Genomic DNA, 56,027 nt, shown 5'->3' with positions numbered 1-56,027 from the left:
GCTGACGCTGGCCACCGGACAGCTGGTGCGGCTTGCGCTTGGCGTACTGGCTCATGTGCACCAGCTTGAGCATCTCGGCCACGCGGGCGTCGATCTCGGCCTTGGACAGCTTGTCCTGTTGCAGACCGAAGGCAATGTTCTGCGCCACGGTCATGTGCGGGAACAGCGCGTAGGACTGGAACATCATGTTGATCGGCCGCTCGTAGGGCGGCATATCGGTGATGTCCACGCCATCGAGCAGGATGCGCCCTTCGGTCGGTCGTTCGAAACCGGCGAGCATGCGCAGCAGGGTCGACTTGCCGGAGCCGGAGCCGCCGAGCAGGGCGAAGATCTCGCCTTTGTTGATGGTCAGCGAGACGTCGTCGACAGCGATGGTTTCGTCGAACTTCTTCGTTACGCGATCGATTTTAACCAGCACTTCTTTCGGTTGCTGGTTGCCCTCGAGGGCTTTCTTGTAGGCGCTGGAGGCAACGGCCATTTGCAAAACTCCTGGAACATTGGAGCCCGGCCACGCGGGCCGGGCAAAAGACTCACTTACCAGATTTGACCTTGGTCCAGCTGCGGGTCATCAGGCGCTGTACTTTCGGCGGCAACTCGGCCTGGATGAACAAATTATCCAGAACCGCCTGCGGCGGGTAAACGGACTCGTCGTTGCGTACTTCCTGATCCATCAGCGCGCCGGCCTTGGGATTGGGGTTGGCATAACCGACATAGTCGCTGACCTTGGCGATCACCGCCGGCTCGAGCAGGTAGTTGATGAAGGCGTGGGCTTCCTTGACGTTCTTCGCATCAGCCGGGATGGCCATCATGTCGAACCACAGGTTGGAGCCTTCCTTGGGAATGCTGTAGGCGATCTGCACGCCCTTGCCGGCTTCGTCGGCACGGTCGGCGGCTTGCATGACGTCGCCCGAGTAACCGACGGCTACGCAGATGTCGCCGTTGGCCAGGTCACCGATGTACTTGGAGGAGTGGAAGTAGGTCACGTACGGGCGTACGGCCATCAGCTTCGCTTCTGCCTGCTTGTAGTCATCGGGGTTGGTGCTGCTGGCGGGCAGGCCCATGTACTTGAGCACGGCCGGGATCATTTCATCGCCGGAGTCGAGGAAGGCGACACCGCAGGCGCTGAGCTTCTTGAGGTTTTCCGGCTCGAAGACGGTGGCCCAGGAATCGATGGTGTCGACGCCCAGCACAGCCTTGATCTTCTCGACGTTGTAGCCGATGCCGTTGGTGCCCCACAGGTAGGGGACGGAATACTGATTACCTGGATCGTTGGTTTCCAGCAGCTTGAGCAGCAGGGGATCGAGGTTCTGCCAGTTCGGCAGCAGCGAGCGGTCAAGCTTCTGGAACGCGCCAGCCTTGATCTGCTTGCCGAGGAAGTGGTTGGACGGCACCACCAGGTCGTAACCGGAACGACCGGCAAGCAACTTGCCTTCCAGGGTTTCGTTGGAGTCGAACACGTCGTAGCCCGGCTCGATGCCCGTGGCTGCCTTGAAGTCGGCCAGGGTGGTCTCGCCGATGTAGTCGCTCCAGTTGTAGATATGCACGGTCGGTGCAGCCTGTGCGGCGCCGGCGATGCCCAGGGTAACCACTGCGGTGATCAGGGTTTTGCGGAAGGATACTTGCACACGTCAGTCCTCTTTATTGTTGCTATTCAGGTCGTTACGCACGACCAGGGGCTTGAAAATTCTTCTGCCAGTCCCTGACATCTCTGGCCAATCGCCCAGCCGCCCGCGCACGGAGCTGTGTGGGGCTCGTGTGTAACGGTAGACGGAAATGGCACATGAGCCTCCTGGCGGGTCTCCGGCGGGAGCACCCGCCGGAGGGTGTCGCTGTTGTTGCTTACTTGCCGGACTTGATGGTGGTCCAGCTACGAGTCATGGTGCGTTGTACCTTGGCCGGCAGATCCGGGAAGGTGTAGATCTTGGCCATGGTCGCGGCATCTGGGTAGATGCCTGGGTCGTTGCGGATCGCCTCGTCAACCAGCGGGGTGGCCGCCGCGTTACCGTTGGGGAACTGCACGAAGTTGGTGATCTCGGCCATGATTTCCGGCTTCATCAGGAAGTTCAGGAAGGCATGGGCGCCCTCGACGTTCTTCGCGTCAGCCGGTACGGCCAGCATGTCGAAGAAGCTGCCAGCACCTTCTTTCGGGATGCTGTAGAGGATGTTCACGCCGTTCTTGGCTTCTTCGGCGCGCGACTTGGACTGGTAGAGGTCACCGGAGTAGCCGATGGCTACGCAGATGTTGCCGTTGGCCAGGTCGCCGATGTACTTGGAGCTGTGGAAGTAGCCGGTGGAGGAACGCACCGAGAGGAACAGTTCTTCGGCTTTCTTCAGCTCGCCCGCATCGGTGCTATCCGGCTTGAAGCCCAGGTAGTTGAGGGCGGCCGGGAGAATTTCGGTCGGCGAATCGAGGAAGGACACGCCACAGCCTTTGAGTTTTTCCATGTTCTCCGGCTTGAACACCAGGTCCCAGGAATCCACCGGCGGGTTGTCACCCAGGGCCGCCTTGACCTTCTCGACGTTGTAGCCGATACCGATGGTGCCCCACATGTAGGGAATCGAGTACTGGTTGCCCGGATCGCTCGGATCCAGTGCGGTCAGCAGGTTGGTATCGAGGTTTTTCCAGTTGGGCAGCTTGGACTTGTCCAGCTTCTGGAACACGCCCGCCTTGATCTGTTTGGCCAGGAACGGGTTGGACGGTACGACGATGTCGTAACCGGAGCTGCCAGCCAGCAGCTTGGCTTCCAGCACTTCGTTACTGTCGAACACGTCGTAAACGACCTTGATGCCGGTTTCCTTGGTGAACTTGTCCAGGGTTTCCGGGGCGATGTAGTCCGACCAGTTGTAAACGTGCAATACCTTGTCATCAGCCTGCGCCATGCCGGCCACGGCGCCTGCCAGGGTCATGGCAAGCAAAGTTTTACCGAAGGTCTTGATCATGCGGGTTAGCTCCATTGTCGTTTGAAGTATCCGGGGCTGCGTCACCTTAGCGACGCACCCTCCGGTGAGCCTGGCCTACGCACCATGCAGTCTGGCAAGGTCTGGCGTGTCGCTCAAGCCTCAGACCAATACTGCACGTGCGGTGAGATCGAGGCACTTGCGTGCTTTTTCGATCAGCTCATCGATCTCACTTTTGCTGATTACCAATGGTGGCGCGATGATCATGGTGTCGCCAACGGCGCGCATGATCAGTCCGTTCTCGAAGCAATGGGTGCGACAGATCATGCCGACACCGGTCTCGCTCGGGAAACGTTCACGGGTCTGCTTGTTCTTCGCCAACTCGATGGCGCCGAGCATGCCCACACCGCGGACTTCGCCCACCAGCGGATGATCCGCCAGTTCACGCAGACGCTTTTGCAAGTATGGTGCCGTTTCTGCCTTTACCTGTTCGATGATCTTTTCTTCACGCAGGATGCGGATGTTTTCCAGGCCGACGGCCGCTGCTACCGGGTGCCCGGAATAGGTGAAGCCGTGGTTGAAGTCACCACCTGCGTTGATCACCTGGAACACCTTGTCGCCGACGATCAGGCCGCCCATGGGCACGTAGCCGCTGGTGAGACCCTTGGCGATGGTCATCAGGTCCGGCTTGTTACCGTAGAAATCGCTACCGAACCACTCGCCGGTACGACCGAAACCGCAGATCACTTCGTCGGCGACAAACAGAATGTCGTACTTGGCGAGGATCTCGCGGATGCGCGGCCAGTAGCTGTCCGGCGGAATGATCACACCGCCCGCGCCCTGGATCGGCTCGGCCAGGAAGGCGGCGACATTGTCTTCGCCGACTTCGAGAATTTTCTTTTCCAGCTGATCGGCGGCCCAAATACCGAACTCGTCCGGGCTCATGTCGCCACCCTCGCCAAACCAGTACGGCTGCGGGATGTGCACGATGCCGGGGATCGGCAGGTCGCCCTGCTCATGCATGTACTTCATGCCGCCCAGGCTGGCGCCGGCCACGGTGGAGCCGTGGTAGCCGTTGTGGCGACTGATGATGACTTTCTTGTTCGGCTGACCCTTGCACGCCCAGTAGTGGCGAACCATGCGCAGCATGGTGTCGTTGCCTTCGGAGCCGGAGCCGGTGAAGAACACATGGTTCATGCCTTGCGGCGCAATCTCGGCGATCGCCTTGGCCAGTTCCAGCACCGGTGGGTGCGCAGTCATAAAGAAGGTGTTGTAGAACGGCAGCTCACGCATCTGCTTGGCTGCCGCCTCGACCAGCTCTTCGCGGCCGTAACCGACGGCGACACACCAGAGACCGGCCATGCCGTCGAGAATCTTGTTGCCTTCGCTGTCCCAGAGATAGACACCGTCGGCCTTGGTCACAATGCGCGGACCCTTTTCGTGCAGCTGCTGGTAGTCGCTGAACGGCGCGAGGTGGTGCTCACGGCTCATGGCCTGCCACTCACGGGTTTTCGGGTTGTTCGCTTGGTTCGTCATCATTCACCTCGGGATTGCGCAATCGGCAGGGTGCCGGCGGCTGGGCCGCCGGCACCCGCCCCGATCAGACGGAGAGCAGCAGGAACTCGCGTTCCCAGGAGCTGATCACCCGTTTAAAGTTTTCATGCTCGGCACGTTTCACTGCGACATAGCCGCGGACGAATTTCGCACCCAGGTATTTCTCGGCGTCCTTGCAGGCTTCCATGCGCTCCAGGGCGCTTTCGATGGTCACCGGCAGGGCCAGGTTGCGGCGCTCGTAGCCACGGCCTTTGACCGGCGCGCTCGGGTTGATGCCTTCGACCATGCCGATATAGCCACACAGCAAGGACGCAGCCAGCACCAGATACGGGTTGGCGTCGGCACCGGCCAAGCGGTTTTCCACGCGGCGGTTCTGCGGCCCGGCTTCCGGTACGCGCAGGCCCACGGTGCGGTTCTCTTCACCCCACTCGACGTTCACCGGCGCCGAGGTATCCGGCAGGAAACGGCGGAACGAGTTGACGTTCGGCGCGAACAGCGGCAGCACTTCGGGAATGTATTTCTGCAGGCCACCGATGTGGTGCAGGAACAGTTCACTCATGGTCCCGTCTTCGTTGGAGAACAGGTTCTTACCGGTATTCACGTCCACCACACTCTGGTGGATGTGCATGGCGCTGCCCGGCTGGTCGGTGATCGGCTTGGCCATAAAGGTCGCCGCCACGTCATGCTTCAGCGCGGCTTCGCGCATGGTGCGCTTGAACACGGTGATCTGGTCGGCCAGGTGCAGGGCATCGCCGTGACGGAAGTTGATTTCCATCTGCGCCGGGCCGTCTTCGTGGATCAGCGTGTCGAGGTCCAGGGTCTGCAGCTCGCACCAGTCGTAGACGTCTTCGAACAACGGATCGAATTCGTTGGCCGCGTCGATGGAGAACGACTGGCGACCGACTTCCGGACGCCCGGAGCGGCCCATCGGCGCCACCAGCGGGAAGTCCGGGTCGCTGTTGCGCTTGGTCAGGTAGAACTCCATCTCCGGCGCGACGATCGGCTTCCAGCCCTTGGCTGCGTACAGCTTGAGGATGTTCTTGAGGATGTTGCGCGGCGACAGCTCAATCGGGTTGCCCTGCTTGTCGAAGGTGTCGTGGATCACCATCGCAGTGGGCTCGATGGCCCAAGGCACCAGGAATACGGCGTTCTCGTCGGGACGACAGAACATGTCGATGTCCGCCTCGTCGAGGAGCTCGTAATAGATGTCGTCCTCGACGTAGTCGCCGGTAACGGTCTGCAGCAGCACACTCTCGGGGAGGCGCATGCCCTTCTCGTCGAGGAACTTGTTGGTCGGCGAAATCTTACCGCGGGCAATGCCGGTAAGGTCGCTGATCATGCATTCAACTTCGGTGATTTTGCGTTCTTTCAGCCAGCTGGTGAGCTGGTCGAGCTTGCTAGTCATAAAGACCTCAGGATTGTAGAGCGGCTTCTGCGGACCGGTTAAAGCCTAGTGAAACCTCCCAGTTTCACCTGCCGGTTGCCTCACCTACTCAGCGTTGCCCCGCCCTCTTCCTGCAAGCCTCACCAAAGGCCTGGAAGATGGCGAGATAATTCGGGTTGGATCGTACCTGCCACTCCGGGTGGAACTGCACCCCGAGCGCAAAGCTTGGCGCACCTTCGACGGAGAAGGCTTCGATCAACCCGTCAGGCGCCAGTGCTTCTACGCGAAGGCCCGGCGCCAGACGCTGAACGCCCTGGCCATGAATGGAATTGACTTGAATCTCGTCCGGCAAGCCGAGGCCGGCGAGGAGACCACCTGGCTGCACCTGCAGCGGGTGGCGTGCAGCGTATTGCACCTCAACCGGCTGCTCGGCCGGCTCGCGGTGATCCATCATCCCGGCAACCTCGTGCACTTTCTGGTGCAGGGTGCCGCCAAAGGCCACGTTCATTTCCTGGAAGCCGCGGCAAATGCCGAGCACCGGGATACCGGCCGCCACTGCATCACGAATCAATGGCAGGGTGGTCTGGTCGCGATAGGGATCATGGGGCGTGCCGGGCTCACTGGCCGGGCCGCTATAGTGATGCGGTTCGACGTTCGACGGCGAGCCGGTAAACAGCAGGCCATCTAGACTGGCTAGCAGGGTGGGCTGATCAATCAGTTCACCGAGCGATGGAATCACCAGCGGCAAACCGCCAGCGCCGACAGCGACTGCGCGAACATATTTGTCGCCAACGATGTGGTTGAGGTGCAGGCCTACCTGCTTGGTGCAGGCGGTTACGCCGATTAACGGCAGGCGTGACATGGGACACCTGTTTTATTGCTGTTATTAGATTGAGGCCGAGATTAGCCTTGTTCGATTTTTTACACAATAGGGCTGTAAAAAATTGAACACAGGCCACTGAGCACCGCGTCAGGCACGGCTGAAAATGACCTTAGATTGCCCTGAAACGCCCCAAAACTGGCCATAGAGCCCCATTTCAGGGCAGAATGGTCAACTATTGACAGCACAGGGTGTTTAAGATTGACTCACACCTGTGCGAACGCATGATTGAAATTTTTAACAAAAAAGGTGTTGCATCATGTCGGTACCCCCGCGTGCCGTTCAGCTCAACGAAGCGAACGCGTTCCTTAAGGAACATCCTGAGGTCCTGTTCGTCGACCTTCTTATTGCAGACATGAACGGCGTGGTGCGCGGCAAGCGCATCGACCGCAACAGCCTGCATAAAGTGTACGAAAAGGGCATCAACCTGCCCGCTTCTCTATTTGCCCTCGATATCAACGGTTCCACTGTCGAAAGCTCCGGCCTTGGCCTGGACATCGGCGACGCCGACCGCATCTGTTTCCCGATTCCCAATACCCTGTGCAAAGAGCCCTGGCAGAAGCGCCCCACCGCGCAGTTGCTGATGACCATGCACGAGCTCGATGGTCGCCCGTTCTTCGCCGACCCGCGCGAAGTGCTGCGCCAGGTGGTGGCCAAGTTCGACGAGATGAACCTGACCATCTGCGCCGCCTTCGAGCTGGAGTTCTACCTGATCGACCAGGAGAACGTGAACGGCCGCCCGCAGCCACCGCGCTCGCCGCTGTCCGGTAAACGCCCGATTTCTACCCAGGTGTACCTGATCGATGACCTCGACGAGTACGTCGACTGCCTGCAGGACATGCTGGAAGCGGCCAAGGAACAAGACATCCCGGCCGACGCCATCGTCAAGGAAAGCGCCCCGGCGCAGTTCGAAGTCAACCTGCATCACACCAACGATGCGATCAAGGCCTGCGACTACGCCCTGCTGCTCAAGCGCCTGGTCAAGAACATCGCCTATGACCATGAGATGGACACCACCTTCATGGCCAAGCCCTACCCGGGCCAGGCAGGTAACGGTCTGCATGTGCACATCTCGCTGCTCGACAAGACCACCGGCAAGAACATCTTCACCACCGACGACCCGCTGCAAAGCGACCTGCTGCGTCACGCCATCGGCGGCATCCTCGAGACCATGCCAGCCTCGATGGCGTTCCTCTGCCCCAACGTCAACTCGTACCGCCGCTTCGGCGCACAGTTCTATGTGCCCAACGCGCCGAGCTGGGGTATCGACAACCGTACCGTGGCCGTGCGCGTTCCCAACGGCAGCCCGGACTCGGTGCGCATCGAACACCGCGTCGCCGGTGCCGATGCCAACCCGTATCTGATGATGGCGTCGATCCTCGCCGGCATTCACCACGGCCTGACCAACAAGGTCGAGCCGGGCGAGCCGATCGAGGGCAACTCCTACGAGCAACTGGAACAGAGCCTGCCGAACAACCTGCGCGATGCCCTGCGCGAGCTGGACGACAGTGCCGTGCTGAACCAGTACATCAGTCCGGATTACATCGACATCTTCGTCGCCTGTAAGGAAGCCGAGCTGGAAGAGTTCGAGACCACCATCTCCGACCTCGAATACAACTGGTACCTGCACACCGTATAAGCACCACCCCCGACGCCGGCTCTAGCCGGCGTCGTTTTATCCGCTGCCCGTGTTGCCCCGATTACGCCACTCCCCGTACGTGGTCTGGCGAAGCTTTGCCTGCTGCATTGCCCACATCACCAAGGAGGTCGTCATGTTTCGCGCTCTTGCTCCGCTGCTGCTGGTGTTATCTCCCGGACTGGCGGTCGCCGCCGACAGCATCCGGGTCTACAACTGGAACGACTACATCGCACCCCAGGTGCTGAGCGACTTCACTAAGGAAACCGGGATCGAAGTCGAGTACCACACCTTCAGCACCGACGAAGAGCTCGACCAGATTCTGGCCAGCGATACCGCCATCGATATCGCCGTGCCCTCCCACGACGAGCTGCCGGAGCTGATCCGCGCTGGCAAGCTGCAACCCCTGGACCTCGCTCGCCTGGGCAACCGCAAGCACCTCGACAAGCAGCTGCTCAACAAGCTGGCCGCCGTCGACCCCAACAACCGCTATGCCGTGCCCTACCTGTGGGGCGCCGTCGGCCTGGCCATCAACACCCCGCAGGCCACCGCCGCGCTGGGCGGCACGCTGCCGCACAGCTGGAGCCTGCTGTTCGATCCGGCCCAGAGCAGCAAGCTGGCCGCTTGCGGTGTCAGCATGCTGGATGCGCCGGACGAAGTGCTCTACGGCCTGATGAACTATCAGGGGCGCAGCCTCAGCAACAGCTCGCCGGGGCGCATCCGCAAGGCCGGCGCGATTCTCGACGGCCTGCGCCCGAACCTGCGCTACGTCGACAGCGAGCGCTATATCGACGACCTCAACCAGGGCAAGCTGTGCGTCGCCCTGGCCTGGGTCGGCGACGCCCTGGCCGCGGCCGATGCCGGCCAACCCGTGCAGTTCGTGGTGCCGGAAGAAGGCTCCTCGCTGTTCATCGACAACCTGGTAATCCCCAGCAGCGCCCGCCGCGCCGACCTCGCGCACAAGTTCATCGACTACCTGATGCAACCGCAGGTGGCGGCGAAGATCACCGAGGAAACCCTCTACCCGAGCGCCAACGCCGATGCCCGCGAGTTCCTCGACCCAGCCCTGCGCGACCAGCCCGGCCTGTATCCGGACCGCGACACCAAGCGCCGCCTGTTCGCCCTGGTGCCGCTGCCGGACAAGCTGAAAAGCACCCGCGACGAGGTCTGGACGCGTTTCCGCGATGGCCCCTCGGCAGCCGCACCGCTGTAATCCGACCCGCAGCCGGGGCCCTGTCGCCCCGGCCGCCCCACCTGCGACTTGCCTCCCCTGTCCGTCTGGCGTCCAATAGCGCCTCCCCAGGACAGGAGTCCGGCATGACCCGCACCGCCAGCCCCCGCAAACCCCGCGCCAGCAGCCAGGCGCGCATCGCCCTGATCCTCGACGCCGCGCGCGCGCTGCTCAGCGAGCAGGGCTTCAACGGCCTGTCGATCTACAGCGTGGCGGAGCGCGCGGAGATTCCGCCGTCCTCCGTCTACCACTTCTTCGCCAGCGTGCCGGCGCTGCTCGAGGCACTCACCGCCGACATCCACGCCGCCTTCCGCGACTGCCTGCTGCAACCAGTGGCGCATGCCGAGCTGCATGACTGGCGCGACCTGTCGCGCATCGTCGAACAGCGCATGCTGGCCATCTACGCCCGCGACAGTGCCGCGCGCCAGCTGATCCTGGCCCAGCACGGCCTGGCCGAAGTAGTCCAGGCCGACCGCCAGCACGACCTGGAACTGGGTCGCCTGATGCAGGCCCTGTTCGAGCGGCATTTCCCCCTGCCACATCTGCCGGAAGATATCGATGTGTTTGCCCTGGCCATGGAACTGGGCGACCGCGTCTACGCCCGCTCGGTGCAACTGCATGGCGTGATCACCCCGCGCCTGGCCGAGGAAGGCATGCGCGTATTCGATGCCTACCTCAGCCTCTACCTGCCGCCCGCCCTGCCCAAGCGCCGCCTGCCACTGAGCTGAAGCGCCACCGCCCGCACCTCCACCATTCGCCGCCGAGCCCGCAGCCCAATGCCTCGGCCTGGTTTTGCTCGGTCTTAAATCCGGATTTAATTCGATATAAATCGGTTAAATGCGTTCTTAAAAGCTAAAAACAGCTTCCTAAGCCGATTTTTATCGGATATAAAATGGCCATCCGCTGCCTGATGGCGATGCACCGCCACGGCACAGTCACAGGTCGCTGCGCTTGCAGACGACCTTTTCCAGCACTCCTACGAGGTGTTTCATGTCGCGTATCGTTACCGTCGCCGCCACCCAGATGGCCTGTTCCTGGGACACCGCCGCGAATCTCGCCAATGCGGAAAAACTGGTCCGCCAGGCTGCCGCCGAAGGCGCGCAGATCATCCTGATCCAGGAGCTGTTCGAGACCCCGTATTTCTGTCAGAAGCCCAACCCGGACTACCTGCAGCTGGCCACCCCGGCCGAGGAAAACCCGGCCATCCGGCACTTCCAGCAAGTCGCCAAAGAGCTGCAGGTGGTGCTGCCGATCAGCTTCTTCGAGCGGGCCGGGCGCGCCCGTTTCAACAGCATCGCGATCATCGATGCCGACGGCAGCAACCTCGGTATTTATCGGAAAAGCCACATCCCCGATGGCCCCGGCTACCATGAGAAGTACTACTTCAACCCGGGCGACACCGGTTTCAAGGTATGGAAAACCCGCTACGCCAAGATCGGCGTGGGCATCTGCTGGGACCAGTGGTTCCCCGAGTGCGCGCGCAGCATGGCCCTGCTCGGCGCGGAAATCCTGTTCTACCCGACCGCCATCGGCAGCGAGCCGCATGACCCGAGCATCAGCTCGCGCGATCACTGGCAGCGCGTGCAACAAGGTCACGCTGGCGCCAACCTGATGCCGCTGGTAGCGTCCAACCGGATCGGCCGCGAAGACCAGGACGGTTACCACATCAACTTCTACGGCTCCTCCTTCATCGCCGACCAGTTCGGCAAGAAAGTCGAGGAGCTGGGCGAGACGGAGGAAGGCATCTTGGTGCACCGTTTCGATCTGGACCAGCTGGAACATATCCGCAGCGCCTGGGGCAGCTTCCGCGACCGTCGCCCGAACCTGTACGGCCCGTTGAAAACCCTCGACGGCGCGCTGGAGTCCTGAGGCATAGCCTCTTCGCCAGGCCCGTAGCCCGGATGCAATCCGGGAGGCCCCCGAACCAAGACCCCCGGATTGCATCCGGGCTACAGGAGCAAGACATGACCACTCTCACCAGCACCCCACGCGCCGATGGCTTCTACATGCCCGCCGAGTGGGCACCGCAGAGCCAGGCCTGGATGGTCTGGCCCGAGCGCCCGGACAACTGGCGCCTCGGCGGCAAGCCGGCGCAGACTGCCTTCACTGCGGTGGCCAAGGCCATCGCCGAATTCGAACCGGTGACCGTCTGCGTCTCCGCCGGCCAATACGAGAACGCCCGTGCGCGCCTCGACCACGGCAATATCCGCCTGGTGGAAATCAGCACCGATGACGCCTGGGTGCGCGACACCGGGCCGACCTTCGTGATCAACGACCAGGGCGGCGTGCGCGGCGTGGACTGGGGCTTCAACGCCTGGGGCGGCTTCGACGGCGGCCTCTACGCCCCCTGGCAGCGCGATGACCAGGTGGCCAGCAAGATTCTCGAGATCGAGCGCTGCGCGCGCTACCGCACCGAAGGCTTCGTGCTGGAAGGCGGCTCGATCCATGTAGACGGCGAAGGCACCCTGATCACCACCGAGCAATGCCTGCTCAACCGCAACCGCAATCCGCACCTGAGCCGCGAGCAGATCGAGGACATGCTGCGCACGCACCTGGCCATCGACACGGTAGTCTGGCTACCGGACGGCCTGTTCAATGACGAGACCGATGGCCACGTCGACAATTTCTGCTGCTACGTGCGCCCCGGCGAAGTGCTGCTGGCCTGGACCGACGACGTCAACGACCCCAACTACCCGCGCTGCCAGGCCGCCATGCGCGTGCTGGAAAACGCCCGCGACGCCAAGGGCCGCGCGTTCGTCGTGCACAAGATGCCGATTCCCGGCCCGCTGTACGCCACCGAGGAAGAATGCGCCGGCGTCGACCTGGTCGCCGGCACCCAGGAGCGCAGCCCCGCGGTGCGCCTGGCCGGCTCCTACGTCAACTTCCTGATCGTCAACGGCGGCATCATCACGCCGAGCTTCGATGACCCCAAGGACGAGGAAGCACGCGCCATCCTGCAGCGCCTGTTCCCCGAGCACCGCGTGGTGATGGTGCCGGGCCGCGAGATACTCCTCGGCGGCGGCAATATCCACTGCATCACCCAGCAGCAGCCGGCTGGCTGACTATCCCCAGAGCTGCGTCCGCAACACGATGTCTCCCCTCTCCCACTTGTGGGAGAGGGGCCGGGGGAGAGGGCCACCGCCGCATGCAGGGCAAAAACATCGACTTGATCTAGGCTTGCCGGTTCAACAACCGAGCAAGGATGCTCAAGATGCAACGCTGGATCGCGTTATCCCTCTATTGCCTCGCCTGCCCGCTGCTCGCCGCTCCCTGCCCCGACTGGTCCGCCAGCCGTGCCGGTGCCGAGCTGAAAACTCTGCAGCAACAGCTCAAAAACTGGGACCAGGCCTACCACCAACAGGGCCACTCGCCGGTCAGCGACGAACTCTATGACCAGGCCCGCGAGCGCCTGCAGGACTGGCAGCAGTGCTTCCCGCAGCAGGCACCGAGCGACCTGCGCGCCGACCTCGGCCCACCCGGCAGCCAACCCCATCCCATCGCCCACACCGGCCTGCACAAGCTGCGCGACGAAGCGGCCGTGCAGCAGTGGCTGCAGGGCCGCAGCGAGCTGTGGATCCAGCCCAAGGTGGATGGCGTGGCGGTGACCCTGCATTACCGCGACGGCCGCCTGCTGCGGGCGATCAGCCGGGGCGACGGACAACGCGGCCAGGACTGGACGAGCCAGGCCCGGCTGATCGACGCCATCCCGCAACAGCTGCCACGCAACGACGAACTGATCCTGCAGGGCGAGCTGTACTGGCGCCTGCCCGGCCATGTGCAGGCTCAAGGGGGCACCGGCACCGCGCGCAACCAGGTGGCCGGAGCGATGAGTCGCCACCAGCTGGACGCCGCCACCGCCGCGCAGATCGGTCTGTTCGTCTGGGACTGGGCCAACGGCCCGAGCAGCATGGGCGAACGCCTGCAGGGTCTGCGCGCCCTCGGCTTCAGCGACAGCGCCGAGCTGACCCTGGCCATCACGAATCTGCAGCAGGCCAGTCACTGGCGCGCGCACTGGTACCGCAGCCCGCTGCCGTTCGCCAGTGACGGCGTGGTGCTGCGCCAGGGCCGGCGCCCACCCGGCAACAGCTGGGCCGCCGAACCGCCGCAGTGGGCGGCCGCCTGGAAATACCCGCCCAACCAGGCCCTGGCCCAGGTGCGCGACGTGCACTTCCAGATCGGCCGCAGCGGGCGCATTACCCCGGTGCTGCAACTGCAGCCGATACGCCTGGAGCAACGCAACATCCAGCGGGTCAGCCTCGGTTCGCTGCAGCGCTGGCAGGCGCTGGATATTCGCCCCGGCGACCAGGTGGCGATCACCCTCGCCGGCCTGACCATTCCGCGCCTGGACGGCGTGGTCTGGCGCAGCGCCGAACGGCCGGCACTGCGCGCGCCCGATCCTACCGCCTACCACGCCCTGAGTTGCTGGCAGCCGAGCAGCGCTTGCGCCAGCCAGTTCAGCGCCCGCCTGAACTGGCTGAGCGGCAAACAAGGGCTGCAGCTAGCGGGTGTCGGTCCGGGAACCTGGGCCAAGCTGCAGCAGGCGGGAAAGCTGCCCGACCTGCTCGCCTGGCTCGATCTCACAGAAGCCGAACTGGCCCAAACGCCGGGCTTCGGCGCACGCAGCGCGGACCAGCTGCAGCAGAGTTTCGCCAGCGCCCGGCAACGCCCCTTCGCCCAGTGGCTCAAGGCCCTCGGCCTGCCCGCCAGCGGCGCGGCGCCGCTGGGCACTGACTGGGACACGCTGGCCGCGCGCGATGCCCAGGCCTGGGACGCGTTCAACGGTATTGGCCCGCAGCGGGCGGCACAGCTGGTGGCGTTCTTCCAGCACCCGGACGTGCAGGCTCTGCGCCAGCGCCTACGCGCGGCTGGGGTGAAGGGGTTCTAAGAGCCTGTTCACGATCTTTTGAGCAGCAGCACAAGGAAGGCCAAGTGGATGAGCTGCAAGCTGGTATTGAGTTTGCGCTCGCAGTTCTTCCACAACCGACGACACTTCTCCAGCCAGGCGAAGGATCGTTCCACCACCCAGCGTTGTGGCATCACCGCAAAGGTATGCAGTTCGCTACGTTTAGCGATCTGCACTGTCGCGCCCAGCAAGCCTTCCACAGCCTGGGCAAACGGCTTGCCTGTATAGCCACCGTCCGCCAAGACGTTTTGCACGCCTTGTAAGCTTGCTGCCGCGCGCTCAAGCGCCAGCAGCGCCCCCTTGCGATCGGTGACATCTGCAGTCGTTACCGCAACCGCATGAGGCAGACCTTCTGTATCTACGGCGATGTGGCGCTTGATCCCGGAGACCTTCTTGCCTGCGTCATAGCCTTTCTGGTCAGCGCTATCGGTATTTTTCACGCTCTGCGCGTCCACGATCAAGAATGTCGTGCATGCGCTGCGCCCCTGTCTGATACGGGCCGCGCCAACCTGATTTTTTGAGCGCCCGCTCCAAAACGCTAACGCCATCTGGATCGGGCTCACTCCAACGACTGAAGTAGGCGTGTACCGTCCGCCACTTAGGGTAGTCAGTCGGTAGCATCCGCCATTGGCAGCCACTCTTGAGCAGGTACAACGCGGCGCACCAAACCTCATACAGGTCTACTGACCTGGGCTTAGTCTTCTTGCGCACACTCTCTAGCAGCGGCCTTATCTGTTCGAATTGTTCGCGACTCACGTCGCTCGGGTATTGAGTCTTTCGCATCGGGCAATTATCCCGGCGCGAAAAGATCGTGAACAGGCTCTAAGCAAGCAGCCACGCATCCGTAGGGGCGCCACGCGCACCTGGGCTCCGTGCGGCATCTCTGGTGCGCACCCATGTGTCCCGGTTGAATACCGTGCGCACCTACAAGCCCAGACCGGGCATGGTGAACACGCAGCGCACCCTACGACATGCGGATCGCGTGCAGGCCGGCCGCCTGACTCAGCGGTTGTATTCGCCCGCCGCTTCCGGCTGGTATTCCACCGCCAGCAGCGTCAGCTTGAGCAGCTTGCCGCCGGGTGCCGGCCAGTCGATGTGCTGGCCGACCGACAGGCCGAGCAGCGCACAGCCCACCGGCGCGAGGATCGAGACCGTGCCTTCGGCCCCGGCGTCCTGCGGGTAGACCAGGGTCAGGTGGTAATCCTTGCCGCTGCTCTCCTCGCGGCAATGCACCCGCGAGTTCATCGTCACCACCCCGGCCGGCACTTCCGCATGGCCCACCACCTGGGCCCGCGCCAGCTCTGTTTCCAGGGCAGCCGCGGCCGGGCCGAAGTCCTCCAGCGTGTCGAGCAGGCGCTCCAGACGTTGCAGATCGAGACGGGTGATGGTGATGGCTGGGGTGCTGCTCATGGTGGCGTTGATGCTCCTCGAGGCTAGAAATGACAAAACCCCGCCCGAGGGCGGGGTTTTGATCGACAAGTCAGAATTCAACCTAGCACAAGCCAGCCGACAAAAGCGACTGTAGGGTCACCCTCGCAGTGACGGGCGCAAGCGTTGTTGCGCGGCCTGGCAGATTTCCCGGCGCCGCGCGCCATCGGCCTTGCCCCATTCGAGGATCTCGGCCAGGCTGCGACCGCAGCCCAGGCACTCATCGTGATCATCCAGGCAACACTGGCGGCGGCACGGCGAATCAACCGTTTCGGCGCGTGCCGGATCAGCGCTCTGCGAATCAGAGCTCTTCGAATTCGAGCTGCTCACCGGACTGCTCCAGGGTCACCCGCGCCAGCAACTCGCCCAGCGGCTCTTCGCTGGTATCGCAGATCCACAGGCTCTGTTCTTCGTCGTAGTCGAAGTGGAAGCCACCGGAACGCGCCGCCACCCACAGCTGGCGGATCGGTTCCTGGCGGCTGAGGATCAGCTGAGTACCGTTCTCGAAGCGCACGGTCAGCACGCCGGCGGAGTTTTCCAGATCGATGTCCATGTCGCTGTCGTCGAAAATATCTTCCACGGCCTCTTGCACGGCATCGACCAGATCATGGAAACGGGCTTCGCTCAAACTCATTACAACGTCCTCAGGGAAGGGATGCGGGGTCGGCCAGGTTCTGCCGGTAGGCACCGGGGCTCTGCCCGGTCCAGCGGCGGAAGGCGCGGGCCAGGGAACCGGCCTCGCTGAAACCGACGAGGAAGGCGATTTCCGCCAGTTCCAGCGCCGGGTCGCGCAGATAATGCAGTACCAGTTGCTCGCGCGTCTCGTCGAGCAGCTGGCTAAAGGATAACCCGGCCTCGCGCAAACGCCGCTGCAAAGTACGCGGACTGAGTTGCAGGGTCTGCGCCAGCAACTCCAGATCGGCGCCCTGCTCGGGCAATTGCAGGGCCAGTTCGTGGCGCGCCCGGTCGAGCACGCTGTGGCCCTGCTTGAGCTCACCGAGCAGGCGATCGGCGTGTGCATCGAGCAGCTGACGTAATTGTGCATCGGCCTGGCCGAGCGGGGTGCTCAACAAGCGCTTGGGAAATACCAGGGCATTGTCGGCCTGCTCGAACAGCACCGGGCAGCGGAAGATTCGCTGGTACTCGGAGGTATCGGCCGGCGCCGGGTACTGGAAGCGTACCTCGGTGGGCGGCACCGTCAGGCCGCTGATCCAGTGACCGAAGGTCACCCAGCCGGCCAGTGTCTCCTCGGCGTGCAGGCGCTGGTGCTGCGGCAGCGACGGGTGCCAGCTGTGCACCACCTGCGGCTCCAGGCCCGCACGCGGCGGCTCCTCGTCCAGCTCGACGCGGCCGAGGTTGCCGACAAGGCTGGCATAGCGCGCCTGCCGGTGCAGGGCGTCGGAGAGGGTCGCGCAGCTCATGATCAGGTAGCCGAGCACGCCGTAGTAACCGGGGCGAATCGCCTCGCCCAGGTGCAGGCCGAGCTGCTCGTCACCGGTCAGGCGTACGCCTTCGCCGAGCAACTCCAGGTAGGCGCTGGCCGCCACGCGCTGGTCACGCTGGCCGAGCAGGCTCGGGCTCAGCTGCACCTTGGCCAGCAGATGGGCGCTGGCGAAGCCCTGGCGCTCCAGGTAATCCAGCAGGCCTTGCAGGTAGGCGACCGAGACCGAGCTGGCGAGAGGGGCTGGGCTTTCCATCGGGACTCCGTTTTTTATTCGTCATGCTAGCCGCAAACGGGCCCAGGCAGGCAAGCCAAACGCGCCATCGACTGGGGTTTGCAGAGCCCGTCGGGCGTGAATTCCAGCGCATAGGCAAGCTGTCGGGCGGCCGGTATACTCCCGAGCAATCTCGATTTCGCAAAGGAATTCACCATGAAGCGCCTGCTGCTGCCCTTCATCGCGCTCGTCGTCGTTACTGCTGCCCTCGCCGGTTGCGGCCAGAAAGGCCCGCTGTACCACCCGGATGATCAGAAAACCACGCAAGATCGCGACAAAGACGTTTTCCTCTAAGGGGGTTCCATGCAAGCCTTTACCAACCGCGACGGGCAACTGTTCGCGGAGGGCGTGGCCCTGTCCGCCATCGCCGAGCGCTTCGGCACGCCGACCTACGTCTACTCGCGCGCCCACATCGAGGCGCAGTACCGCGCCTATGCCGATGCCCTGGCCGGCATGCCGCATCTGGTCTGTTTCGCCGTCAAGGCCAACTCCAACCTCGGCGTGCTGAACGTCCTGGCGCGCCTCGGCGCCGGCTTCGACATCGTCTCCCGCGGTGAGCTGGAGCGCGTCCTGGCCGCCGGTGGCGAGCCGGGCAAGATCGTCTTCTCCGGCGTCGGCAAGAGTCGCGACGACATGCGCCGCGCCCTCGAAGTGGGTGTGCACTGCTTCAACGTCGAATCGGTGGACGAGCTGGAACGCCTGCAAGTGGTGGCCGCCGAGCTGGGCAAGAGCGCGGCGATCTCGCTGCGGGTCAACCCGGACGTGGATGCCGGCACCCATCCGTATATCTCCACCGGCCTCAAGGAAAACAAGTTCGGCATCGACATCGAGCAGGCACCGGCCGTCTACGCCCGCGCCGCCGCGCTGCCGAACCTGGAAGTGGTCGGGGTCGATTGCCACATCGGTTCGCAGCTGACCAGCCTGCCGCCGTTCCTCGATGCCCTGGAACGCCTGCTGGCGCTGATCGACCTGCTCGCCACGCAAGGCATCCGGATCAAGCATCTGGACCTCGGCGGCGGCCTCGGCGTGCAGTACCGTGACGAGCAGCCACCGCTGGCCGGCGACTATATCGCCGCCGTGCGCGAGCGCATCCAGGGCCGCGACCTGGCCCTGGTATTCGAGCCGGGCCGCTCTATCGTCGCCAACGCCGGCGTGCTGCTGACCCGCGTGGAATATCTCAAGCACACCGAGCACAAGGATTTCGCCATCGTCGATGCGGCGATGAACGACCTGATCCGCCCGGCGCTGTACCAGGCCTGGATGGACGTCACCCCGGTACAGCCGCGTGACGGCGCGACGCGCAACTACGACCTGGTCGGGCCGATCTGCGAGACCGGCGACTTCCTGGCCAAGAACCGCGAACTGGCCCTGGCCGAAGGCGACCTGCTGGCCGTGCGCTCGGCCGGTGCCTATGGTTTCGTCATGAGCTCCAACTACAACACCCGCGGCCGCGCCGCCGAGGTGCTGGTGGACGGTGATCAGGCCTTCGAAGTGCGCCGCCGCGAAACCCTGGCAGAGCTCTACGCCGGCGAAAGCCTGCTGCCTCCGGCCCCCCACGAGTAATTGTCATGCTGCTGCGCTTTACCAAGATGCACGGCCTCGGCAACGACTTCATGGTCCTCGACCTGATCAGCCAGCACGCGCATATCCAGCCCAAGCATGCCAAGGCCTGGGGTGATCGCCACACCGGCGTCGGCTTCGACCAGCTGCTGCTGGTCGAGGCGCCGAGCAACCCGGACGTCGACTTCCGCTACCGCATCTTCAATGCCGATGGCTCGGAAGTGGAGCAGTGCGGCAATGGCGCGCGCTGCTTCGCCCGCTTCGTCATCGACAAGCGCCTGACCATGAAGAAGCAGATCCGCGTCGAGACCAAGGGCGGCATCATCGAGCTGAACCTGCGTCCGGATGGCCAGATCACCGTCGACATGGGCCCGCCGCGCCTCGACCCCAAGGTCATCCCGTTCCAGGCCGAGGCCGAAGCGCTGAACTATTCGGTCGAGGTCGACGGGCAAAACGTCGAACTGGCTGCCGTGTCCATGGGCAATCCGCATGCGGTGCTGCGCGTCGCCGACCTCGACAACGCCCCGGTGCATAGTCTTGGGCCGAAGCTGGAGCATCACCCGCGCTTCCCGCAGCGGGTCAATGTCGGCTTCCTGCAGGTGGTCGATCGCCAGCATGCGCGCCTGCGCGTGTGGGAGCGCGGCGCCGGCGAGACCCAGGCCTGCGGCACCGGCGCCTGCGCCGCGGCCGTGGCGGCGATTCGCCAGGGCTGGATGGATTCACCACTGCAGCTGGATTTGCCCGGCGGCAAGCTGTGCATCGAGTGGGCAGGCCCGGGCCAGCCGGTTATGATGACCGGACCCGCCGTTCGCGTGTACGAAGGACAAGTCCGTCTATGAGTGACAGCCAGGATCAGCCCGTTCCGCTCGACGCGGAGGCAGTCGCCGCCTACCTGCGGCAGCACCCGGAATTCTTTATCGACCACGACGAGCTGATTCCCGAGCTGCGCATTCCGCACCAGCGCGGCGACACCGTATCGCTGGTCGAGCGCCAGGTGAAACTGCTGCGCGAGCGCAACATCGAGATGCGCCATCGCCTGTCGCAGCTGATGGATGTGGCCCGCGACAACGACCGCCTGTTCGACAAGACCCGCCGCCTGATCCTCGCCCTGCTCGACTCAAGCAGCCTGGAAGAAGTGATCAGCGCCACCGAGGACAGCCTGCGCCACGAGTTCCAGGTGCCCTTCGTCAGCCTCATCCTGTTCAGCGAAACGCCACTGGGCGTCGGCCGCGCAGTAACCAGTGCCGAGGCGCACCAGGCCATCGGCAGCCTGCTGTCGGGCGGCAAGACCACCTGCGGCGTGCTGCGCCCCAACGAACTGGAATTTCTCTTCGGTGCCGATGAGTTCGCCCAGGTCGGCTCGGCCGCCGTGGTCAGCCTCAGCCACCAGGGCCTGCATGGCGTGCTGGCCATCGGCAGCCCGGACCCGCAGCACTACAAGAGCAGCCTCGGCACCCTGTTCCTCGGCTACGTCGCCGAAGTCCTCGCCCGCGTGCTACCGCGCTTCGCCGCGCCGCTGCGTTCGGTACGCTGATCCCGTAAGAGCGAGCTCTGCTGGCGAAGCTTTTGCGGATCGCTTCGCGAGCAGAGCTCGCTCCTACCCGCATCCCCGCGCCTGGAGCCATCCATGCAGGATCACCTCGACGCCTACCTCGAACACCTGCGCCGCGAGCGCCAGGTGTCGCCGCATACACTCGACGGTTATCGGCGTGACCTGCTGAAAGTCCTCGCGCTCTGCGAGAAGAACGCCATCGCCCACTGGAGCGACCTCGACGGCCGCAGCCTGCGCAGCGTAGTTGCCCGCCTGCACGCCCAGGGCCAGTCCAGCCGCTCGCTGGCACGCCTGCTTTCGGCCGTGCGCGGCCTTTATCAGTACCTGAACCGCGAAGGCCTGTGCCGGCATGATCCGGCTACGGGCCTGAGTCCGCCCAAGGGCGAGCGGCGCCTGCCACGCACCCTGGATGCCGACCGCACCGTGCAACTGCTGGACGGCGCGGTGGAAGACGACTTCATCGCCCGTCGCGACCAGGCCATGCTCGAACTCTTCTACTCCTCGGGTCTGCGCCTGTCCGAGCTGGTCGGCCTCGACCTGAGCGGCCTGGACCTGTCAGGCGGCCTGGTCCGCGTGGTCGGCAAGGGCAACAAGACGCGCGAGCTGCCGGTCGGCAGCAAGGCCCGCGAAGCGCTGCAGGCCTGGCTGGAGCTGCGCCTGCTGAGCAACCCGGCCGATGGCGCCGTGTTCGTCAGCCAACAGGGCCGCCGCCTCGGCGCCCGCGCCGTGCAGTTGCGCGTGCGCCAGGCCGGGGTGCGCGAGCTGGGGCAGAATCTGCATCCGCATATGCTCAGACACTCCTTTGCTAGCCATATGCTGGAGTCATCCCAGGACCTGCGCGCGGTGCAGGAGCTACTCGGGCATGCCGATATCAGCACCACGCAGATCTACACCCACCTGGATTTCCAGCACCTGGCGACGGTCTATGACCAGGCCCATCCACGGGCCAAGCGCAGTAGCGCCAGCCCTGCACAGGACGCGCCCCTCGCGCCGGCAAACGCTAATCGCAGCACAGGAAACGACGAATGAGCCTGCGCCTGATCACCTTCGACCTCGATGACACCCTGTGGGATGTGGCGCCGGTGATGCACGGTGCCGAGGCCAGTCTGCGTGACTGGCTGGCCGTGCAGGCGCCACGCCTGGGCCCGGTGCCGATCGAACATCTGTGGGCGATCCGCAGCCGTCTGCTGGGCGCCGAACCGATGCTCAAGCACCGTCTCAGCGAGCTGCGCCGACGCATCCTGTGGCATGCCCTGATCGATGCGGGTTACGCCGAGGCCGAGTCACGCGAGCTGGCCGAGCAGGGCTTCCAGGTGTTTCTCGCCGCCCGCCACCGGGTCGAACTGTTCCCCGAAGTGCATCCGACCCTGGAGCGCCTGGCCCTGCGCTTCAGCCTCGGGGTGATCACCAACGGCAATGCCGACGTGCGCCGCCTGGGCCTGGCCGACTACTTCCAGTTCGCCCTGTGCGCCGAGGAACTGGGCGTCGGCAAACCCGACCCCCATCCGTTCCAGACCGCCCTGCAGCGCGCCGGAGTGGCGGCCGCGCAGGCCGTGCATATCGGCGACCACCCCAGCGACGATATCGCCGGGGCGCGCGCCGCCGGCATGCGCGCGATCTGGTTCAACCCGCAGGGCAAGACCTGGCAAGGCGATGAGCTGCCGGATGCACAGATCGCCAGCCTGGCCGAGCTGCCGGCGCTGCTCGAACGCTGGTAGTGGCGCAGATGCGCAGAGCAGCGCTCGCGACTGACTCCGCCGCCAGGCAGACATGAAAAAGCCCGCCGATTGGCGGGCTTTTTCATCACGCTAGCGACCTCAGATGGGGCGGCTACCGTACTTGCTGTCTGGCTTCTTGGGCGGATCGGCCACGACGTTGGCCTCGACTTCCTGCACCTTGCCGCCGCGCGAGAGGAACTCTTCCATGGCCTTGGCCAGGGCGTCACGCTCCTTCTGCTTGGCTTCTACGCTCGGCAGTTCTTCGACATCCACCGCCGCCTTGGCTTTCTTGCCAGGCTTGACACTGGGGGCGTCGGAGCCGCTGTCTTCGCTATCGTCCGCGACATCGTCGTCGGCCGCTTCCAGCTCCTCGCTTTCGTCCTCGTCGCCAGCTTCGAGTTCGTCTTGTTCCAGTTCTTCGTCGCTCATGTGCTACCTCATGCCTTGCGCAAAGCAGGTTAGTTATAGACCAGCCGCGTGCATTGCAAACGCCGCCAGAAAAAATTCATGGGCCGTTACCCGTGACTCATGCGAGTTCACCCTGGAGCGTCGCCAGCACACGCCGAGCGCCGCCCCGATCCCGGTGTTCGCCGAGGTAAATCCCTTGCCAGGTACCCAGCGCCAGCTGCCCCGAGGTTATCGGCAGGCTTAGCTGACAGCCCAGCAGACTGGACTTGAAATGTGCCGGCAGATCATCCGGCCCTTCGTAGTCGTGCTCATAACCCTCTGCGCCCTGGGGCACAAGACGATTGAAGAAGCGCTCGAAGTCACGTCGCACCGCCCCATCGGCATTCTCGTTGACGGTCAGCGAGGCCGAGGTGTGCTGCAGCCACAGGTGTAGCAGGCCGACCCGATAAGCGCGCAACTCCGGCAAGGCAGCGACAAGCTCATCCGTCACCAGATGGAAACCGCGCGCCCTGGCACCCAGGGTGATCACTCGTTGCAGCCACATCGCCGGCGTACCTGCAGATCCCGTTGCGGGCGCATTTTAGGGCCTGTCCGCGCGTATTTCACCTAGGCGCAGCAGAACAAATGCAGTTAATTGCAACTTTTAGGGTCTGTTCCCGATCCTGGACAGCAAGCCAGAAAAGACAAAGGGCGCCGCAGCGCCCCTTGCAACCCAACGCGTGCGCTTACTTGCGGGTGAACTCCGGGTAGGCCTCCATGCCGCACTCGACAATGTCGACGCCTTCGTATTCATCTTCCTCGCTGACGCGCAGACCCATGACCAGCTTGATCAGGCCCCAGGCCAGCAGACTGGCGACGAACACCCAGGCGAAGATGCAGGCCACACCCAGCAACTGCGCGGCGAAACTGGCAGCGCTGTTGGTCAGCGGTACGGCCAGTACACCCCAGATGCCACTGACACCGTGCACCGAGATGGCACCGACCGGGTCATCGATACGCAGCTTGTCCAGCAGCAGGATGCTGAACACCACCAGCACACCGCCAACCGCACCGATCAGCGCCGCCTGCACACCGGTCGGGGTGGACGGCTCGGCGGTGATGGCCACCAGGCCGGCCAGGGCACCGTTGAGGATCATGGTCAGATCGGCCTTGCCGAACAGGATGCGCGCCACCACCAGTGCTGCCAGCAGGCCGCCAGCCGCGGCCAGGTTGGTGTTGACGAATACCGAGGCCACCGCGTTGGCATCGCTGATGGTGCTCATCTTCAACTGCGAGCCGCCGTTGAAGCCGAACCAGCCGAACCACAGGATGAAGGTGCCAAGGGTCGCCAGCGGCAGGTTGGCGCCGGGGATCGCGTTGATCTGGCCGTTGCTGCCGTACTTGCCCTTGCGCGCGCCAAGCAGGATCACCCCGGCCAGGGCCGCGGTGGCACCCGCCAGGTGGACGATGCCGGAGCCGGCGAAATCTTTGAAACCGGCTTCCTTGAGGAAACCGCCGCCCCAGGTCCAGTAGCCTTCCACCGGGTAGATCACGCCGCACATGACCACGGCAAAAGCCAGGAAGGCCCACAGCTTCATGCGTTCGGCCACCGCACCGGAGACGATCGACATGGCGGTGGCGACGAATACCACCTGGAAGAAGAAGTCGGCGCGCTTGGCGTAGTAGGGGGCGCCCTCGCCACCGGCGGCGACGGTTTCAACCGCATGTTCAGCGCCGATCAGGAAACCGAAATTGGGCAGCACGCCACCGGCGTCACCGCTGTACATCAGGTAGTAGCCGAACAGCAGGTACATCACGCACGCCAGGGCGTAGAGCACGATGTTCTTGGTGAGGATTTCCGTGGTGTTCTTCGCCCGTACCAGGCCGGATTCGAGCATGGCGAAACCTGCCGCCATCCACATCACCAATGCACCACAGATCAGGAAATAGAAGGTGTCCAGCGCATACTGCAGGGGAATCAGTGCCGTGCTTTCCATCGAGTACTCCGTTGTACCGTTACACCTCGCGCCGCCGTTGGCGCGGACAAAAAAACGCCCGGCGAACCGGGCGTTTTGCACATCAGCAGGGCTTACAGGTTGTAGCCGCGCTCGTTGTGCTCGGAGAGGTCGAGACCGACGGTCTCGGCTTCTTCGCTGACGCGCAGGCCCATCACCATGTCCAGCACTTTCAGGATCACGAAGGTGACCACGGCGGTGTAGATAACGGTGAAGGCAACACCTTTGAACTGGATGAACAGTTGTGCGCCGATGTCTTCAACGGTACCGAAGCCACCCAGGGCCGGTGCCGCGAACACGCCGGTCAGCAGGGCGCCGACGATGCCGCCGATGCCGTGTACACCGAAGGCGTCCAGGGAGTCGTCGTAGCCCAGCTTGCGCTTCAGGCTGGTGGCGCAGAAGAAGCAGATCACGCCAGCGGACAGACCGATCACGATGGCACCCATCGGGCCAGCGGTACCGGCAGCCGGGGTGATGGCAACCAGACCGGCAACCACACCGGAAGCGATGCCCAGGGCACTCGGCTTACCGTGGGTAATCCACTCGGCGCCCATCCAGCCCAGGGCTGCAGCGGCGGTAGCGATCTGGGTTACCAGCATGGCCATACCGGCAGTGCCGTTGGCAGCGATGGCAGAGCCGGCGTTGAAGCCGAACCAGCCTACCCACAGCATCGCTGCGCCGACCAGGGTGTAGCCCAGGTTGTGCGGAGCCATGGCGGTGGTCGGGAAGCCTTTGCGCTTGCCCAGCACGATGCAGGCAACCAGGCCAGCGATACCGGCGTTGATGTGCACCACGGTGCCACCAGCGAAGTCCAGTACGCCCCAGTCCCACATCAGGCCGCCGTTGCCGGACCAGACCATGTGTGCGATCGGTGCATAGACCAGGGTGAACCACACCGCCATGAAGATCAGCATCGCGGAGAACTTCATGCGCTCAGCGAAGGCACCGACGATCAGGGCCGGGGTGATGATGGCGAAGGTCATCTGGAAGGTGATGAACACGCTTTCCGGGAAGGCGCCAATCAGGCTGCTCGGGGTCAGACCACTGAGGAAAGCCTTGGACAAGCCGCCGACGAAGGAGTTGAAGTTAACAACACCCTGCTCCATGCCGGTGGTATCGAACGCGATGCTGTAGCCGTAGACGACCCACAGGATGCTGATCAGGCCGGTGATGGCAAAGCACTGCATCATTACCGAGAGGATGTTCTTCGAGCGGACCATGCCACCGTAGAACAGCGCCAGGCCGGGGATGGTCATGAGCAGCACCAGAATGGTGGCAGTCAGCATCCAGGCGGTGTCGCCGGAGTTGAGGACAACCTCGTCAGCCATGGCCAGGCCAGGGGTAACGAGGGACAAGAGGGCTCCTAGCCCTGCGATCTTACGCAGAGTCATATTGTTTTCTCCTGGGGCGTGTGAGGTTCTGAGGCTTAAACTGCGTCGGTGCCGGTTTCGCCGGTACGGATGCGGATGGCCTGTTCCAGATTGACGACGAAAATCTTGCCGTCACCGATCTTGCCGGTGTTGGCAGCCTTGGTGATCGCCTCGATAACCCGATCCAGCTGGTCGTCGGCGATGGCCACGTCGATCTTCACCTTGGGCAGAAAATCCACCACGTATTCCGCGCCACGGTACAGCTCGGTGTGGCCCTTCTGCCGACCGAAGCCTTTGACTTCGGTGACGGTGATGCCCTGCACGCCGATCTCCGACAGCGACTCGCGCACGTCGTCCAGCTTGAACGGCTTGATGATGGCAGTGACTAGCTTCATTAAACTCTCTCCCGTATTTGGTGGACTTGCCCCAGGAAGAACAAACCCGGCTCAAGTCTAAGCGCAGTGTCTGGCTTTTGAAACGCACCGTAGGCCATGACTGCGACCTTTCCAGTGCCAACCAACCGCATGCAGTGAAGCATTCCCCCGCCTCACTCCGTGCACCGGTACTGCATCGGTGCACACGTCACAGGTCACTAAGCAGAAAGCTTGCCAGCTCTGACAAAAGCCCTGTTTTCATGGAGTTAGGCCAATAAACCGGGTTTAACGGGTTTTCCACCCGCAAGTCATTGCACGCAAACAGTGCACAGCAAACGGCAGCCGTGGTCAAAAACCGTGCAGTCATGCCCTGCGCCGTAGCGCCAAGGGCTGCGTGCTACACTGGCGCCCGTCTGACACCGGAACCCCCATCATGCTGCCGCCCAAAGCCCTGCTCGACGCCCTGACCAGCCACGCTTCTCGCCTGTTCAACGGCGATACGCCGCTGCCACGTAGCGAATTCGAGGCGCAATTCAAGGTGCTGCTGCAGAGTGCGTTCAGCAAACTGGACCTGGTCAGCCGTGACGAATTCGACAGCCAGATGGTTGTCCTGGCGCGCACCCGCGCCCGCCTGGAAGCCCTGGAGGCCAAGGTGGCCGCCATGGAAGCGCAGCCAAACCCGCCCGCCGACTGATCGACGATCAGCGGCCGGCGACCTGATCAAGGAGTGATCATGTCCCTGGCCATAGTCCACAGCCGTGCCCAGGTCGGCGTCGAAGCGCCGGCCGTTACCGTCGAGGCCCATCTGGCCAACGGCCTGCCGAGCATGGCCCTGGTCGGCCTGCCAGAAACGGCGGTAAAGGAAAGCAAGGATCGCGTGCGCAGCGCCATCCTCAATTCCGGCTTCGAATTCCCCACCCGACGCATCACCCTCAACCTAGCACCTGCCGATCTGCCAAAAGATGGCGGACGTTTCGACCTGGCCATCGCCCTCGGCGTGCTGGCTGCCAGCGGCCAGGTGCCTGCCGCCAGCCTGGACAACCTCGAATGCCTCGGCGAACTGGCGCTGTCCGGCGCCGTGCGCCCGGTTCAGGGCGTGCTGCCCGCCGCCTTGGCTGCGCGCGCAGCCGGACGCACCTTAGTGGTGCCAAGTGCCAATGCCGAGGAAGCCTGCCTGGCCTCAGGCCTCAGCGTGTTGGCCATCGAGCACCTGCTGCAGCTCGCCGCCCACCTCAATGGCCACACCCCGCTGGCGCCTTACCAGGCCAGTGGCCTGCTGCGCACCTGCACGCCCTACCCGGACCTGGCCGAAGTGCAAGGCCAGCTGGCAGCCAAACGCGCCCTGCTGATCGCCGCCAGTGGCGGCCATAACCTGCTGTTTACCGGACCACCCGGCACCGGCAAGACCCTGCTGGCCAGCCGTCTGCCCGGCCTGTTGCCGCCACTCGATGAAGAAGAAGCCCTGCAGGTCGCCGCCATCCACTCGGTGGCCAGCCAGGCGCCGCTGACCAGCTGGCCGCAACGGCCATTTCGCCAGCCCCATCACAGCGCCTCCGGCCCGGCCCTAGTCGGTGGCGGCAGTCGCCCACAACCGGGGGAGATCACCCTGGCCCATCAGGGCGTCTTATTCTTGGACGAACTTCCGGAGTTCGATCGAAAAGTTTTGGAAGTCTTGCGCGAGCCACTGGAGAGCGGGCAGATCGTGATTGCCCGGGCGCGTGACAAGGTGCGTTTTCCCGCCCGTTTCCAGCTGGTGGCAGCGATGAACCCCTGCCCTTGCGGCTACCTGGGCGACCCCAGCGGGCGCTGTCGCTGCAGCACGGAACAGATTCAGCGCTACCGCGGCAAACTGTCCGGGCCGCTGCTCGATCGCATCGACCTGCACCTGACCGTGGCGCGGGAAAGCACCGCGCTGCACGCCGACCCCGAGAGCGGGCAGAACAGCGCCAGCGTCGCCGCCGAGGTGGCTAACGCGCGCCAGCGGCAGATGCGGCGCCAGGGCTGCGCCAATGCCTTTCTCGATCTGCCGGGTTTGCGCCAGCACTGCCCGCTGCAGGCCGACGACCAGCGCTGGCTGGAGAGCGCCTGCGAGCGCCTCAATCTGTCGCTACGCGCCGCCCACCGTCTGCTCAAGGTGGCGCGCACCCTGGCCGATCTGCAAGAGCTGGAACACATCAGCCGCGCGCACCTGGCCGAAGCCCTGCAGTACCGCCCGGCCGCCGGCTAAGCCGATCTGATCCGCGCCACATCCGGCAACTGCATCGCCGCCACCTCGGCGACCAGGAAATCACGCAACCGGCGCAGACGCTCTTCACCTCGGTGGCCACGCGGCCACACCAGGTAGTAGCTGCAGCCGCTGGGCACCGCGCTGGGCCAGGGCAAGCCGAGGCGACCCTGGGCGACATCCTCGGCGATCATCACCAGGTCGCCGATCGACACGCCATAGCCGCGGGCGGCGGCGACCATGCCCAGCTCCAGGGTGTCGAATACCTGGCCGCCCTTGAGCGGCACCTGCTCGGCCAGGCCCATGGCCTGCAGCCACTGGCGCCAATCGCGGCGGTCCGGGGTCGGGTGCAGCAGCTCGCTGGCCTGCAGGCGCGCCAGGTCCCAGGGCTGCTCGGTCAGCGCATCCACCGCGCACACCGGGATCAGCCACTCGGCGAACAGCTCGACCGCCTCCCACTCCTCGGGGAAGGCCGCGCCGCTGTTGAGCAGCACCGCGCAGTCGAACGGCTCGTGGTGGAAGTCGACCTTGTCCACGTCCATCCAGGCGCTGGTCAGCTGCACTTCGATATCGGCATTGAGCAGGCGAAAGCGCGACAGCCGCGCCAGCAGCCAGCGCATGGTCAGGGTCGAGGGCGCCTTCAGGCGCAGGGTGGCGTCATCCGCACGCAGGGCGGTACAGGCCCGTTCCAGCGCGTCGAAACCATCGCGCACGCCGGGCAGCAGGGTGCGCCCGGTTTCGCTGAGTTGCAGGTTGCGGCCCTTGCGCTCGAACAGACGACAGGCGAAGTGTTCTTCCAGGGTGCGGATATGCCGGCTCACCGCGCTCTGGGTGATCGCCAGCTCCTCGGCCGCGCGGGTGAAGGAGGCATGCCGCGCCGCTGCCTCGAAGGCGCGCAGGGCATAGAGCGGCGGCAGACGCCGGCTCATCGAGCAAATCCATGAGTTTTAATCATGCAAAGCATCTGCTTTTTCATTTTGTGCCAACTCGCTTGGCTCAGGAGAATGGCGACATTCTCTGCCGTCCTGGATTTCCTCGGCAAGCCATCTACCTGAGTCAGAATCATGTCATCCGCCGCTCGCCTGGAACTGCTTGCCCTCGTCCGCCTGGCCGGCCCGCTGATCGCCGCGCAGCTGGCGCATGTGCTGATGGTGTTCACCGATACCCTGATGATGGGCTGGCTCGGCCCGGCCGAACTGGCCGCCGGCGGCCTCGGCGCGGCCAGCTACTCGTTCGTTTCGATTTTCTGCGTCGGCGTGCTGGCCGCGGTCGGCAACCTGGTCGCCATCCGCCACGGCGCCGAAGACAACCCCGGCGTCACCCGCCTGACCCAGACCGGTTTATGGCTGGCCTGGGGCCTGGCACTGGGCGCCGGCCTGCTGCTGTGGAACCTAGGCCCGCTACTGCAACGCTTCGGTCAGGAGCCGCACAACATCGCCGGCGCCCAGCAGTTTCTCTCCACCCTGGTGTTCGCCCTGCCCGGTTACCTCAGCTTCATGGCTTTACGCGGCTTCACCGCCGCCATCGGTCGGCCGGGTCCGGTCATGGCCATCAGCATCGGCGGTGCCGTGGCCAACTTCGCCCTCAACTATGCGCTGATCCACGGCTGGTTCGGCCTGCCGCCGCTGGGCCTGGCCGGCATCGGCCTGGTCACCGCGCTGGTCAGCAGCGCCATGGCCCTGCTGCTGGCCTGGCACCTCACCGGGCATGCGGTCTACGCCGCCTACCCACTGCGCCGCGGTCTGCTCAAGCCGTGCCTGGCGGAGTTCAAGGAACTGCTGCGCCTGGGCCTGCCAATCGGCGGCACCTACGCGGTGGAGTCTGGCCTGTTCGCCTTCGCCGCCCTGAGCATGGGTGCCATCGGCAGCCAGGCGCTGGCCGCGCACCAGGTGGCAATCATGTCGGTGTACGTGGCGTTCATGGTGCCGGTGGGGATTTCCTACGCCACCACCTTCCGCATCGGCCAGCACTTCGGCGCCGGCCGCCTGATTGATGCCCGCCGCGCCGGACGCCTGGGCATCGCCCTGGGCGCCTGCTGCATGCTCGGCTTCGCCCTGCTGTTCTGGCTGGCGCCACAGTGGGTGGTGGGGCTGTTCCTCGACCTCGACAATCCGGACTTCGCCGAGATCATCGCCCTGGCCGTCAGCCTGCTGGCGGTGGCGGCCTGGTTCGAGCTGTTCGACGGTATCCAGACCATCGCCATGGGCGCCATCCGCGGCCTCAAGGACGGCAAGACCACTTTCTGGGTCGGCCTCGGCTGCTACTGGCTGATCGGCGCGCCGCTGGCCTGGGCGCTGGCCTTCCCCCTGGGCTGGGGCGCCGCAGGCGTGTGGTGGGGTCTAGCGGGCGGCCTGGCTTGCGCAGCCATCGGCCTGACCCTGGGTTTCGAGTGGAAGACTGCGCGCCTGTTGCGGCCACAACCGGCCATCGCAGAGAGCTGCCTGTCGTAGCCCGGATGCAATCCGGGGACAAGAGCGGCCTGCTTTCCCGGATTGCATCCGGGCTACGTACTCACCACAAACCGGCGCGCAAACGCTTCGCGAGCAGAGCTCGCTCCTACGAGGGCAAGCCGGAGAGCAGGGGCTGGCGCACGCCGAACACCAGGAAGCGCGCCAGGTCGGCCAGCGGCAGGGCCTTGCTGATCAGGTAACCCTGCACCTGATCACAACCGAACTGGCGCAGCAGGGCCAGCTGTTCGGCGTTCTCCACGCCTTCGGCGACCACTTCCAGATGGAGGTTGTGCGCCAGGTTGATCATCGCCCGCACCAGCTGCCGGTTCTCCGCGCGCTCGCCCATGCCACCGACGAAGCTCTTGTCGATCTTCAGCAGGGTGATCGGCAGGTTGTTCAGGTGCACGAAGGAGGAGAAGCCGGTGCCGAAGTCGTCCAGAGAGAAGCGCACGCCGAGGCGGCCGAGGGCCTGCATGGTCTGTTGCACCTGGTCGCTGCGGCGCATCACGGCGGTCTCGGTCAGCTCGAATTCGAGCCACTGGGCGTCGACCCCGCGCTCCTCGATCAGGCGCTGCAGGGTAGCCAGCAACTGGCTGTCCTGAAACTGGCGGAACGACAGGTTGATCGCCATGTGCAGCGCCGGCAGGCCGCGCCCGCGCAGCCACTGCATATCGCGCAGGGCCCGGGAGATCACCCAGTAACCCAGCGGCACGATCAGCCCGCTTTCCTCGGCCAGCGGCACGAACTCGTCCGGGCCGAGCAGGCCGCGCTGCGGATGCTGCCAGCGCACCAGCGCCTCCAGGCCGAGGATGCGTCCACTCTGCAGGCACAGGCGCGGCTGGTAATGCAGTTCCAGCTCATCCCGGCGCAGGGCGCGGCGCAACTCGCTTTCCAGATCGGCCTGGCTGCGCGCACCGCGGTTGGTGCGCTCGTCAAAGACATGAAAGGTGCAGCCCTGGGACGCCTTGGCCTGCTGCATGGCAATGTGCGCGTGCCACATCAGCGGGTCGGCGCCGGCGTCCGCGCGGGCATGGGCGATGCCCAGGCTGCAGCCGATCAGCAGGCTCTCGCCATCCACCCAGTAGGGTTCGGCCAGGGCCTCGGTGATGCGTTCGGCGATCTTTTCCGCCCGCTGCGGATCGCGGCGGGTGTCGATCAGCAGGGCAAATTCGTCGCTGCCCAGACGGGCCACGCGGTCTCCCGCCTCAAGCTGGCTCTTGAGCCGCGCCACCACCTGCAGGATCAGGCGATCACCGGCCTGGTGGCCGAGGGCGTCGTTGGCATGGCGGAAGTTATCCAGATCGAGATGGCCGAGGGCCAGGCCGCGACCATGGAACTCGGCCAGGTGCGCCGCCAGCAGGGTATGGAAACCCAGGCGATTGGCGATGCCGGTCAGCGGGTCCTGCTCGGCCAGGCGCTGCAGGGTGTTCTGCAGCTGGCTGCGTTCGCGCGCATAGCGCAGGCAACGGCGCAGCATGTCGACACTGAGGCTGTCGCGCACCAGCCAATCGTAGACATCCTCAGGCGCCTGCTCGGGCTCGCTGTCGAGCAGCAGCACGATGGGCAGGGGGCAGAGGCCGGGTTCGGGCAGGCAGGCGGGGGTGGTCAGCAACAGGCCCGTACCGGGGTCGTCGAACAGGCTGCTGGCGGCTTCCCAGGTCGGTGAAGTAATCAGCGGGTAACAGCTGCCCAACGCTTCCAGTCGGCTGCGCAGCAGGGGGGCCCATTCCGGCTGTTCAGCCAGCAGGACCAGGCGCAAAGGTTCGACAAGCGCGGACAAACGACCTCCCCGGGGTCAGAAGACAGACTTACCTCGTCTGTGTGCGCCGTACTCGGCGTCTCGTGTTTGCGCATCCCTGTGCAGCTTTCTGCGCATCCTGCGGCAAAGGCATAGCAGGGGCAACCGCCAGCAATCGGAACAAACGTACTTGATCTTTAGAAATAGAGACTTAGCGCACACTATTGAAGCTTTTTATTGAGATTGGCGCCCGGCCAGGCGCGTCATCGGCCAGCGGCCCGGCGCCGTGCCCGGCCTGCTAGAATGCGCGCCTGGTTTTCCCCTCGTTGATACCTTCGCCATGTCCCGACTCAATCCCCGGCAGCAAGAAGCCGTGAACTACGTCGGCGGTCCCCTTCTGGTGCTCGCCGGCGCCGGCTCCGGCAAGACCAGCGTGATCACCCGCAAGATCGCGCACCTGGTGCAGAAGTGCGGCATCCAGGCCCGCCATATCGTCGCCATGACCTTCACCAACAAGGCCGCGCGCGAGATGAAGGAGCGTGTCGGCACCCTGCTCAAGGGCGCCGAGGCGCGCGGCCTGACCGTGTCGACCTTCCACAACCTGGGCATGAACATCATCCGCAAGGAATACGCGGCGCTGGGCTACAAGCCGGGGTTCTCGATCTTCGACGACGGCGACATCAAGGCCCTGCTGACCGACATCATGCAGAAGGAATACGCCGGCGATGATGGCGCCGACGAGGTCAAGAACTACATCGACAGCTGGAAGAACGAGCTGATCCTGCCCGAGGAGGCCCTGGCCAACTCACGCAACCCCAAGGAGCAGACCGCCGCCATCGTCTACCTGCACTACCAGCGCACACTCAAGGCGTACAACGCGGTGGACTTCAACGACCTGATTCTGCTGCCGGTGAAGCTGTTCCAGGAGCACAAGGACATCCTGGAAAAGTGGCAGAACCGCATCCGCTACCTGCTGGTCGACGAATACCAGGACACCAACTCCAGCCAGTACCTGCTGGTGAAGTTGCTGGTGGGCATGCGCAACCAGATCACCGTGGTCGGCGACGATGACCAGTCGATCTACGCCTGGCGCGGCGCGCGTCCGGAAAACCTGATGCTGCTGAAAGAGGACTACCCGTCGCTGAAGGTGGTGATGCTCGAGCAGAACTACCGCTCCACCAGCCGTATCCTCAAGTGCGCCAACACCCTGATCGCCAACAACCCGCACGTGTTTGAGAAGCAGCTGTGGTCGGACATGGGCGTAGGCGACGAGATCCGCGTGATCCGTACCCGCAACGAAGATGCCGAGTGCGAGCGAGTGGCCCTGGAAATCCTCACCGAGCACCTGCGCACCGAGCGCCCGTACAGCGACTTCGCCATCCTCTACCGTGGCAACTACCAGGCCAAGCTGATGGAGCTGAAGCTGCAGCACCATCAGATTCCCTATCGCCTGAGCGGCGGCACCAGCTTCTTCGCCCGCCAGGAGGTGAAGGACCTGATGAGCTACTTCCGCCTGCTGGTCAACCCGGACGACGACAACGCCTTCCTGCGGGTGATCAACGTGCCGCGCCGCGAGATCGGCTCGACCACCCTGGAAAAGCTCGGCAACTACGCCACCGAGCGCAAGATCAGCATGTACGCCGCCAGCGACGAGATCGGCCTGGCCGAGCACCTCGACAGCCGCTACACCGAGCGCCTGGCGCGCTTCAAGCGCTACATGGACAAGATCCGCGAGCTGTGTGCCGGCAACGACCCGATCGGCGCGATCCGCAGCATGGTGATGGACATCGACTACGAGAACTGGCTACGGCAGAACGCTTCCAGCGACAAGGTCGCCGAGGCGCGCATGGGCAACGTCTGGTTCCTGGTCGAGGCGCTGAAAAACACCCTGGACAAGGACGAAGACGGCGACATGACCGTCGAGGACGCCATCGGCAAGCTGGTGTTGCGCGACATGCTCGAGCGCCAGCAGGAGGAGGAAGACGGCGCCGAGGGCGTGCAGATGATGACCATGCACGCCTCCAAGGGCCTGGAATTCCCCTCGGTGTACATCATCGGCTTCGAGGAGGAGATCCTCCCGCACCGCTCCAGCATCGAGTCCGACACCATCGAGGAAGAGCGCCGCCTGGCTTATGTCGGCATCACCCGCGCCAAGCGCAACCTGACGCTGACCTTCGCCGCCAAGCGCAAGCAGTACGGCGAGATCATCGACTGCTCGCCGAGCCGCTTCCTCGACGAGCTGCCGCCGGAAGACCTGGTCTGGGAAGGCCAGGAAGACGCACCGGTGGAGGTCAAGGCCGCGCGCGGCAACGATGCCCTGGCTAACATGCGCGCGATGCTCAAGCGCTGACGGAGCGCACAGCCGCGCGGCGGCGGCTTGGCTAGACTGCGCGCTTTCGCCGTATCGCAAGGAAGCGCGCCATGTCCCATCGCATGTACCTGTACAACAAGGCCGTCGTCGGTAGCGACGATGACGACAGCCTGCTCCTGATGGAGTGGGGCTACGAACTGCCCCTGCTGTTGCAACCGTTGTTCAGCGCGGCGCCCTTCGTCGGCGCCAACTGCTACAACAGCCCGGACAGCGACGAAGGCCTGTACGCCGAGGCCAAGGCCGGCATCCAGGCCCTGCGCGACTTCTACGACTTCATCGAGCGCCACGCCAGCAGCCTGCTGGATGATGTCGAGGCCTTCCGCACGGCGCGTCAGAAGATCTTCCAGCTGCTCGACAACCGCGCCGGCCACGCATGGTTCCATCTGGACGCCTGGGACGTGTTCAACATGGCCGACGATGAGCGCCGCACACAGGCCGAAGCCCTGCTCGGCGAAATCGAGCAGGCCAACCGCTGCATCCGCGAGGCCATCGCCTGCGACAACCCACTGCTGCTGGACAACTGCCCCGGCGTCGACGCGCCCTGGGCGGGCAGCTTCCGCGCCGTGCTCAATCTGGACAACTACGACTACGGCTGGGAACCGCTCGGGGCACAGCTGTGCGAGGACGAAGACGGCCTGGAGATCTTCTGCGAGAACGAGCGCTATGGCCTGCGCGATGCCAGCGGCCAGGTGCTGATCGCGCCGCGCTACCAGGCCTTCTTCGATTTCGACTGGCACAGCGGGCTGGCCTGCGTGCAGCACGACCAGCGCTTCGGCTATGTCGACCGCCAGGGCCGCGAAGTGATCGCCTGCGAGTTCGAGGATGCCTTCGACTTCATCGGCGAGCATGCGCTGATCACCGAAGGTGGCCGCTACGGCCTGATTGATCGCCAGGGTCGGGTGACCGTGCCCTGCCAGTTCGACTGCTCTGAGGCGCTGGATTACACCGGCGCCTACTGGAGTGTGCAACAAGGCGAACTATGGGGGGTGATCGATCCCAATGGCCGCTGGATGCTGCCGGCCCAGTACCAGCAGATCCACGCCTACGAGGGCTACTACAGCGCGAAGCCGGCGCAGGGCCCGCAGCACCTGTTCACCACGCGCTTCCACGACCTTGGCGCCATCGGCCTGGACAATATCGACAGCGTCAGCCTGGGCAAGGGCGGCGAGGCCTATCTGATCCGCCGCCGCGAGGGTAAGCAGTGGCTGTGGCGCGCCCTCGACGAGCAGGGCCAGGCCCTGCTGCCCGGCGAGTACCAGGCGCTCGACTACCTCCGCGAGATGCAGGCCTGGCGGGTGCGCGACAACCGCCAGTACGGCCTCTATCGCCACCAGGACGGCTGCTGGCTGCTGCCCTGCGCCTATGCCCGGATCGAGCTGCAGCAGGGCTGTGGGGGTGCCGACGGCAGCCACTACTGCCTGGTGCAGGAGAACAAGCGCTGGGGCCTGTACCGTGGCGGCGCGCAGGCCGGCTGGACGGTGGAACCGCGCTTCGAGCGCCTGACGAACCTGCACGACGGCTATTTCAACGCCTGCCAGGACGGCCGCTGGGGCATCCTCGACAGCCAGGGCCAATGGCTGCGCGAACCGCTCGACCAGGCAGCCGCCGAGCGCCGCTTCGTGCAGAGCGAGGAGCTGGCGCTGGTGTTCCACGCCGAGCATGCCTGGCTTCTGCAGAAAGACGGCAGCTGCCAGCCACTGGCCGCCGAGCGCGCCCTGCAGATAGTCGACCGCTACGCCCAGTTCGGCCTCAGCGAGGTGCAGCTGGCCTGCCTGCACAACAGCGCGGGCGACCTCTGGCAAGCCCTGGACAGCCACCGTCGTGGCCTGGCCGCCCTGGACGCGCAGGACTACGAGAAGGCCCGCCCACTGCTGCTGCGGGCGGTCGAGCTGGGTAACCACGATGCGCTCAACGACCTCGGTTGTCTGCTGGGCAAGGCCGATCAGGACCACGCCAGCGCCCTCACCTATTTCCAGCGCGCCAGCGACGCCGGTTCGGCCCTGGCCGCACGCAACCTGGGTGACTGCTACCGCCATGGCCGGGGTTGCGAGACCGACCTGATGCAGGCGCGTCACTACCTGCAACTGGCTACCGCGCGTGGTCATCGTGCTGCGCATCTGGAACTGGCCATATTGCTGTTCGACCAGGAACCGCCGGTGGGCGATCCGGATCTGGCCCTGCAGCACTACCTGGAAGCCTGGCGCTTTGGCCAGCGCAACGAGAGCGACATTCAGCTGGGCTGGCTCTACGAGCAGCGCGAGGACTATGCCCAGGCCCAGCGCTATTACCAGCACGCCATCGGCCGCGGTAACAGCTACGCACACTGGCGGATGGGCCTCATGCACCTGCATGGCCTGGGCTGCCCGGCTAACCCCGACAAGGCCCGCGAACAGCTGCAGCTGGCCTGCGAAGCAGGCTTTGAACACGCCTACCTGACCCTGGCCGAATTGCTGCTGGACGATGAACACAGCCAGGAAGAGGCCCTCGATTGGCTGCACAAAGCCGTGACGGCCGAGGTGCCAGGCGCCCGCGAACTGGCCGAAGAGCTGCTCCGGCAACAGAAAAAGCCCGGCCTGCTGAGTCGGCTATTCAGCAAGCAGTAAGCGCTGGCCTCGGCTCCTCCGGAGGGTGCGCCATGCGCAGCACAGAGCCCGCAGATAGACCCAGGCGCGCGGGTCAATCGCCCAAACACCAATTCACAGGCATAAAAAAACCGCCCCGAGGGCGGTTTTTTTGCGATACCGGCTTGTTACAGGCCGGACATCGTCTTGATTGCAGCCAGCAGCTCGTCATCCGAGCAGGTGGCGCAGGTGCCTTTCGGCGGCATGGCGTTGATGCCGGAGATGGCATGCTTGAGCAGACCATCAAGCCCACCGGCGGCGCCAGCGCGAGTCTTCCAGGCACCACCATCGCCAATACCTGGCGCGCCCATCGCGGCAGCAGCAGCACCATGGCAGGCGCCACAATGGGCAGCTATCACGTCATCACCGCTGCGCGGGCCAGTGCTGGCCGCTGCGCTGGCAACGGCACCCACACCTTTGCATTCTTCGCCCTGGACGCAGACTTCACCAACCGGCTTGAGGCGCTCGGCGATTTCGTCATTGGTCGCAGCCTGAGCGCTCACAGCCCACAGGGCCAATACGGCAGCTTGTGCCGCCAGCATCTTCTTGATCAGGTTCACGGTACACCCTCATTGTGGCTAGTCACGCTCGCGGCCACGGTTACGCGAGCCGGCGCAGTATAACGGTTACACCCGCCGGCCGGAACAACCCAACTTGTCGCAGGGGCATTGGACTTTGGGCTTGCCTCCAAAGTCCGATTGCACGCCGCGACTATGCTAGAACCTGTTTACGATCTCGCGAGCTAGAGCCAGGCAAGGCGCAACGACCAACGGGAGTAACAGCCGCAGGCTGGCCCGAAGGGTGAGCGCCAGCGAATCAAATGGCCGAGGGAGCGGAGTTTACGCGCTGTAAATGAGCATCCCGAGGCCAGTTTTAACGCGGCATGGCCGACGCGCAGCAGATCGTAGACTGGTTCTTAGAAGTTGGCGGGAGTGGTCGCACTGACCAATCGCGCCGGGCGATCGTACGGATTGCGGAAGCGGTGCGGCTTGGTGCTGTCGAAGTAGTAGCTGTCGCCCGGTTCGAGGACGAATACCTCGGCGCCCACGGTCAGCTCCAGACGCCCTTCCACCAGCATGCCGGCTTCTTCGCCGTCATGGTTGAGCATCTCGTCACCGGTATCGGAGCCAGGCGGATAGGTCTCGTCGAGGAAGGTGATGGCCCGGCTGGGATGCGCCTTGCCGATCAGCTTCATGGTCACGGCGCCGCTGGAAAGATCGGTGAGTTCGTCGGCCCGGTACACCACCTGGGTGTGGTTATCCTGCTCCACGTCGAGGGAGAAGAATTCCACCAACGACATGGGAATGCCGCTGAGCACCTTTTTCAACGAGCTGATCGAGGGGCTCACGCTGTTCTTCTCGATCATCGAAATGGTGCTGTTGGTGACGCCCGCCCGCTTGGCGAGTTCACGCTGGGAAAGGCCTTTGAGTTTGCGAATGGATTGCAGTCGAACACCGACGTCCAATGTTGGAGTCCTCCTTGAGGAGCAGATACGGAAAGTTGGCCGTATCATGGCAACAGTGTTCAGTATTTACAACACTGCGTTTGCAAATCCTTCGCGCGCTGTCAACTAGCTCCCGGAATAGAGCCTCGGCACCCGCTTCAGGTTGCAGAACAGCTGGTAGGGAATGCTGCCTGCGGCCTGTGCCACATCGCTGGCCAGCGCATTGCGCCCCCACAGTTCGACCCGGCTGCCAAGCCCAGCCTGCGGCAGATCGGTGAGGTCGACGGTGAGCATGTCCATCGACACGCGACCGATCAGGCGGGTCAGCTGGCCATCGACCATGACCGGCGTGCCGGTCGGCGCATGCCGCGGGTAACCGTCGGCATAGCCCATGGCGACCACGCCGACGCGGGTCGGCCGCTCGCTGACGAAGCGCGCCCCATAACCCACCGGCTCGCCAGCCGGCAGTTCGCGCACGCTGATAATTTTGGATTCCAGGGTCATCACCGGCTGCAGACGCGTGGCCAGTTCCTGGGCCTGTTCGAACGGGGTGGCGCCATACAGCATGATGCCGGGGCGCACCCAGTCACTGGGCACGCTGGGCCAACCGAGAATGGCCGGCGAGTTGCGCAGGCTGACTTCCGCCTGCAGGCCGCCACGGGCCCACTCGAACACATCCAGTTGCTCGGCGCTGCGCGGGCAGTCCAGCTCGTCGGCGCGGGCGAAGTGGCTCATCAGCACCACCTTCGCCACCTTGCCGCTGGCCAGCAGGCGCTGGTACGCGTCGCGGTACTCGGCGGGGTGCAGGCCGACCCGGTGCATGCCCGAGTCCAGTTTCAGCCAGACGGTCAGCGGGCGCTGCAGCGGCGTACGCTCGATGACCTCCAGTTGCCAGCTCGAATGCACCACGCACCACAGTGCATGCTGTTCGATCAGCGCCAGCTCGTCGGCATCGAAAAAGCCTTCCAGCAGCAGGATCGGTTGGCTGATACCCGCTTCGCGCAGTTCCAGCGCCTCCTCGATGCAGGCCACGGCAAAGCCGTCGACTTCGCTCGCCAGGGCCTGGGCGCAGCGCACCGCGCCATGCCCGTAGGCATCGGCCTTGACCACCGCCAGGGCTTTCGCGCCAGTGACTTCGCGGGCCAATTGGTAGTTGTTGCGCAGGGCTTGCAGATCGATCAGGGCACGGGCGGGACGCATGGCTGGAACTTCTTCAGATTAAAAAAAGCCCGGCGGGGGGACGCCGGGCTAAAGGGATGTTCAGGATTGCGCGGCGATCACCATCATCTCGACCAGCACGCGCGGGTCGTACAGCTTGGCCTCGACGCAGGCGCGACCGGGGGCGGCGCCCTCGGCGACCCAGGCGTCGTAGACCTCGTTCATGCCGGCATAGTCGGCCATGTCCTTGAGGTAGATAGTCACCGAGAGAATCTTCGCCTTGTCGCTGCCGGCCTCGGCGAGGAACCGGTCGATGTTGGCCAGGGTCTGCCGGGTCTGCTCACGGATATCGCCGCTGTAGTCGTCAGCCAGTTGCCCCGCCAGGTAGACGGTGCCGTTGTGGATGACGATTTCGCTGTAGCGCTTTTCAGTGCGCAGGCGCTGGATGGACATGCTTGTGGCTCTCCTTGGTCTTGCTGTAGCGGGAAATATCCAGGCCTTCGGCGCTGATCTGCGGGCGCTTGTTCGCCATCAGGTCGGCGAGAAAGCGACCGGAGCCGCAGGCCATGGTCCAGCCAAGGGTACCGTGTCCGGTGTTGAGGAACAGGTTGCGGTAAGCGGTGCCACCGACAATCGGCGTGCCGTCCGGAGTGGCCGGACGCAGGCCGGTCCAGAACTCGGCCTGGCGCAGGTCACCGCCCTGCGGGTACAGATCGGCGGTGATCATTTCCAGGGTGGCGCGGCGGCGCGGGTTGAGGCTCAGGTCGAAACCGGCGATTTCGGCCATGCCGCCGACGCGGATGCGGTTGTCGAAACGGGTGATGGCGACCTTGTAGGTCTCGTCGAGAATGGTCGACGCCGGGGCCATGGCCGGGTTGGTGATCGGCACGGTCAGCGAATAGCCCTTGAGCGGGTAGACCGGCGCACGCACGCCCAGCGGCTTGAGCAGCTGCGGGCTGTAGCTGCCGAGGGCGAGCACGTAGCGGTCGGCGGTTTCCAGCTTGCCGTCGATCCACACGCCGTTGATACGGTCGCCGGCATGGTCGAGACGCTCGATATTGCAGCCGAAACGGAACTGCACGCCCAGCGCCTTGGCCATCTCCGCCAGCTTGGCGGTGAACATCTGGCAGTCGCCAGTCTGGTCGTTGGGCAAGCGCAGGGCGCCGGCCAGCTTGTGCTTGACCCCGGCCAGGGCCGGTTCGACGCGCGCGATGGCGTCGCGATCGAGCAATTCGTAGGGCACGCCGGAGGCTTCCAGCACGGCGATGTCCTTGGCCGCGTTGTCCAGTTGCGCCTGGGTGCGGAACAGCTGGGTGGTGCCCAGCTGGCGGCCTTCGTAGCTGATGCCGGTCTCGGCGCGCAGCTCGTCGAGGCAGTCGCGGCTGTACTCGGACAGGCGCACCATGCGTTCCTTGTTCACCGCGTAGCGACTGGCGGTGCAGTTGCGCAGCATCTGCGCCATCCACAGGTACTGGTCGATGTCGGCGGTGGCCTTGATCGCCAGCGGCGCGTGCTGCTGCAGCAGCCACTTGATGGCTTTCAGCGGCACGCCCGGGGCGGCCCAGGGCGAGGCGTAACCGGGGGAGACCTGGCCGGCGTTGGCGAAACTGGTTTCCAGGGCCGGGCCGTTCTGGCGGTCGACCACCACCACCTCGAAGCCGGCACGAGCCAGGTAGTAGGCGCTGGCGGTACCGATCACACCGCTGCCAAGAACCAGAACACGCATGATTGTCTCCCTCGTCGCGAGCTTTCGCTGGCGTTTGTTTTACTGAGCACGATTGAGCGCAGTATAGGAAGACAACAGCAGTGTTATTCACTGTTTAGAAGGGCGTATTTGGCGATAATTTCCGGCAAATAAGCCTTTTACGGGGAGCCAGACAACCGTCTAATGGGGCCTGGCGATAAAACAGCAGGTAAAACTCGCGCAGCGGAATAATTGACAGAGCCCAGTGAACGCCCGGCCAGGGCTACTTGAGCAGCCACTTGCCGTTGAGCTGGATGTACTGCCCGGACGGGGTCTTCTCCAGCGCCTTCTGTCCGGCCAGGGCTTCCACATCGCCCAGCTGCAGACCGTTTTCCTTGGCCAGGCGCTGGTATTCGGCCTGGCGCGCCTGGTTGATCAGGCGGGCGACCTCTTCGGCCGATCCGCCGGGGCTGACCACGCCGAGGTAGCCGTTGGGTTGTTCGCCCAGCTGGCCGCTGCTCTTGGCCGCGCCCAGGGCACTCATCGCCTCGTTGAGGTTCATGGCCAGGGCCGGCAGGCTGAGGCTCAGGGCCAGCAGGCCGCAGGCCAGGGTGCGTTGCAATTTCATGAATGGCTCCTAGCAGAGGCTCAGAACAGGCCGCTGTCTTCGTTGATGATGGAGTCCAGGGCCTTGTCGACCTTGATGTAGATCTCGTGCTCGATCTTCACGTTGAGGTTGATGTTGATCGGCTCGCTGGGCATGGCCAGCTGCACCGTGGGGGTGCAGGCGGCGCTGAGGCCGGCGAGCAGCGGGACGACCAGCAGGGCGCGCAGGCGCATGGTCAGTTCTCCTTCTGCGGATCATTGCGTTGCCGCAGGCGTTGCTGCACACGCTGGCGGATGGTTTCGCTCACCCGATCGGTGAGCTGCAGGCTGGTCAGCAAGGCCGGGATGTCCTCTTCAAGATTGACGTTGAGGTTGATCGGCCGGCCCTTCTCCACATCCGGGTTGCGCCCTTGCAGGCGCAGGGCCAGTTGCAACTTGCCGTCGGCAGCATAGCTGACCGCACTGTCGAGCAGGTCGAAGTGGAAGTCGTCGAGGGCATCCACCACCAGCTGCATGCCGGGATTGCTGCGGCCCAGGGCACGAATCTTCTCCGAACGGAACTGCAGATAACCGGGCGCCTGAGCGGCCATCTGGCCCTGTTCGATGCGCAGGCCGGCGGCGTCCAGCAGTAGCGGCAACTCGCCGCGCAAACTGCCGCGCCCGGCCAGACCCTCTGCAGGGTAGACCCGGAAAATCTCCTCCAGTTGCACATCCTTGAACTGCACTTGCAGACGATGGTTGGGCTGGGCCAGGTCCAGCTGCCCGGCGGGCAGCCAGACCTGGCCCTGCAGCAGCGCGGCCTGCGCCGTCTGCCAGGACAACTGGCCCCGCAACAGCTGACCGAGACGGGTGACGTAGCGGCCCTGCAGCTGCAGCGGGCCGACCGACACGCCGGCGTTGAGCTGCTGCAGGCTCAGTTGCGGCAGCTCCAGCGCCAGCTGATCACCGCGCAGTTGCACCCTCAGCTCGCCAGCCAGGCCACTCAGCTCACTGCGGTCGTAGATCCCGGCGAGGCCCTGGAACTGCAAGGCCAGATCCAGCAGCAGCGGCGCGCCGACCGGCAACTGCAAACTGGCCTGGCCGAGCAGGCGGCCGTTGCCGATCTGCAGCAGCGCCGGCCAGGCGCGAAAGGTCTGGCTCAATGGATTACCAGCACGGAAAAACAGCTCGGCCAGTTTGCCAGACAGCTGCAGCAAGCCCTGGGCATCGCGCGTGCCGTCGACGCTCAGGCTGAGCCCTGCGGCATTGTTCAAGACGCCCTGCAGGCGCTGCTGCTGGGCACTGGCCTGCAGCTGACCGCTGAACTGCCAGGCCTGCGCCAGCAGCTCGGCCTGTTCCAGCTTGCTCACGCTCAGCTGCAGCGGGCCTTGCAGGCTCGGGCTTTCGCCCAACTGCAGCGACAACCCGGCCAGCTTGGCCTGCAGCTGCTGCACGCGCAGACCCTCGGCGAGCTGCAGGCGCTTGGCCTGCAGGCTGGACGAAGGCAGCAGGCTGAGCTGCAACTGCTGCTCGGCAAGTTTTCCGTCCAGCTTGAGCGTCAGCGCCAGGCCTTCGGCGCGCAGGTTCTGGTACTCCAGCAGCGGGCTTTGCAGCTGCAGCGCGGCATTGAAGGTACCGCTGCCGCCACGCAGGCGCTGCACATCCAGCAGGTTCGCGCCGGGCGCCAATGCCAGCTGCCAACTGACCTGCAAGCGCAGGGACGCCTCGGTATCGAGCAGATGCTGGGAGGGGGTCTGCCATTGCTGCAACCAGACGAACAGGCCGCGGCTATCGGCCAGCTGCACCAGCTCCAGCTCGCCTTGCCAGTGACTGACGGCGGCCTCCTCACGCAATGCGCTGCGCAGCGTCAGCAGCGGTTGGCGGTCGAGCTGAGCATCGGCGCGCAATTGCCACTGGCCCTCGCGCTGCTCCAAGTGCGCCTGCACCTCGAGGCTGCGCGCGCCCGTCTGCAGCTGCAGGCGCAACTCGGCCGGCTGTTGCAGGGCGCCGCCATGCTGCAGTTGCAGGCTGCCGAGCAGCGCGCAGCGGCCCGTGGCACAGGGCAATTCCAGGCTCAGCTGGTCGACTGCCAGCTGTCGTGGCAGCCAGGCCAGGCTGTCGAGCAGCGCCTGCGGATCAGCGTCTGCCGCGCTCTCGCCCTGCCCGACCTGCCAGCTCAGTTGCAGCGCCTGGCTGCGCAGTTCGGGCAGATACAGGCGCTGCTGCAGCCGTTGCGGCCAGGCCAGTTGCAGCGCGCTGGCGCTCACTTGCACACGACTACCATCGCCGCCGTCCCGCACCAGCAGCAGGCTGTCCACCTGCAGTCCCGCGCCCGATAGCTGCAGGCCCTGCCAGTCCAGCTGGCTGATGCCTTGCGCCGCCAACAGCCAGCGCCAGGCCAGCCACAGCAGCGCCACCAACAGCAGCAGTGCCAGCAGCATCCTGCCCAGTAAGCGGCGTCCCTTGTGGCGCGACGGCATGGCGCAAAACCTCGACGGCATCCATTGCCGCTCAGGGTGGCGGGCGCCCCCGGCAAGATCAAGGCGTTTCGCCTGGCCAGTGTTTTCCGCTGGACGGATCGCTATATTGACCGACGAATACTGGAACCTTTGCGGCTTTCACAGAGATATCCCCCATGAGAACCCAACACCAGAGCCGGCGCGAGCTGGACAAGATCGACCGCAATATCCTGCGTATCCTGCAGGAGGACGGGCGCATCAGCTTCACCGAGCTGGGCGAGCGGGTCGGCCTGTCGACCACCCCCTGCACCGAGCGCGTGCGCCGCCTGGAGCGCGAGGGGATCATCATGGGCTACCACGCGCGGCTCAACCCGCAGCAGCTCAAGGCCAGCCTGCTGGTGTTCGTCGAGATCAGCCTGGACTACAAGTCCGGCGACACCTTCGAGGACTTCCGCCGCGCCGTGCTCAAGCTGCCCCACGTGCTGGAATGCCACCTGGTCAGCGGCGACTTCGACTACCTGGTGAAGGCGCGGATCAACGAGATGGCCAGCTACCGCAAGCTGCTCGGCGACATCCTGCTCAAGCTGCCGCATGTGCGCGAATCGAAGTCCTACATCGTCATGGAAGAGGTGAAGGAGAGCCTGAGCCTGCCAGTGCCGGAGTGAGGTGGCAGGGCTGTTAGCAGGACGGTGGATAAGCAAAGCGTTATCCACCCTACAAAGTCTGCGAGTTCGCGTAGGGTGGAAAACCGCGCAGCGTTTTCCACCGCCGATCCTCACACCAGACGCTGACGGGTGCTGGCGATCAACTGGTGTACCTGACGCTCGACCGCCGGCTCGATCCGCGTTTCCGGCCCCTGGCCACGCGGACAGGGCAGGCTCGGCGTGGTGCCGAACAGCCGGCAGATCAGCGGGCGCTGGTCGTACACGGTGCAGCCCTGCGGGCCGAGGTGTACACAGTTGAACTCGGCCAGCGCGGCGTCATGTTCGGCGTCGCTTTTCACCGGCAGGCGCGCCAGCTCCTCGGATGAGGCAGTCACCGGGCCACAGCAATCGTGGCAGCCGGGCACGCAGGCGAAAGACGGGATCTGCCGACGCAGGTGATCGATCTTGCGGTTGGTACAGCTCATCGGCAGCGCTCGGCAAAAGACCCGCGCATGTTAACCGCCCGGCTCTGTCATGCGCTGCCGGACGACGACCGGCAGCCGGGAAAAACAGTTTTTACCGTCGCCCCTCTTGGCTAGCGGCAAGTCCCGCGCTTATCCTGCGTCAAATTTTAACAACACCTAAAACAGGATTTCGCACATGAACGCCCGCGTTCACCAGCCGCAACAGCCAGCCGTGCATAGCAATCAGCACGCATCCTCCTACTACGCCGCCACTGCCAACCAGCAGCTGGCCTACCCGCCGCTGGCGGGTGAGGAGCTGGCTGATGTGTGCATTGTCGGTGGCGGGTTCTCCGGCCTGAATACCGCCATCGAGCTGGCCCAGAAGGGCTTCTCGGTGGTGCTCGTGGAGGCGCACCAGATCGGCTGGGGCGCCAGCGGGCGCAATGGCGGGCAGCTGATCCGCGGCGTCGGCCACGGCGTCGAGCAGTTCGCCTCGGTGATCGGCCAGGAAGGCGTGCGCAATCTGAAACTGATGGGCCTGGAAGCGGTGGAAATCGTCCGCCGCCGGGTCGAGCAGTTCAATATCGACTGCGACCTGACCTGGGGCTACTGCGACCTGGCCAACAAGCCCGCACACATGGACGACTTCGCCGAAGACAAGGCCGAGCTGGAAAGCCTCGGCTACCGCCACGAACTGCGCCTGCTGCAGCCCGAGCAGATGCACCAGGTGGTCGGCTCCGACCGCTACGCCGGCGGCATGATCGACATGGGTTCGGGCCATCTGCACCCGCTCAACCTGGCCCTGGGCGAGGCGGCCGCAGCGGCATCGCTCGGCGTCAAACTGTTCGAACACTCGGCGGTCACCCGCATCGACTATGGCCCGCAAGTGACGGTGCACACCGCCAGCGGCCAAGTGCGCGCCAAAACCCTGGTGCTGGCCTGCAACGCCTACCTCAACGGCCTCAATGGCAAGCTCGGTGGCAAGGTACTACCGGCCGGCAGCTATGTGATCGCCACCGAGCCGCTGTCGCCGGCCCAGGCGCGCAACCTGATTCCGCAGAACATGGCCCTGTGCGACCAGCGCGTGACCGTGGATTACTTCCGCCTGTCCGCCGACAACCGCCTGCTGTTCGGCGGCGCCTGCCACTACTCGGGTCGCGACCCGGCGGATATCGCCGCCTACATGCGGCCGAAGATGCTGCAGGTGTTCCCGCACCTGAAAGACGTGAAGATCGACTACCAGTGGGGCGGCATGATCGGCATCGGCGCCAACCGCCTGCCGCAGATCGGCCGGCTCAAGGACCAGGCCAACGTCTACCACGCCCAGGCCTACGCCGGCCACGGCGTGAACGCCACCCACCTGGCCGGCCAGCTGCTCGCCGAAGCCATCAGCGGCCAGCAGGGCGGCGGCTTCGAACTATTCGACAAAGTGCCGCACATGACCTTCCCCGGCGGCAAGCACCTGCGCTCGCCGCTGCTGGCGCTGGGCATGGCCTGGTATAGGTTGCGGGAAGCGGTCGGCCTGGTCTGAGCGCCGCGCGAACCGGCTCTTCGTAGGAGCGAGCTCTGCTCGCGAAGCTTTGCGCTGCCGGCTTCGCGAGCAGAGCTCGCTCCTACAGCAACGCTCAACCCCTTTGAGCAGGCTCTTAGCGCAGCAACTGCCAGAACGGCCGGGTGGCTTCCTTGCGCGCCTGCTCGGCGGTCAGGCCGATATCGGCCAGCTGATGGGCATCCAGCCGCAACAACTGACGACGCGTGTGCAGGCGCCGGCAAAACAGCTGCCAGCGACGCCCCACCTCGCGCAGCGGCAGACGCCCGTTCTGCTCCTCGCGCTCGCGCACACCTACATACAGATCGCTCAATTCGCGCATGACCCTGTCCTCCGCAGCCTGGTCCGCTCTTGGGAGACCATGATCGGCGTTCGAGACACGACAATACAGATTCAAAAAGTTAGCTTTAAATGCATACAGATAGCCACCACCCGCAACTGAATGGTCTATTCTTGCCGCATCTGTATTGCCTGACCTGCAGCGCAGGAGCCCATCTGTCATGACCCTCTACATGAACCTGGCCGAATTGCTCGGCACCCGCATCGAACAGGGCCTGTACCGCCCCGGCGACCGCCTGCCCTCGGTGCGCGCCCTCAGCCAGGAACACGGAGTGAGCCTGAGCACCGTGCAGCAGGCCTACCGCCAGCTAGAGGACGACGGCCTGGTGGAGCCGCGGCCGAAGTCCGGCTACTTCGTGCCGCAGGCCCGCCAGCGCCCGGCCCTGCCGATGGTCAGCCGCGCCGCGCAGCGCCCGGTGGAAGTGTCGCAGTGGGACCAGGTGCTGGAGCTGATCAGCACCCCGCCCGGCGGCGAGCTGGTGCAGCTCGGTCGCGGCATCCCGGATATCGGCGCGCCGACCCTCAAGCCGCTGCTGCGTTCGTTATCACGCCTGAGCCGGCGCCAGGGTATCCGCGAACTGAGCTACGGCAGTGTGCTGGGCGACCCCGGCCTGCGCGAGCAGGTGTCGCGCCTGGTGCTGGACTCCGGCTGCCAGATCCCGCCCGAGGACATCGTCATCACCACCGGCTGCCACGAGGCACTGTCCACGGCGATCCGCGCCGTGTGCGAGCCGGGCGACATCGTCGCGGTGGATTCGCCGAGCTTCCACGGCGTGATGCAGGCGCTCAAGGGCTTCGGCATGAAGGCCCTGGAGCTGCCCACCGACCCGGTCAGCGGGATCAGCCTGGAAGCCCTCGAGCTGGCCCTCGAGCAATGGCCGATCAAGGCCATCCAGCTCACCCCGAGCTGCAACAACCCGCTTGGCTACATCATGCCGGAGGCCAACAAGCGCGCCCTGCTGACCCTGGCCCAACGCTACGACGTGGCGATCATCGAGGACGATATCTACGGTGAGCTGGCCTACAAGTACCCGCGCCCGCGCACCATCAAGTCATTCGACGAAGACGGCCGCGTGCTGCTCTGCAGCTCCTTCTCCAAGACCCTGGCGCCGGGCCTGCGCATCGGCTGGATCGCCCCCGGACGCTACCTGCAGCGGGTGCTGCACATGAAGTACATGAGCACCGGCATGAGCGCCCAGCTGCCGCAGCTGGCGCTGGCCGAGTTCATCGCCGGTGGCCACTACGAGCCGCATCTGCGGCGCATGCGCAGCCAGTACGCACGGGGTCGTGAGCTGATGACCGACTGGGTCAGCCAGTACTTCCCGCCAGGCACGCGGGCCAGCCAGCCACAGGGCGGCTTCATGCTCTGGGTCGAGCTGGAGGCGGGTTTCGACAGCCAGCGGCTAAACCGCCAGCTGCTGCCGCACAAGGTGCAGATCGCCCCCGGCAGCATCTTTTCCGCCGCCGGCAAGTACCGCAATTGCCTGCGCATGAACTTCGCCACACCCCAGGCCGCCGGCATCGAACAGGCCGTGCGCCGGGTCGGCGAGAGCATCGCCGAGCTGCAGGCCGAACAGGGCTGACTACTGGGCGCGATCCACCAGCTCCACCCTGCGATTGAGCGCCCGGCCCGCCTCGTCACGATTGCTCGCCACCGGCGCCGCCATGCCGACCCCGACCGCGGTCAGGCGCTCGCGGGCAATGCCATGCTGCGCCACCAGCGCCTGGACGATGGACTGGGCACGCCGCTGCGACAGCTCGCGGTTGTAGTCGAGCGCGCCCTGGGCGTCGCTGTGGCCGACCACCAGCACCTGCAGCTGCGCGCTGGCCTGCAGCAACCGGGCAATCTCCGTGAGCTGCGGCGCCGAGTCGGCGCGCATGTCGGCCTGGTCGGTGTCGAAATACAGGCCGTACAGCGCCACCCGTCCCTGCTGATCGAGGCCCTTCTGCAGCTCGCCAGCCTCGACCACCACCATGCGCTGCTCCATGGCCTTGAGTTCCAGCACATCGAGCTGGATCAGGCTGCGACCCTTGTTCGGCCCGCCGCCGGACTGGTTGAGCAGCACGTAGACAGAGGCATACAGATCGCCCTCTGGCCGCTTGAGGCGAACATACAGATAGCGCTGATCCTGGTAGTACTCGCGAAAGTGCATATCCAGGGTGATCGCGTGGTTGAAATTACGCCCGCCGCAAGCCTCGCGCTCACAGGCGAACAGCGTCTCGAAACCGGCATCGGCCAAGGCCTGCTGGAAGTTGCGGAAGATCTCCAGCGGCGTGCGTTCGGGCGGCGCACGATAGGTCAGGCGCGTCAGCTTGCCCTCCAGCACTTCGCTGGCAGCGAGGTTCTTCTGCAAGCCGCCGTACACCGTGGCGGGCGCCTTGAGAAAGCGCCAATCGGTGAAGGCCTGGGTCTGATAGGCATAGATTTCCGCGCCCTCATAGCGCGGGATAGCCGGATGGTCGGCGCTGCCGGGAAGATCGGCAGCGCCAGCGGCGAATGCCGCCAGCAGCAGAAGCGACGCGAGGACTCTGCGCAACATGATGACCTCCCAGATGGGGCTGGGCGGAAACCTAGTCTCCCGCGCCAGGACTCGCCAGCGGCGCCTGGAACGCCGCCCGCTGCCAGGCCAGGTAGACGAACAACGCGGCACCGGCCGCCATCAGCATAGGCAGCGCATGGCCACTCAGCCACTGGCTGGCGGCACCGGTGGACAACGGCCCGAGTAGGCAGCCGACGCCCCAGAGCAGGGCAATATGGGCATTGGCGCGGACCAGCGCATCATCGCGGTAGAACTGCCCGACCAGGATCAGCGACAGGGTGTAGAGGCCGCCGGCAGAAGCCCCGAACAGCACCAGCAACGGCCAGATCAACGGCGTGTGCAGCAAGGGTGGGATAGCCAGGCTGGACAGCAGCAACACCACACCACAGATGCGGAACAGCAGCTCGCGCGGCACCCGGTCGGCGAGCAGGCCGATCGGCAACTGCAGCAGGGCATCGCCGACCACTACCACGCTGGCCATCAGCAGCGCGGTTTGCTGATCGAAGCCTTCGCGCAGCAGGTACACCGGCAGCAGGGTCAGCACCATGGCCTCGAAGGCGGCAAACAGCACCACCGCCCAGGCAATCGCCGGCAGCTTGCGGCAGAACACCAGCAGCCCGCGCCCGGCGGCGCTGTGCGCGTCCACCCTGGGCGCACCGCTGTGGCCGAACAGCACACTGCAACCGGCCACCAGCAACCCGGCGGACAGCCAGAAGCCTAGATCGCCCTCACTGCCGATCAGGGTCAGCAGCAGCGGCCCGGACAGTTGGCTGAGGGCGAAGCCGGTGCCATACAGCGCCACTAGACGCCCACGCAGACGCTCTTCGACCAGCTGGTTGATCCAGCTCTCGCCGAGGACGAAGACCACGGTCAGGGAAACGCCGATCAGCAAACGCAACAGCAGCCACAGCGGATAACTGGGCAGCAGCGCCAGCAGACCGACCGACACCGCACTGGCCAGCAGGCACAGTTGCAGGGTGCGCGGCGTACCCAGCCAGCCGGCCAGGCGCCCGGTCAGGCGCGCGCCGAGCAGTACGCCGATGGCCGGCATGCCCGCCATCACGCCGATGGCAAACGGCCCGTAGCCCCAGCTCTCCAGGCGCAACGAGACCAGTGGCAGGGTCACGCCCAGGGCCAGACCGACAATGATCACCGCCGAGCTGACGGCGAAATAGGTACCCCAACGCATAGCCAATTCCTTCCTTTTTCTGGCCGTGCCGAAATGCAAAACGGCCGGGCTTCCTAGGAAACCCGGCCGCAGGTGTGGCTCGTCAGAGCCGGCCCCGAAGGGCGGACCTTTATCGCAATACTATCCAGCCTTACCTCGACCGGATTCCGCGCCGGAAAAGATCTTCTGGGCTAAGGCCAGACAAGGCGCCCCGCAGCTTTTAAGCGCAGCGTACTGCAGTACGTGAGCATTAAAAGCGAGGACGCAACGCCGTATGGCCGACGACCAGGAGATCGTCCTGCGTGCTTACAGCTTGATCCAGGTGGACTTCAGCTCGGTGTACTTGTCGAAGGCGTGCAGCGACTTGTCGCGGCCGTTGCCGGACTGCTTGAAGCCGCCGAACGGCGCCGTCATGTCGCCCATGTCGTACTGGTTGATCCACACGCTACCGGCACGCAGCGCTTTGGCCACCAGATGCGCCTTGGACAGGTTGCTGGTCCACACGCCGGCAGCCAGGCCGTAGATGCTGTCGTTGGCGATGGCCACGGCTTCTTCGGTGCTGTCGAAACCGATCACCGCCAGTACCGGGCCGAAGATCTCTTCCTTGGCGATGCGCATGGCGTTGTTCACGCCGTCGAAGATGGTCGGCTGCACATAGGTGCCACCGGTCTCTTGCAGCACGCGCTGACCGCCGGCGACCAGCTTGGCGCCGTCGTCATGGCCGGCCTGGATGTAGCTCAGCACGTTGTTCAGCTGGGTGGTATCGACCAGGGCGCCGACGTTGGTCGCCGGGTCCAGCGGGTTGCCCGGCTTCCAGGCCTTGATCGCCTCGACCACCATGGGCACGAACTTGTCCTTGATCGAGTTTTCCACCAGCAGGCGCGAGCCGGCGGTGCAGACTTCACCCTGGTTGAAGGCGATGGCGCCAGCAGCACCCTCGGCGGCGGCCTGCAGGTCCGGGGCGTCGGCGAAGACGATGTTCGGGCTCTTGCCGCCGGCTTCCAGCCAGACGCGCTTCATGTTCGATTCGCCGGCGTAGACCATCAGCTGCTTGGCGATCTTGGTCGAACCGGTGAACACCAGGGTGTCGACGTCCATATGCAGGGCCAGGGCCTTGCCCACGGTATGGCCGAAGCCCGGCAGAACGTTGAACACACCGGCCGGAATACCGGCCTCGATGGCCAGCTGGGCGATGCGGATGCCGGTCAGCGGCGATTTCTCGGACGGCTTGAGCACCACCGAGTTGCCGGTGGACAGCGCCGGGCCGAGCTTCCAGCAGGTCATCAGCAGCGGGAAGTTCCACGGCACGATGGCGGCGACCACGCCGATCGGCTCACGGGTGACCAGGCCCAGCTCGTTGTGCGGGGTGGCGGCCACTTCGTCGTAGATCTTGTCGATTGCTTCACCGCTCCAGCGGATGGCGCGCGAGGCGGCCGGCACGTCGATGCTCAGCGCGTCGCTGATCGGCTTGCCCATGTCCAGGGTTTCCAGCAGGGCCAGCTCTTCGGCGTGGGCATCGATCAGGTCAGCGAAGCGGATCATGATCTCCTTGCGCTTGACCGGCGCCATACGCGACCACACACCGGACTCGAAGGTGGCGCGCGCATCCTTGACCGCCAACTCGGCGTCGGCGACGTCACAGCTGGCGATCAGGCCGAGCAGGCGGCCGTCGACCGGGCTGATGCACTCGAAGGTGGCAGCGGAGACAGCTTCGGTGTACTCGCCGTGGATGAAGGCACGGCCTTCGATCTGCAGGCTCTTGGCGCGCTGTTCCCAGTCGGCACGAGTCAGGGTAGTCATGGGGTGCATCCTCGGTGGAAGCGTGTCGCAAATCGACAACACGCACTGTCAATTATTCTGCCAGGCCGATTGCCGGCCTTCGTGCCCGTAACACTAAACCAGAGCCCTGTACCTTTTCAATATTTTTGACAGAACGGCGCCAGGCGCCTTGCAATGTTCGTTTTATCAAACATAGACTGCGATCAATCGCTCATTCCACAACCCACAACACATGGACACGCCCGTGAACACCGAGCAGATCATCGACTTCGCCAGCGCCACCACGGCGCCCGAGCACTACCGCCCCGCCGCCGAGAAGATTCTCAAGGGCGACCCCGAGCAGAGCGTGCGCAATCATTACAGCAGCCCCTGCAGCCAGTTCCATGCCGGCATCTGGGAAGGCGCGATAGGCCACTGGACGGTCAACTACACCGAACACGAATACTGCGAGATCCTCCAGGGCGTCTCGGTGCTGCGAGACCAGCATGGCACCGCCAAGACCGTACGCGCCGGCGACCGCTTCGTCATCCCGGCCGGCTTCTCCGGCACCTGGGAAGTGCTGGAACCGTGCCGCAAGGTCTATGTGATGTTCGAGCAGAAGGCCTGAGAACCTGCTTAGGATCTCTTGATCGTCGGCCATGCTGCGTTGCAACGCAGTAACAGCCGCAGGCTGGTCAATCGGGCTCGGAAAGCCGCCTGCGGCTAACGCGCTTTAGCGCGACCCGAAGGGCGAGGGAAACGAGTACTGCTCATTTACACCTCGTAAACTCCGCGTCCTCGCCCAATTGATTCGCTGGCGCTTACCCTTCGGGCCAGCCTGCGGCTGTTACTCCCGCTGGTCGTTGCGCCTTACCTGGCTCTAGCTCAAAAGACCCTAAACAGATTCTGAGAGCCCCTTCACCAGCACACCTAGGTTTATCCTCCAGCCCGCGTCCTGCGGGCTTTTTTTCGTGTCGAGTTTTCTCCGGGCAAAAAAAACCCGCCGATTAAGGCGGGTTCTTTTCGCGGGAGCCGGATCAATTACTTGATCTTGGCTTCCTTGTACATCACGTGCTTACGGATGGTCGGATCGAATTTTTTCATTTCGATCTTATCCGGGGTGGTGCGCTTGTTCTTGTCGGTGGTGTAGAAGTGGCCGGTACCGGCGCTGGACACCAAACGGATCAGTTCACGCATGATTTGCTCCTTAAACCTTTTCGCCGCGAGCGCGCAGCTCGGACAGAATTACGTCAATGCCGCGCTTGTCGATGATACGCATGCCTTTGGCAGAAACGCGCAGACGCACGAAACGCTTTTCGGACTCGACCCAGAAGCGGTGATGCTGCAGGTTCGGCAGGAAACGACGACGGGTTTTGTTGTTTGCGTGGGAAACCTTGTTCCCGGTTACTGGACCCTTACCAGTAACTTGACAGACTCTCGACATGCCTCAGCCCTCTAAAACCACATGCCCAACCCGGCATGGGTTGGCCGCTTGAACTTAATAGTCATTTGGCGCTCAGCGCCACGTTTCTCGGGGGGTCTTACCGCGCTTGTCTGCTTGCGCAGGAGGCGGGCCCCTAGAAAAGAGCGCTGCTTTATACCAGAACACCCCAGCAGTCGCAAGGCGAACCGTACCTTGTTAACTGCGCCGCAAAGGCGCAAACCCTCTACTTTGCCGGGTTGCGACGGCGCCGGCCGGGCGACCACTCGTCGCAAGCAACCGATTGTCCCGCCCCGCGCCTTGGTCTAGGGTTAGACCCTTGCCGCCTGTCGCCACCCTGGAGAGTCCCATGCGCCTTGCCGCCCTGCCCCTGCTGTTCGCCCCGCTGCTGAGCCAGGGCGCCATGCTCAGTGTGTGCACCGAGGCCAGCCCGGATGGTTTCGACGTGGTGCAGTACAACGCCCTGACCACCACCAACGCCTCGGCCGACGTGCTGATGAACCGCCTGGTCGAGTTCGATGCCGCCAGCGGCCAGCTGCAGCCGAGCCTGGCGCAAAGCTGGTCGGTATCGGACGACGGCCTGGTGTGGGACTTCCAGCTACGCCCCGGGGTGAAATTCCAGCGCACCGAGTGGTTCAGCCCGAGCCGCGAGCTGAACGCCGAAGACGTGCTGTTCAGCTTCCAGCGCATGCTCGACCCCGCCCACCCCTGGCACAAGAGCGCACCCGGCGGCTATCCGCACGCCCAGTCGATGCAGCTGCCGGCGCTGATCAAGCGCATCGAGC

The 56,027-nt window shown here is 64.6% G+C and carries 55 protein-coding genes (2 of these 55 running past the window's edge); 22 read left to right on the top strand and 33 right to left on the bottom strand.

Translation table 11 applies throughout. The annotated features are described in order from the left end of the window. The 6 genes from potA to HNE05_RS01005 all read right to left on the bottom strand — a co-directional run. Positions 1-478: the 5' portion of a polyamine ABC transporter ATP-binding protein gene (gene potA / locus HNE05_RS01030; RefSeq protein ID WP_173211202.1), read on the bottom strand. It extends 677 nt beyond the left edge of the window; the window shows 478 of its 1,155 coding nt (coding positions 1-478); it begins with the start codon at positions 476-478; its stop codon lies off the left edge, out of view. A gap of 52 nt (positions 479-530) precedes the next feature. Then, a complete protein-coding gene (locus HNE05_RS01025; RefSeq protein WP_173211201.1) occupies positions 531-1,625 on the bottom strand; it encodes a polyamine ABC transporter substrate-binding protein in 1,095 nt (364 codons plus the stop codon). A gap of 214 nt (positions 1,626-1,839) precedes the next feature. Further along, positions 1,840-2,940, bottom strand: a complete 1,101-nt coding sequence (locus HNE05_RS01020) for an extracellular solute-binding protein (protein WP_173211200.1) — start codon at positions 2,938-2,940, stop codon at positions 1,840-1,842. 120 nt (positions 2,941-3,060) lie between these two features. Next, a complete protein-coding gene (locus tag HNE05_RS01015) occupies positions 3,061-4,434 on the bottom strand; it encodes an aspartate aminotransferase family protein (RefSeq protein WP_173211199.1) in 1,374 nt (457 codons plus the stop codon). A 64-nt stretch (positions 4,435-4,498) separates the two neighbouring features. Next, positions 4,499-5,857 (bottom strand): glutamine synthetase family protein, encoded by a 1,359-nt coding sequence (locus tag HNE05_RS01010; protein WP_173211198.1) that lies wholly within the window; start codon positions 5,855-5,857, stop codon positions 4,499-4,501. A gap of 88 nt (positions 5,858-5,945) precedes the next feature. Next, on the bottom strand, positions 5,946-6,698 hold the full coding sequence (locus tag HNE05_RS01005) for a gamma-glutamyl-gamma-aminobutyrate hydrolase family protein (protein ID WP_173211197.1): 753 nt from the start codon (positions 6,696-6,698) through the stop codon (positions 5,946-5,948). Positions 6,699-6,975: 277 nt separating this feature from the next. Between HNE05_RS01005 and HNE05_RS01000 the strand changes: the two genes are divergently transcribed. The 6 genes from HNE05_RS01000 (at position 6,976) to ligB (ending at position 14,468) form a co-directional block, all read left to right on the top strand. After that, complete coding sequence (locus HNE05_RS01000) at positions 6,976-8,355, top strand: glutamine synthetase family protein (RefSeq protein WP_173211196.1); 1,380 nt, start codon at positions 6,976-6,978, stop codon at positions 8,353-8,355. A 133-nt stretch (positions 8,356-8,488) separates the two neighbouring features. After that, on the top strand, positions 8,489-9,565 hold the full coding sequence (locus HNE05_RS00995) for an extracellular solute-binding protein (RefSeq protein WP_173211194.1): 1,077 nt from the start codon (positions 8,489-8,491) through the stop codon (positions 9,563-9,565). A 104-nt stretch (positions 9,566-9,669) separates the two neighbouring features. Beyond that, the gene (locus HNE05_RS00990) at positions 9,670-10,311 is read left to right on the top strand and encodes a TetR/AcrR family transcriptional regulator (RefSeq protein WP_173211192.1); all 642 of its coding nucleotides are present in this window, start codon (positions 9,670-9,672) and stop codon (positions 10,309-10,311) included. A gap of 262 nt (positions 10,312-10,573) precedes the next feature. Further along, positions 10,574-11,452: an N-carbamoylputrescine amidase gene (aguB, locus tag HNE05_RS00985; RefSeq protein ID WP_173211190.1), complete on the top strand. Its 879-nt coding sequence runs from the start codon at positions 10,574-10,576 to the stop codon at positions 11,450-11,452. 95 nt (positions 11,453-11,547) lie between these two features. After that, positions 11,548-12,645, top strand: coding sequence for an agmatine deiminase (aguA, locus tag HNE05_RS00980; RefSeq protein WP_173211188.1), 1,098 nt, complete (start codon positions 11,548-11,550; stop codon positions 12,643-12,645). A 149-nt stretch (positions 12,646-12,794) separates the two neighbouring features. Then, complete coding sequence (gene ligB / locus HNE05_RS00975) at positions 12,795-14,468, top strand: NAD-dependent DNA ligase LigB (protein ID WP_173211186.1); 1,674 nt, start codon at positions 12,795-12,797, stop codon at positions 14,466-14,468. 8 nt (positions 14,469-14,476) lie between these two features. Here the strand turns inward: ligB and HNE05_RS00970 are convergent. The 5 genes from HNE05_RS00970 to HNE05_RS00950 form a co-directional block, all read right to left on the bottom strand. After that, positions 14,477-15,269 (bottom strand): IS5 family transposase gene (locus HNE05_RS00970; RefSeq protein WP_173203186.1). Its coding sequence is split into 2 segments (ribosomal slippage): positions 14,477-14,999 and positions 14,998-15,269, totalling 795 coding nucleotides; the frame shifts between segments, so codons are not numbered across the junction. Between the two features lie 219 nt (positions 15,270-15,488). Further along, a complete protein-coding gene (gene rnk / locus HNE05_RS00965; RefSeq protein ID WP_173211183.1) occupies positions 15,489-15,896 on the bottom strand; it encodes a nucleoside diphosphate kinase regulator in 408 nt (135 codons plus the stop codon). 117 nt (positions 15,897-16,013) lie between these two features. Continuing rightward, entirely contained in the window at positions 16,014-16,151 is a 138-nt protein-coding gene (locus tag HNE05_RS20645; protein WP_420827018.1) for a DUF1289 domain-containing protein, read from the bottom strand. A gap of 64 nt (positions 16,152-16,215) precedes the next feature. Then, positions 16,216-16,548, bottom strand: coding sequence for an iron donor protein CyaY (gene cyaY / locus HNE05_RS00955; RefSeq protein ID WP_173211179.1), 333 nt, complete (start codon positions 16,546-16,548; stop codon positions 16,216-16,218). Between the two features lie 10 nt (positions 16,549-16,558). Next, complete coding sequence (locus HNE05_RS00950; protein ID WP_173211177.1) at positions 16,559-17,611, bottom strand: AraC family transcriptional regulator; 1,053 nt, start codon at positions 17,609-17,611, stop codon at positions 16,559-16,561. A 174-nt stretch (positions 17,612-17,785) separates the two neighbouring features. Between HNE05_RS00950 and lptM the strand changes: the two genes are divergently transcribed. The 6 genes from lptM (at position 17,786) to HNE05_RS00920 (ending at position 22,459) form a co-directional block, all read left to right on the top strand. Next, complete coding sequence (gene lptM / locus HNE05_RS00945; protein WP_173211174.1) at positions 17,786-17,923, top strand: LPS translocon maturation chaperone LptM; 138 nt, start codon at positions 17,786-17,788, stop codon at positions 17,921-17,923. Positions 17,924-17,932: 9 nt separating this feature from the next. Continuing rightward, positions 17,933-19,192, top strand: coding sequence for a diaminopimelate decarboxylase (lysA, locus tag HNE05_RS00940; protein WP_173211172.1), 1,260 nt, complete (start codon positions 17,933-17,935; stop codon positions 19,190-19,192). A 5-nt stretch (positions 19,193-19,197) separates the two neighbouring features. Beyond that, on the top strand, positions 19,198-20,028 hold the full coding sequence (dapF, locus tag HNE05_RS00935) for a diaminopimelate epimerase (RefSeq protein ID WP_173211170.1): 831 nt from the start codon (positions 19,198-19,200) through the stop codon (positions 20,026-20,028). Beyond that, complete coding sequence (locus HNE05_RS00930; protein WP_173211168.1) at positions 20,025-20,723, top strand: DUF484 family protein; 699 nt, start codon at positions 20,025-20,027, stop codon at positions 20,721-20,723. Before dapF ends, HNE05_RS00930 begins: the two co-directional genes overlap by 4 nt. Positions 20,724-20,816: 93 nt before the next feature. Beyond that, positions 20,817-21,770, top strand: a complete 954-nt coding sequence (gene xerC / locus HNE05_RS00925; RefSeq protein ID WP_173211166.1) for a tyrosine recombinase XerC — start codon at positions 20,817-20,819, stop codon at positions 21,768-21,770. After that, positions 21,767-22,459, top strand: a complete 693-nt coding sequence (locus tag HNE05_RS00920; protein ID WP_173211164.1) for an HAD family hydrolase — start codon at positions 21,767-21,769, stop codon at positions 22,457-22,459. The genes xerC and HNE05_RS00920 overlap by 4 nt, the downstream gene beginning before the upstream one ends. A 99-nt stretch (positions 22,460-22,558) precedes the next feature. Here HNE05_RS00920 and sutA read toward each other — a convergent pair whose 3' ends face one another. The 5 genes from sutA to glnK all read right to left on the bottom strand — a co-directional run bounded on the left by sutA (position 22,559) and on the right by glnK (position 26,626). Then, entirely contained in the window at positions 22,559-22,888 is a 330-nt protein-coding gene (gene sutA, locus HNE05_RS00915) for a transcriptional regulator SutA (RefSeq protein ID WP_173211161.1), read from the bottom strand. 97 nt (positions 22,889-22,985) lie between these two features. After that, entirely contained in the window at positions 22,986-23,411 is a 426-nt protein-coding gene (locus HNE05_RS00910) for a secondary thiamine-phosphate synthase enzyme YjbQ (protein WP_173211159.1), read from the bottom strand. Between the two features lie 181 nt (positions 23,412-23,592). Then, on the bottom strand, positions 23,593-24,843 hold the full coding sequence (locus HNE05_RS00905) for an ammonium transporter (protein WP_173211157.1): 1,251 nt from the start codon (positions 24,841-24,843) through the stop codon (positions 23,593-23,595). A gap of 92 nt (positions 24,844-24,935) precedes the next feature. Continuing rightward, positions 24,936-26,252: an ammonium transporter gene (locus HNE05_RS00900; RefSeq protein WP_173211155.1), complete on the bottom strand. Its 1,317-nt coding sequence runs from the start codon at positions 26,250-26,252 to the stop codon at positions 24,936-24,938. A gap of 35 nt (positions 26,253-26,287) precedes the next feature. Next, positions 26,288-26,626 (bottom strand): P-II family nitrogen regulator, encoded by a 339-nt coding sequence (glnK, locus tag HNE05_RS00895; RefSeq protein WP_021700071.1) that lies wholly within the window; start codon positions 26,624-26,626, stop codon positions 26,288-26,290. Between the two features lie 412 nt (positions 26,627-27,038). Between glnK and HNE05_RS00890 the strand changes: the two genes are divergently transcribed. Continuing rightward, positions 27,039-27,299: an accessory factor UbiK family protein gene (locus HNE05_RS00890; protein ID WP_173211153.1), complete on the top strand. Its 261-nt coding sequence runs from the start codon at positions 27,039-27,041 to the stop codon at positions 27,297-27,299. A gap of 39 nt (positions 27,300-27,338) precedes the next feature. Beyond that, the gene (locus HNE05_RS00885; protein WP_173211150.1) at positions 27,339-28,832 is read left to right on the top strand and encodes a YifB family Mg chelatase-like AAA ATPase; all 1,494 of its coding nucleotides are present in this window, start codon (positions 27,339-27,341) and stop codon (positions 28,830-28,832) included. Here the strand turns inward: HNE05_RS00885 and HNE05_RS00880 are convergent. Next, entirely contained in the window at positions 28,829-29,758 is a 930-nt protein-coding gene (locus tag HNE05_RS00880; RefSeq protein WP_173211148.1) for a LysR substrate-binding domain-containing protein, read from the bottom strand. The genes HNE05_RS00885 and HNE05_RS00880 overlap by 4 nt on opposite strands. 135 nt (positions 29,759-29,893) lie before the next feature. Here HNE05_RS00880 and HNE05_RS00875 point away from each other — a divergent pair, with 135 nt between their 5' ends. Beyond that, on the top strand, positions 29,894-31,279 hold the full coding sequence (locus HNE05_RS00875; protein WP_173211146.1) for a NorM family multidrug efflux MATE transporter: 1,386 nt from the start codon (positions 29,894-29,896) through the stop codon (positions 31,277-31,279). Between the two features lie 106 nt (positions 31,280-31,385). Here the strand turns inward: HNE05_RS00875 and HNE05_RS00870 are convergent, their stop codons facing one another. Next, positions 31,386-33,059, bottom strand: a complete 1,674-nt coding sequence (locus HNE05_RS00870) for a putative bifunctional diguanylate cyclase/phosphodiesterase (protein ID WP_173211144.1) — start codon at positions 33,057-33,059, stop codon at positions 31,386-31,388. 298 nt (positions 33,060-33,357) lie between these two features. Here HNE05_RS00870 and rep point away from each other — a divergent pair, with 298 nt between their 5' ends. Together rep and HNE05_RS00860 are read left to right on the top strand one after the other, a co-directional pair. Further along, positions 33,358-35,367 (top strand): DNA helicase Rep, encoded by a 2,010-nt coding sequence (rep, locus tag HNE05_RS00865; protein ID WP_173211142.1) that lies wholly within the window; start codon positions 33,358-33,360, stop codon positions 35,365-35,367. Positions 35,368-35,438: 71 nt separating this feature from the next. Beyond that, complete coding sequence (locus tag HNE05_RS00860) at positions 35,439-37,991, top strand: SEL1-like repeat protein (protein ID WP_173211140.1); 2,553 nt, start codon at positions 35,439-35,441, stop codon at positions 37,989-37,991. Positions 37,992-38,137: 146 nt separating this feature from the next. On the opposite strand, the gene HNE05_RS00855 is transcribed toward HNE05_RS00860, so the two are convergent. The 8 genes from HNE05_RS00855 to HNE05_RS00820 form a co-directional block, all read right to left on the bottom strand. After that, positions 38,138-38,569 (bottom strand): c-type cytochrome, encoded by a 432-nt coding sequence (locus tag HNE05_RS00855; protein ID WP_173211138.1) that lies wholly within the window; start codon positions 38,567-38,569, stop codon positions 38,138-38,140. Between the two features lie 356 nt (positions 38,570-38,925). Continuing rightward, the gene (locus tag HNE05_RS00850; protein ID WP_173211136.1) at positions 38,926-39,474 is read right to left on the bottom strand and encodes a cupin domain-containing protein; all 549 of its coding nucleotides are present in this window, start codon (positions 39,472-39,474) and stop codon (positions 38,926-38,928) included. 105 nt (positions 39,475-39,579) lie between these two features. Further along, positions 39,580-40,653 carry an alanine racemase gene (gene alr / locus HNE05_RS00845; RefSeq protein WP_173211133.1) on the bottom strand — a complete coding sequence of 358 codons (1,074 nt, stop codon included), beginning with the start codon at positions 40,651-40,653 and terminating at the stop codon, positions 39,580-39,582. A 60-nt stretch (positions 40,654-40,713) separates the two neighbouring features. Further along, positions 40,714-41,064, bottom strand: coding sequence for a RidA family protein (locus HNE05_RS00840; protein ID WP_173211131.1), 351 nt, complete (start codon positions 41,062-41,064; stop codon positions 40,714-40,716). Next, positions 41,039-42,337: a D-amino acid dehydrogenase gene (gene dadA, locus HNE05_RS00835; protein ID WP_173211129.1), complete on the bottom strand. Its 1,299-nt coding sequence runs from the start codon at positions 42,335-42,337 to the stop codon at positions 41,039-41,041. The genes HNE05_RS00840 and dadA overlap by 26 nt, the downstream gene beginning before the upstream one ends. Before the next feature lie 241 nt (positions 42,338-42,578). Continuing rightward, the gene (locus HNE05_RS00830) at positions 42,579-42,923 is read right to left on the bottom strand and encodes a YdbL family probable chaperone protein (RefSeq protein ID WP_173211127.1); all 345 of its coding nucleotides are present in this window, start codon (positions 42,921-42,923) and stop codon (positions 42,579-42,581) included. 20 nt (positions 42,924-42,943) lie between these two features. Beyond that, positions 42,944-43,135: a YnbE family lipoprotein gene (locus HNE05_RS00825; RefSeq protein ID WP_173211125.1), complete on the bottom strand. Its 192-nt coding sequence runs from the start codon at positions 43,133-43,135 to the stop codon at positions 42,944-42,946. A gap of 2 nt (positions 43,136-43,137) precedes the next feature. Next, positions 43,138-45,360, bottom strand: coding sequence for an intermembrane phospholipid transport YdbH family protein (locus tag HNE05_RS00820; protein WP_173211123.1), 2,223 nt, complete (start codon positions 45,358-45,360; stop codon positions 43,138-43,140). 155 nt (positions 45,361-45,515) lie between these two features. Between HNE05_RS00820 and dadR the strand changes: the two genes are divergently transcribed. Next, on the top strand, positions 45,516-46,004 hold the full coding sequence (gene dadR, locus HNE05_RS00815; protein WP_173211121.1) for a transcriptional regulator DadR: 489 nt from the start codon (positions 45,516-45,518) through the stop codon (positions 46,002-46,004). A gap of 110 nt (positions 46,005-46,114) precedes the next feature. Here dadR and HNE05_RS00810 read toward each other — a convergent pair whose 3' ends face one another. Then, complete coding sequence (locus HNE05_RS00810) at positions 46,115-46,468, bottom strand: YkgJ family cysteine cluster protein (RefSeq protein ID WP_173211119.1); 354 nt, start codon at positions 46,466-46,468, stop codon at positions 46,115-46,117. A gap of 175 nt (positions 46,469-46,643) precedes the next feature. Here HNE05_RS00810 and HNE05_RS00805 point away from each other — a divergent pair, with 175 nt between their 5' ends. Further along, positions 46,644-47,978: an NAD(P)/FAD-dependent oxidoreductase gene (locus HNE05_RS00805; RefSeq protein ID WP_173211117.1), complete on the top strand. Its 1,335-nt coding sequence runs from the start codon at positions 46,644-46,646 to the stop codon at positions 47,976-47,978. A 115-nt stretch (positions 47,979-48,093) separates the two neighbouring features. Here HNE05_RS00805 and HNE05_RS00800 read toward each other — a convergent pair whose 3' ends face one another. Continuing rightward, positions 48,094-48,318 carry a DUF1127 domain-containing protein gene (locus HNE05_RS00800; protein ID WP_173211115.1) on the bottom strand — a complete coding sequence of 75 codons (225 nt, stop codon included), beginning with the start codon at positions 48,316-48,318 and terminating at the stop codon, positions 48,094-48,096. 178 nt (positions 48,319-48,496) lie between these two features. Here HNE05_RS00800 and HNE05_RS00795 point away from each other — a divergent pair, with 178 nt between their 5' ends. Continuing rightward, positions 48,497-49,918 (top strand): aminotransferase-like domain-containing protein, encoded by a 1,422-nt coding sequence (locus HNE05_RS00795; protein ID WP_173211113.1) that lies wholly within the window; start codon positions 48,497-48,499, stop codon positions 49,916-49,918. On the opposite strand, the gene HNE05_RS00790 is transcribed toward HNE05_RS00795, so the two are convergent. From HNE05_RS00790 to HNE05_RS00780, 3 genes are all read right to left on the bottom strand, one after another. Further along, a complete protein-coding gene (locus tag HNE05_RS00790; protein ID WP_173211111.1) occupies positions 49,919-50,875 on the bottom strand; it encodes an OmpA family protein in 957 nt (318 codons plus the stop codon). 31 nt (positions 50,876-50,906) lie between these two features. Beyond that, positions 50,907-52,064 carry an MFS transporter gene (locus HNE05_RS00785; RefSeq protein WP_173211109.1) on the bottom strand — a complete coding sequence of 386 codons (1,158 nt, stop codon included), beginning with the start codon at positions 52,062-52,064 and terminating at the stop codon, positions 50,907-50,909. A 285-nt stretch (positions 52,065-52,349) separates the two neighbouring features. Continuing rightward, on the bottom strand, positions 52,350-53,843 hold the full coding sequence (locus tag HNE05_RS00780) for an aldehyde dehydrogenase (RefSeq protein ID WP_173211107.1): 1,494 nt from the start codon (positions 53,841-53,843) through the stop codon (positions 52,350-52,352). Positions 53,844-54,066: 223 nt separating this feature from the next. Between HNE05_RS00780 and HNE05_RS00775 the strand changes: the two genes are divergently transcribed. Then, entirely contained in the window at positions 54,067-54,429 is a 363-nt protein-coding gene (locus HNE05_RS00775) for a cupin domain-containing protein (RefSeq protein ID WP_173211105.1), read from the top strand. Positions 54,430-54,842: 413 nt separating this feature from the next. Here HNE05_RS00775 and rpmG read toward each other — a convergent pair whose 3' ends face one another. Continuing rightward, on the bottom strand, positions 54,843-54,998 hold the full coding sequence (gene rpmG, locus HNE05_RS00770; protein WP_173211103.1) for a 50S ribosomal protein L33: 156 nt from the start codon (positions 54,996-54,998) through the stop codon (positions 54,843-54,845). Positions 54,999-55,008: 10 nt separating this feature from the next. After that, the gene (rpmB, locus tag HNE05_RS00765; RefSeq protein ID WP_173211101.1) at positions 55,009-55,245 is read right to left on the bottom strand and encodes a 50S ribosomal protein L28; all 237 of its coding nucleotides are present in this window, start codon (positions 55,243-55,245) and stop codon (positions 55,009-55,011) included. A gap of 346 nt (positions 55,246-55,591) precedes the next feature. Between rpmB and HNE05_RS00760 the strand changes: the two genes are divergently transcribed. Further along, positions 55,592-56,027, top strand: partial view of an ABC transporter substrate-binding protein gene (locus HNE05_RS00760; RefSeq protein WP_173211099.1) — the 5' end (the start) only. 1,142 nt of this gene lie beyond the right edge of the window; 436 of the gene's 1,578 nt are visible here — the first part of the coding sequence; the start codon lies at positions 55,592-55,594; the stop codon falls past the right edge of the window.

Source organism: Pseudomonas campi (assembly GCF_013200955.2).
In the GTDB taxonomy this organism is placed as follows: Bacteria; Pseudomonadota; Gammaproteobacteria; order Pseudomonadales; family Pseudomonadaceae; genus Aquipseudomonas; species Aquipseudomonas campi.
This window is presented reverse-complemented; position numbering and strand designations above follow the sequence as displayed.

Coding starts and splice junctions, on each gene's coding strand:
- HNE05_RS01020 (WP_173211200.1), bottom strand. CDS start 2,940: ATGATCAAGACCTTCGGTAAAACTTTGCTTGCCATGACCCTGGCAGGC.
- HNE05_RS01015 (WP_173211199.1), bottom strand. CDS start 4,434: ATGACGAACCAAGCGAACAACCCGAAAACCCGTGAGTGGCAGGCCATG.
- HNE05_RS01010 (WP_173211198.1), bottom strand. CDS start 5,857: ATGACTAGCAAGCTCGACCAGCTCACCAGCTGGCTGAAAGAACGCAAA.
- HNE05_RS01005 (WP_173211197.1), bottom strand. CDS start 6,698: ATGTCACGCCTGCCGTTAATCGGCGTAACCGCCTGCACCAAGCAGGTA.
- HNE05_RS01000 (WP_173211196.1), top strand. CDS start 6,976: ATGTCGGTACCCCCGCGTGCCGTTCAGCTCAACGAAGCGAACGCGTTC.
- HNE05_RS00995 (WP_173211194.1), top strand. CDS start 8,489: ATGTTTCGCGCTCTTGCTCCGCTGCTGCTGGTGTTATCTCCCGGACTG.
- HNE05_RS00990 (WP_173211192.1), top strand. CDS start 9,670: ATGACCCGCACCGCCAGCCCCCGCAAACCCCGCGCCAGCAGCCAGGCG.
- aguB (WP_173211190.1), top strand. CDS start 10,574: ATGTCGCGTATCGTTACCGTCGCCGCCACCCAGATGGCCTGTTCCTGG.
- aguA (WP_173211188.1), top strand. CDS start 11,548: ATGACCACTCTCACCAGCACCCCACGCGCCGATGGCTTCTACATGCCC.
- ligB (WP_173211186.1), top strand. CDS start 12,795: ATGCAACGCTGGATCGCGTTATCCCTCTATTGCCTCGCCTGCCCGCTG.
- rnk (WP_173211183.1), bottom strand. CDS start 15,896: ATGAGCAGCACCCCAGCCATCACCATCACCCGTCTCGATCTGCAACGT.
- cyaY (WP_173211179.1), bottom strand. CDS start 16,548: ATGAGTTTGAGCGAAGCCCGTTTCCATGATCTGGTCGATGCCGTGCAA.
- HNE05_RS00950 (WP_173211177.1), bottom strand. CDS start 17,611: ATGGAAAGCCCAGCCCCTCTCGCCAGCTCGGTCTCGGTCGCCTACCTG.
- lptM (WP_173211174.1), top strand. CDS start 17,786: ATGAAGCGCCTGCTGCTGCCCTTCATCGCGCTCGTCGTCGTTACTGCT.
- lysA (WP_173211172.1), top strand. CDS start 17,933: ATGCAAGCCTTTACCAACCGCGACGGGCAACTGTTCGCGGAGGGCGTG.
- dapF (WP_173211170.1), top strand. CDS start 19,198: ATGCTGCTGCGCTTTACCAAGATGCACGGCCTCGGCAACGACTTCATG.
- HNE05_RS00930 (WP_173211168.1), top strand. CDS start 20,025: ATGAGTGACAGCCAGGATCAGCCCGTTCCGCTCGACGCGGAGGCAGTC.
- xerC (WP_173211166.1), top strand. CDS start 20,817: ATGCAGGATCACCTCGACGCCTACCTCGAACACCTGCGCCGCGAGCGC.
- HNE05_RS00920 (WP_173211164.1), top strand. CDS start 21,767: ATGAGCCTGCGCCTGATCACCTTCGACCTCGATGACACCCTGTGGGAT.
- sutA (WP_173211161.1), bottom strand. CDS start 22,888: ATGAGCGACGAAGAACTGGAACAAGACGAACTCGAAGCTGGCGACGAG.
- HNE05_RS00910 (WP_173211159.1), bottom strand. CDS start 23,411: ATGTGGCTGCAACGAGTGATCACCCTGGGTGCCAGGGCGCGCGGTTTC.
- HNE05_RS00905 (WP_173211157.1), bottom strand. CDS start 24,843: ATGGAAAGCACGGCACTGATTCCCCTGCAGTATGCGCTGGACACCTTC.
- HNE05_RS00900 (WP_173211155.1), bottom strand. CDS start 26,252: ATGACTCTGCGTAAGATCGCAGGGCTAGGAGCCCTCTTGTCCCTCGTT.
- glnK (WP_021700071.1), bottom strand. CDS start 26,626: ATGAAGCTAGTCACTGCCATCATCAAGCCGTTCAAGCTGGACGACGTG.
- HNE05_RS00890 (WP_173211153.1), top strand. CDS start 27,039: ATGCTGCCGCCCAAAGCCCTGCTCGACGCCCTGACCAGCCACGCTTCT.
- HNE05_RS00885 (WP_173211150.1), top strand. CDS start 27,339: ATGTCCCTGGCCATAGTCCACAGCCGTGCCCAGGTCGGCGTCGAAGCG.
- HNE05_RS00880 (WP_173211148.1), bottom strand. CDS start 29,758: ATGAGCCGGCGTCTGCCGCCGCTCTATGCCCTGCGCGCCTTCGAGGCA.
- HNE05_RS00875 (WP_173211146.1), top strand. CDS start 29,894: ATGTCATCCGCCGCTCGCCTGGAACTGCTTGCCCTCGTCCGCCTGGCC.
- rep (WP_173211142.1), top strand. CDS start 33,358: ATGTCCCGACTCAATCCCCGGCAGCAAGAAGCCGTGAACTACGTCGGC.
- HNE05_RS00860 (WP_173211140.1), top strand. CDS start 35,439: ATGTCCCATCGCATGTACCTGTACAACAAGGCCGTCGTCGGTAGCGAC.
- alr (WP_173211133.1), bottom strand. CDS start 40,653: ATGCGTCCCGCCCGTGCCCTGATCGATCTGCAAGCCCTGCGCAACAAC.
- HNE05_RS00840 (WP_173211131.1), bottom strand. CDS start 41,064: ATGTCCATCCAGCGCCTGCGCACTGAAAAGCGCTACAGCGAAATCGTC.
- dadA (WP_173211129.1), bottom strand. CDS start 42,337: ATGCGTGTTCTGGTTCTTGGCAGCGGTGTGATCGGTACCGCCAGCGCC.
- HNE05_RS00830 (WP_173211127.1), bottom strand. CDS start 42,923: ATGAAATTGCAACGCACCCTGGCCTGCGGCCTGCTGGCCCTGAGCCTC.
- HNE05_RS00825 (WP_173211125.1), bottom strand. CDS start 43,135: ATGCGCCTGCGCGCCCTGCTGGTCGTCCCGCTGCTCGCCGGCCTCAGC.
- HNE05_RS00820 (WP_173211123.1), bottom strand. CDS start 45,360: ATGCCGTCGCGCCACAAGGGACGCCGCTTACTGGGCAGGATGCTGCTG.
- dadR (WP_173211121.1), top strand. CDS start 45,516: ATGAGAACCCAACACCAGAGCCGGCGCGAGCTGGACAAGATCGACCGC.
- HNE05_RS00810 (WP_173211119.1), bottom strand. CDS start 46,468: ATGAGCTGTACCAACCGCAAGATCGATCACCTGCGTCGGCAGATCCCG.
- HNE05_RS00805 (WP_173211117.1), top strand. CDS start 46,644: ATGAACGCCCGCGTTCACCAGCCGCAACAGCCAGCCGTGCATAGCAAT.
- HNE05_RS00800 (WP_173211115.1), bottom strand. CDS start 48,318: ATGCGCGAATTGAGCGATCTGTATGTAGGTGTGCGCGAGCGCGAGGAG.
- HNE05_RS00795 (WP_173211113.1), top strand. CDS start 48,497: ATGACCCTCTACATGAACCTGGCCGAATTGCTCGGCACCCGCATCGAA.
- HNE05_RS00790 (WP_173211111.1), bottom strand. CDS start 50,875: ATGTTGCGCAGAGTCCTCGCGTCGCTTCTGCTGCTGGCGGCATTCGCC.
- HNE05_RS00785 (WP_173211109.1), bottom strand. CDS start 52,064: ATGCGTTGGGGTACCTATTTCGCCGTCAGCTCGGCGGTGATCATTGTC.
- HNE05_RS00780 (WP_173211107.1), bottom strand. CDS start 53,843: ATGACTACCCTGACTCGTGCCGACTGGGAACAGCGCGCCAAGAGCCTG.
- rpmG (WP_173211103.1), bottom strand. CDS start 54,998: ATGCGTGAACTGATCCGTTTGGTGTCCAGCGCCGGTACCGGCCACTTC.
- rpmB (WP_173211101.1), bottom strand. CDS start 55,245: ATGTCGAGAGTCTGTCAAGTTACTGGTAAGGGTCCAGTAACCGGGAAC.